The sequence below is a fragment of the Photorhabdus sp. CRCIA-P01 genome, from assembly GCF_003545805.1.
Classification (GTDB): Bacteria; Pseudomonadota; Gammaproteobacteria; order Enterobacterales; family Enterobacteriaceae; genus Photorhabdus; species Photorhabdus antumapuensis.
Genome location: NZ_NMQR01000014.1, coordinates 57,672 through 103,679 on the forward strand (window position 1 = coordinate 57,672; position 46,008 = coordinate 103,679).

Annotated in this window: 36 protein-coding genes, 2 tRNA genes and 1 pseudogene; 18 read left to right on the forward strand and 21 right to left on the reverse strand. The window is 41.5% G+C overall.

Going from position 1 to position 46,008, the window contains the following annotated elements:
- Positions 1-21: 21 nt before the first annotated feature.
- The 3 genes from D3222_RS10890 to D3222_RS10900 form a co-directional block, all read right to left on the reverse strand.
- Positions 22-1,806 (reverse strand): formyltransferase family protein, encoded by a 1,785-nt coding sequence (locus tag D3222_RS10890; RefSeq protein WP_118986173.1) that lies wholly within the window; start codon positions 1,804-1,806, stop codon positions 22-24.
- 109 nt (positions 1,807-1,915) lie between these two features.
- Complete coding sequence (locus tag D3222_RS10895; protein ID WP_118986174.1) at positions 1,916-3,115, reverse strand: MFS transporter; 1,200 nt, start codon at positions 3,113-3,115, stop codon at positions 1,916-1,918.
- Positions 3,116-3,159: 44 nt separating this feature from the next.
- Positions 3,160-5,910 carry an amino acid adenylation domain-containing protein gene (locus tag D3222_RS10900; protein WP_118986175.1) on the reverse strand — a complete coding sequence of 917 codons (2,751 nt, stop codon included), beginning with the start codon at positions 5,908-5,910 and terminating at the stop codon, positions 3,160-3,162.
- 552 nt (positions 5,911-6,462) lie between these two features.
- Here D3222_RS10900 and D3222_RS10910 point away from each other — a divergent pair.
- The 3 genes from D3222_RS10910 (at position 6,463) to D3222_RS10920 (ending at position 9,098) form a co-directional block, all read left to right on the forward strand.
- Positions 6,463-7,350, forward strand: coding sequence for a LysR family transcriptional regulator (locus D3222_RS10910; RefSeq protein WP_118986177.1), 888 nt, complete (start codon positions 6,463-6,465; stop codon positions 7,348-7,350).
- A gap of 171 nt (positions 7,351-7,521) precedes the next feature.
- Entirely contained in the window at positions 7,522-7,977 is a 456-nt protein-coding gene (locus D3222_RS10915) for a hypothetical protein (RefSeq protein WP_118986178.1), read from the forward strand.
- A 614-nt stretch (positions 7,978-8,591) separates the two neighbouring features.
- The gene (locus tag D3222_RS10920) at positions 8,592-9,098 is read left to right on the forward strand and encodes a hypothetical protein (protein ID WP_118986179.1); all 507 of its coding nucleotides are present in this window, start codon (positions 8,592-8,594) and stop codon (positions 9,096-9,098) included.
- Positions 9,099-9,778: 680 nt separating this feature from the next.
- Here D3222_RS10920 and D3222_RS10925 read toward each other — a convergent pair.
- Positions 9,779-10,144, reverse strand: a complete 366-nt coding sequence (locus D3222_RS10925; RefSeq protein ID WP_112875747.1) for a helix-turn-helix domain-containing protein — start codon at positions 10,142-10,144, stop codon at positions 9,779-9,781.
- Positions 10,145-10,407: 263 nt separating this feature from the next.
- On the opposite strand from D3222_RS10925, the gene D3222_RS10930 reads away from it, so the two are divergent.
- Complete coding sequence (locus D3222_RS10930) at positions 10,408-11,022, forward strand: hypothetical protein (RefSeq protein ID WP_118986180.1); 615 nt, start codon at positions 10,408-10,410, stop codon at positions 11,020-11,022.
- 49 nt (positions 11,023-11,071) lie between these two features.
- Here D3222_RS10930 and D3222_RS10935 read toward each other — a convergent pair whose 3' ends face one another.
- From D3222_RS10935 to ppsR, 8 genes are all read right to left on the reverse strand, one after another.
- Positions 11,072-11,866 carry a heme ABC transporter ATP-binding protein gene (locus D3222_RS10935; RefSeq protein ID WP_118986181.1) on the reverse strand — a complete coding sequence of 265 codons (795 nt, stop codon included), beginning with the start codon at positions 11,864-11,866 and terminating at the stop codon, positions 11,072-11,074.
- Positions 11,866-12,867, reverse strand: a complete 1,002-nt coding sequence (locus D3222_RS10940; protein WP_118986182.1) for a FecCD family ABC transporter permease — start codon at positions 12,865-12,867, stop codon at positions 11,866-11,868. Before D3222_RS10940 ends, D3222_RS10935 begins: the two co-directional genes overlap by 1 nt.
- Complete coding sequence (locus tag D3222_RS10945) at positions 12,864-13,685, reverse strand: heme/hemin ABC transporter substrate-binding protein (RefSeq protein WP_118986183.1); 822 nt, start codon at positions 13,683-13,685, stop codon at positions 12,864-12,866. The genes D3222_RS10940 and D3222_RS10945 overlap by 4 nt, the downstream gene beginning before the upstream one ends.
- Positions 13,682-14,755: a hemin-degrading factor gene (locus tag D3222_RS10950; protein ID WP_118986184.1), complete on the reverse strand. Its 1,074-nt coding sequence runs from the start codon at positions 14,753-14,755 to the stop codon at positions 13,682-13,684. The genes D3222_RS10945 and D3222_RS10950 overlap by 4 nt, the downstream gene beginning before the upstream one ends.
- A gap of 30 nt (positions 14,756-14,785) precedes the next feature.
- Positions 14,786-16,804: a TonB-dependent hemoglobin/transferrin/lactoferrin family receptor gene (locus tag D3222_RS10955; RefSeq protein WP_118986185.1), complete on the reverse strand. Its 2,019-nt coding sequence runs from the start codon at positions 16,802-16,804 to the stop codon at positions 14,786-14,788.
- Between the two features lie 89 nt (positions 16,805-16,893).
- A complete protein-coding gene (hemP, locus tag D3222_RS10960) occupies positions 16,894-17,091 on the reverse strand; it encodes a hemin uptake protein HemP (protein ID WP_118986186.1) in 198 nt (65 codons plus the stop codon).
- Between the two features lie 170 nt (positions 17,092-17,261).
- On the reverse strand, positions 17,262-18,308 hold the full coding sequence (locus tag D3222_RS10965; protein ID WP_118986187.1) for a 3-deoxy-7-phosphoheptulonate synthase: 1,047 nt from the start codon (positions 18,306-18,308) through the stop codon (positions 17,262-17,264).
- 141 nt (positions 18,309-18,449) lie between these two features.
- Positions 18,450-19,331 carry a posphoenolpyruvate synthetase regulatory kinase/phosphorylase PpsR gene (gene ppsR, locus D3222_RS10970; protein ID WP_118986188.1) on the reverse strand — a complete coding sequence of 294 codons (882 nt, stop codon included), beginning with the start codon at positions 19,329-19,331 and terminating at the stop codon, positions 18,450-18,452.
- Between the two features lie 212 nt (positions 19,332-19,543).
- Between ppsR and ppsA the strand changes: the two genes are divergently transcribed.
- Positions 19,544-21,922 carry a phosphoenolpyruvate synthase gene (ppsA, locus tag D3222_RS10975; protein ID WP_118986189.1) on the forward strand — a complete coding sequence of 793 codons (2,379 nt, stop codon included), beginning with the start codon at positions 19,544-19,546 and terminating at the stop codon, positions 21,920-21,922.
- A gap of 443 nt (positions 21,923-22,365) precedes the next feature.
- Here ppsA and ydiK read toward each other — a convergent pair whose 3' ends face one another.
- Positions 22,366-23,475, reverse strand: coding sequence for an AI-2E family transporter YdiK (gene ydiK, locus D3222_RS10980; protein WP_118986190.1), 1,110 nt, complete (start codon positions 23,473-23,475; stop codon positions 22,366-22,368).
- Positions 23,476-23,698: 223 nt separating this feature from the next.
- Between ydiK and ydiJ the strand changes: the two genes are divergently transcribed.
- From ydiJ to D3222_RS10995, 3 genes are all read left to right on the forward strand, one after another.
- Positions 23,699-26,758 carry a D-2-hydroxyglutarate dehydrogenase YdiJ gene (gene ydiJ / locus D3222_RS10985; protein ID WP_118986191.1) on the forward strand — a complete coding sequence of 1,020 codons (3,060 nt, stop codon included), beginning with the start codon at positions 23,699-23,701 and terminating at the stop codon, positions 26,756-26,758.
- The gene (menI, locus tag D3222_RS10990) at positions 26,755-27,171 is read left to right on the forward strand and encodes a 1,4-dihydroxy-2-naphthoyl-CoA hydrolase (protein WP_011146847.1); all 417 of its coding nucleotides are present in this window, start codon (positions 26,755-26,757) and stop codon (positions 27,169-27,171) included. The genes ydiJ and menI overlap by 4 nt, the downstream gene beginning before the upstream one ends.
- Before the next feature lie 529 nt (positions 27,172-27,700).
- Complete coding sequence (locus D3222_RS10995) at positions 27,701-27,853, forward strand: Hok/Gef family protein (protein WP_157975318.1); 153 nt, start codon at positions 27,701-27,703, stop codon at positions 27,851-27,853.
- A gap of 341 nt (positions 27,854-28,194) precedes the next feature.
- On the opposite strand, the gene D3222_RS26700 is transcribed toward D3222_RS10995, so the two are convergent.
- A complete protein-coding gene (locus D3222_RS26700; protein ID WP_369973512.1) occupies positions 28,195-28,404 on the reverse strand; it encodes a Hok/Gef family protein in 210 nt (69 codons plus the stop codon).
- A gap of 660 nt (positions 28,405-29,064) precedes the next feature.
- Between D3222_RS26700 and sufA the strand changes: the two genes are divergently transcribed.
- The 7 genes from sufA to D3222_RS11035 all read left to right on the forward strand — a co-directional run bounded on the left by sufA (position 29,065) and on the right by D3222_RS11035 (position 35,908).
- The gene (gene sufA, locus D3222_RS11005) at positions 29,065-29,433 is read left to right on the forward strand and encodes a Fe-S cluster assembly scaffold SufA (protein WP_118986193.1); all 369 of its coding nucleotides are present in this window, start codon (positions 29,065-29,067) and stop codon (positions 29,431-29,433) included.
- A 12-nt stretch (positions 29,434-29,445) separates the two neighbouring features.
- Positions 29,446-30,942, forward strand: coding sequence for a Fe-S cluster assembly protein SufB (gene sufB, locus D3222_RS11010; protein ID WP_118986194.1), 1,497 nt, complete (start codon positions 29,446-29,448; stop codon positions 30,940-30,942).
- A 57-nt stretch (positions 30,943-30,999) separates the two neighbouring features.
- Positions 31,000-31,746, forward strand: coding sequence for a Fe-S cluster assembly ATPase SufC (sufC, locus tag D3222_RS11015; protein WP_118986195.1), 747 nt, complete (start codon positions 31,000-31,002; stop codon positions 31,744-31,746).
- Positions 31,721-33,034 carry a Fe-S cluster assembly protein SufD gene (gene sufD / locus D3222_RS11020; protein WP_118986196.1) on the forward strand — a complete coding sequence of 438 codons (1,314 nt, stop codon included), beginning with the start codon at positions 31,721-31,723 and terminating at the stop codon, positions 33,032-33,034. The genes sufC and sufD overlap by 26 nt, the downstream gene beginning before the upstream one ends.
- Positions 33,031-34,269 (forward strand): cysteine desulfurase SufS, encoded by a 1,239-nt coding sequence (sufS, locus tag D3222_RS11025; RefSeq protein ID WP_118986197.1) that lies wholly within the window; start codon positions 33,031-33,033, stop codon positions 34,267-34,269. The genes sufD and sufS overlap by 4 nt, the downstream gene beginning before the upstream one ends.
- Before the next feature lie 37 nt (positions 34,270-34,306).
- The gene (gene sufE / locus D3222_RS11030) at positions 34,307-34,723 is read left to right on the forward strand and encodes a cysteine desulfuration protein SufE (RefSeq protein ID WP_118986198.1); all 417 of its coding nucleotides are present in this window, start codon (positions 34,307-34,309) and stop codon (positions 34,721-34,723) included.
- A gap of 114 nt (positions 34,724-34,837) precedes the next feature.
- The gene (locus tag D3222_RS11035; RefSeq protein ID WP_118986199.1) at positions 34,838-35,908 is read left to right on the forward strand and encodes a L,D-transpeptidase family protein; all 1,071 of its coding nucleotides are present in this window, start codon (positions 34,838-34,840) and stop codon (positions 35,906-35,908) included.
- A gap of 110 nt (positions 35,909-36,018) precedes the next feature.
- Here D3222_RS11035 and D3222_RS11040 read toward each other — a convergent pair whose 3' ends face one another.
- Entirely contained in the window at positions 36,019-36,255 is a 237-nt protein-coding gene (locus tag D3222_RS11040) for a major outer membrane lipoprotein (RefSeq protein WP_036805405.1), read from the reverse strand.
- A gap of 440 nt (positions 36,256-36,695) precedes the next feature.
- Between D3222_RS11040 and D3222_RS11045 the strand changes: the two genes are divergently transcribed.
- Complete coding sequence (locus D3222_RS11045; RefSeq protein WP_118986200.1) at positions 36,696-37,547, forward strand: enoyl-CoA hydratase-related protein; 852 nt, start codon at positions 36,696-36,698, stop codon at positions 37,545-37,547.
- Between the two features lie 857 nt (positions 37,548-38,404).
- On the opposite strand, the gene pykF is transcribed toward D3222_RS11045, so the two are convergent.
- The 4 genes from pykF to D3222_RS11080 form a co-directional block, all read right to left on the reverse strand.
- Positions 38,405-39,814, reverse strand: a complete 1,410-nt coding sequence (gene pykF, locus D3222_RS11055; RefSeq protein ID WP_118986202.1) for a pyruvate kinase PykF — start codon at positions 39,812-39,814, stop codon at positions 38,405-38,407.
- A 607-nt stretch (positions 39,815-40,421) separates the two neighbouring features.
- Positions 40,422-40,498, reverse strand: a tRNA-Val gene (locus D3222_RS11065).
- Between the two features lie 30 nt (positions 40,499-40,528).
- A tRNA-Val gene (locus D3222_RS11070) sits at positions 40,529-40,605 on the reverse strand.
- A 582-nt stretch (positions 40,606-41,187) separates the two neighbouring features.
- Positions 41,188-42,561 carry an MATE family efflux transporter gene (locus D3222_RS11080; protein ID WP_118986204.1) on the reverse strand — a complete coding sequence of 458 codons (1,374 nt, stop codon included), beginning with the start codon at positions 42,559-42,561 and terminating at the stop codon, positions 41,188-41,190.
- Positions 42,562-42,785: 224 nt separating this feature from the next.
- Between D3222_RS11080 and D3222_RS11085 the strand changes: the two genes are divergently transcribed.
- Together D3222_RS11085 and D3222_RS11090 are read left to right on the forward strand one after the other, a co-directional pair.
- Positions 42,786-43,472 carry a riboflavin synthase subunit alpha gene (locus D3222_RS11085; protein ID WP_118986205.1) on the forward strand — a complete coding sequence of 229 codons (687 nt, stop codon included), beginning with the start codon at positions 42,786-42,788 and terminating at the stop codon, positions 43,470-43,472.
- A gap of 488 nt (positions 43,473-43,960) precedes the next feature.
- Complete coding sequence (locus tag D3222_RS11090; RefSeq protein WP_118986206.1) at positions 43,961-44,938, forward strand: leucyl aminopeptidase; 978 nt, start codon at positions 43,961-43,963, stop codon at positions 44,936-44,938.
- A 120-nt stretch (positions 44,939-45,058) separates the two neighbouring features.
- On the opposite strand, the pseudogene D3222_RS11095 reads toward D3222_RS11090, so the two are convergent.
- Both D3222_RS11095 and D3222_RS11100 read right to left on the reverse strand, forming a co-directional pair.
- A pseudogene (locus D3222_RS11095) lies at positions 45,059-45,541 on the reverse strand (class I SAM-dependent methyltransferase); the annotation flags it as partial.
- Positions 45,542-45,714: 173 nt separating this feature from the next.
- Positions 45,715-46,008: Mor transcription activator family protein (locus D3222_RS11100; protein ID WP_118986207.1), on the reverse strand; the 294-nt coding region annotated here is incomplete at its 5' end.

The following is a 46,008-nucleotide window of genomic DNA, read 5'->3' on the forward strand; positions in this document are numbered from 1 at the left end:
TTCTAATTTTGGTGCAATATCTCACCGTGAAAATTCGTATATTGGCAGTGCATTTGCCACAATATTTAAATTTTTCGAGTCTGCAATGACATTCGAAAATCGTGCTAAATCAGATGACACATGTTCAATATCATCTACTGCAACCAATTTGTTGTTATATATGAAGCGGAAATTTCCTTTATTTTGATCAATCTGTAATGTCATTATTTCGCCGACAATTGCGTGCTCCTGTATGGCATTTTTGTTCGTTAGATCTTCACGGTAACCAGAGATGATGGAAATCCCAATCGGCCACGGGCGATTGTTATGTAACAGATTGATTGCACGCAATACAGGCTGTCTGGAGACCATATCGCGGGGATAAACTCTATGTTGTTCAAGCAATTGCTGTTCAGACAATATTGAATTTAAAATCTCTGTAAGACGTTGCTGTAAATCGATATGGATCTCCATTGGGACAATCATGGTGAAAAAGGCGGACCATTTTGAAGAATGAACAGCATCTCCCGCTTGCGCCCATCCGACTTGAAATTGAGTATCATTTGATGTGTGAGCCAAATAGATAAACCAAGCGCATATAATGTGTTGAACGAGCTCAGTTGAAATAAGGGAGTTCTGATTGAGTACTGTTTTCCATTCAGACACATGCCAATTCGGTACTTTATCTATCGTTGCCCGTAATCTAAAAGGCAGCATTGGTGTTGAAAAACGCGCTAGTCTTTTTTGCCAAAATAGCTCTTGTTCGGTAAGTCGTTCATGTATATCTGTTAGCGTCTTAATATCTGATCTTTCAATTGTGGGGAGTGGATCACCAATTTCAAGTTTGCATTGATTGGCTAAGATGAGTGCATTTATTGGTTTGCCCCGGCTATCAACAAACGAAATACGTATATCTTCACTACTTGTGGCCATTAGCCAATGGTCCTCGTCAATACCCAACAATGTACCTGGTTTATGATCGGAACGTGTATACATCACCTGTAGTGTACCTATCGATACCAGGCGATCTCTCAGCAGAACTTTAGGTAATGTTAGTGGATTAGGATAGTAAGCTCCGAAAGTTAAAGATCTGACCAAAGATGACAATTCCTGAGCTTTTTTATTCCACAATAGACAACCAGCAGCGTCTGGTCGGCGACGTCTCGAGAAAAAAATGCGGTTAGCAGGATCTTGCTGGCGGCGGGGTATGTCACCGTTCTCTAGGTTGTTTAATAGTTCGGTAAATCCTTCGGCAGCCGCCTGATAACATTTAAGATTCAATGAAAGTGCGGTGTCGGTATTTTTAATATCAACATGACGCCGCACAACAATATCGCCACTATCGACCATGGATCCGATTAAATGCCAGGTAATAGCATACTGAGACTCACCGGTAAGGATCGCCCAAGAAGTGGCATGAGTGCCGGCATAGCGTGGCAGAGGTGCGTCGTGGTAGTTGAAAGCACCTCGAGAGAACTGATTGATTAATAGAGCAGGGAGAATAACGGGATTGACTATGGAAAAAAGCCAGCATATTGACTGAGTTTTGGAGAGTGTCAGGAGATCTTCTAGTGCTTCAACACAGTGTATATTTTGAGAAGTTGCCCATTCAGAAAACAGAGATTCCGTGGGAAAAATAGCCACGATTATGTATCCGGCCGCTTGAAGTTGTTGGGTACAACGTATCGCAAGTGTTGTACCACCGATGACGACACAAGACCGATCTTCTCCAGTGGAGAGGTTTACAACTTTGCACTTTTCAATTTTTAATCTGTTATCGGTGCTATTTTTTTTCTCTTGCGTTGAAGAGGTGAATTCGCCGGGCATGTTATCCCCTTTATCATTATTGAGTGAAGGGATTTGTTTGAGAGTAAGTAAAGTTCATAGGCTTAGTTGCCTTGAACTGCATTTAAACACAAACAAACCCCGATATTGCTCACTGACCTTTGATTCCTTTGTCAGGGAAGCCATAGTTGCCTGAATTCCAGACGATCAACAAAGCTAGCACTAACAGAACAAGTAAGGTCCAAGGGAACGAACTGGCGCCAAGTGTTTCAAGTAATATCCCGCCAATAATGCCCCCGGCTGCAATAGCTAAATTCCATAAGGTAACAAGAATCGACTGAGCAACGTCCGCACCTTCTCCGGCAGATTCAGCCAATGCAGTTTGAAGTAGGGCGGCGGCACCGCCGAAGGTTAACCCCCATAAGATCACGGCAAGAAAAACAAAGACAGGAAGAGTACCGATAACACCCAGTATGAGAGAAGCGAAGGTAAATAGGGCAAGACTTATCAGCACCAACGAACGTAACATTTTGTCAATTAACAGCCCTGTCATCCATATTCCAAGCAACGACGCCATACCAAAGGCTAACAACACAAGATCAATCCTGGTAGCAAGTCCCGCCTGTGTCACAAAAGGCAATACATAGGTATAAAGAATACTGTGAGCCAGTACCCAACAAACAAGAACGCTTAATACCGGCCGTACTCCTGGAATAATGATAACTTTTTTGATCGGTATACGTTTTTCGGCGGTACGTCCTGGGTAGTCAGGGACTTTCAACATGACCCATGCGATGACGACTAATGTTAGAATAGACATCAAACCAAAAGTTGTACGCCAGCCAACAATTCCACCAATGAATGTTCCTAATGGCACGCCAAGGGAGAGTGCCAGTGGTGCCCCGACACCGGCTACAGCCAACGCACGTCCTTTTAAATGATCAGGTACCATCCGTCGGGCATAGCCGACCAACATTCCCCAGATTAAGCCGCCGGCCATACCTGAAAGAAGTCTGGCCGCAAGTGCCACTATGTAGTTAGATGTTAACGCGGTGAGCGTATTAAAGATTAACAAACCAGTAAGTGCCATCAAGAGTAATCGGCGACGGTGCCAACCTTGTGTTGCTGTCGTCAGTGGAATCGCTGCGACAAGTGAGCCAATTGCGTAGAGTGTAACGAATTGACCAGCCAATGCTTCAGAAACGGCCAAACTGTGACTTATTTGGGATAGAATGCCTGCCGGGAATGTCTCTGTGAGAAGCGCAAGGAATCCCGTCATTGCTAACGCGAGTAGAGCAACGAGAGGAAAGTGGGTACTGCCCGCATGAGTGGCAGTTTTTTCGTTAATCATGGAACCCCCTTAAATAATTTTCATTGTGTTGTTTGCAGAAGCAATCAACTCAAGAATCGAGCTAATTCGTTAACACCTGACTCCTTAAGTACCTCGAAATGATCAACGTTAAGATTGATGTTTTCTGGGGGATGTTTTAGGTATGGTGTTGCTTCTTCGATAAAAGAAACGGCATCATCACGTGCATTAAACACCGTAATTGGTGCCTTGATTATTCGTTCTTGCAGTTCTGCCGCTGAATATTTTTGTCCGTAGGTTTGAATAACTATCCTGGCAATTCGAACAATTAACGTAGGGTCCAGGTTTGGGTAGTGCTTATGAACAAAAGAGACAAAGCTTTGCTCATCGATAACGTTAGCCAGGCATTCACTCAAAGCTGAGCTGTGAGAAGTGCCCGCGAATACAGAGAATAATAGTGATACCAACTCACTGTTCTGATAAGTAGACCCGTTTTCTGTTCCCGTGGAATTAACGTGATATTTTATCTTCGAGAGCCCTGGCGCGATGAGAACAACCTTTTCGACACGTTCTCCGGCTCGTTCTAATTGGTAAGCTGCTTCGAAAGCCAATACAGAGCCAAAAGAATATCCCCATAGCGTGTATGGGCCGGTAGGTTGTAATTTTTTGATTTCTGTTATGTCTTGAATCACCATTTCGGCTATGGTGGAGTATGGAACCTCTCCTTCATTAATTCCGTAAGCCTGGATGCCATAAAATGATCGATCAGTGCGGATCTGTGTAGCTAGCAAGTGTAAATTCATTGGGTATCCACCCAATCCTGGCCAGCAAAAGACAGGTAATCCAGCGTCTTTTGCCTGTAAGCAGGCCAATCGTGAAGGTAATCTGGTTACTTCACCTTCAACGATTTTTGCCAATTGTTTAACCGTTGCGGCCTCAAATAGAGTATGGAGAGGTAGCGATAACGCAAATTCTTCATTTAAACGTTGTATCAGATGGACGGCTATCAGAGAATTTCCGCCTAAAGCAAAGAAGTCATCTTCGGTAGATATGCTTTCTCGCGTTAGTACTTCTTCCCATATCTTTACGATCCGTGTTTCTGTCGAGGTGCTTGGGAGTACCTGTGGACTGTGTGGTACTGTGCTGACCAGTGCTTGCAATGTGTCGAAATCGATTTTTCCACTGGAAGTGAGAGGCATGGTATCCAGGAACAAAAATCTGTCAGGTAACATATAGTCCGGTAATGTTTTGCTAAGTTCACTCCGCAGAATTGAAGTGATGTCATACTTTGCTTGCTGGCGTATTGTTTCATCTGCTAATTCAATACAGGCGGTTAATTGTGTCGAACGGTGTTGGGGGTCTTTTTCTGCCAAAATTGCAGCGTGTTTCACTTGATCGATAACCTCTATTGCATTTTTTATTTCTTCTAATTCGACCCGCATCCCTCTCACTTTAATTTGATTATCTTTCCGGCCAGCAAAGTGGGCATTCCCATCTTTATCCCAATAGGCCAGGTCTCCGGTTCTATAAAGCCGAATTTTTTGCGTATTGGGTGGTATCGCAATTTCAAGAAAGTGCTTTTCCGTGAGATCCTGACGATTCAGATATCCTCTTGCGACTTGAGTGCCTGCAATATAAATCTCTCCAATTTCATATTCCGAGGCGGGCTGATAGTGATGATCGAGAATAAAAAATTCCGTATTGGATACCGGCTTACCAATAGGGACGGAATTAACTTCGTCAGATATTGGGTAGTGATTAACAAAGAAAACGGAAGCATTAATTGTACATTCCGCCGGGCCATACATATTAATCAGTAGACAGTTTGGTAGTGCATGGATACATTGAGTGGCGAGTTTTCTTGATAGGCTCTCTGCTCCGATGAATATTTGCCGAAGGGAGTGGCATTCCCGGAATTTGTGATTATCGATCAGTGCTTGTAGTAGCGTGGGAACACACTGTAACGTGGTCACGTTGTGGCGAATAATCAGGTCAATGAGTTGGGGAATATTCCTGTGTGTTCCAGATGAACTAATAACAACCCGGCTACCACAACTGACTGATAATATTTCCCATTGAGCTGCATCAAAGCTGATGGGCGTTTTCTGAATAATTGTTTTTTCAATGTTTAAATCGCATTTTTCATTTAACCAGCACATTTGGTTAATGATACTGCGATGCTCAATCATTACACCTTTCGGTTTCCCTGTACTTCCAGAGGTATAAATGACATAAGCCAAGCTATCCGGGCTAAGGTAGTCATGGAGGATGTTGCAGGTAATGGCACGGGATTCTAATGATTGCTCCACGCCTTCAAGCGTTACGATGTGGATATTTTCTGCAACCAACCTGGCCAATTTTTCCTTTAATTTTTCTTGGGTAAATATAATTTTCAGATTGCTATCGTGGATCATGTAACGAAGTCGTTCCTCTGGATAATCATGAGACAATGGCAGGTACGCACCACCAGCAAAAAGAATTCCCCAAGCTCCGATCATCTGTTCAATCGATGGTTCAACAAAGATACCGACGCAATCACCCGCTAAACATCCCAGGTTTTGCAGATAGCAGGCCAGATGCACACTGCCAATTGCCATTTCCAAATAACTGAGTCGTTCTTCACCGTGGATGATTGCTGTAGCCCAAGGAGTTGACCGGACGTGTGAAAAGAGTAATCCCGGTAGGCACTCTTTTCGTTGAAAACTCGCGGGTAACTTAATGTTATTTAACGTTGTCCAATTTTCATTTTCCGGTTGAGCGCTGGAGATATCGTATTTTCGATACTGTTCTGTTTTTAATATTTTTCGCCATTTGATTATTGGGAGAGTTGATTGCATCTTATTTTATACCTTTATTTAAGGAGAGAAGCCAAAAGGGGGGCATATTGGCTTCTTCTTTAACTGGCTGATATTCCTGTGGAATAAAATTAAAATATTCCAACTTAGGAAAATCATTTCCTGGTCTTATAAATCCTTCCTCTAGGAAGGGGCTATTCAATAAATTGCGGTAATTCAATATTATTAACTATCATTTTTGTTCTTTTTCCATTTTGACGTTTATACTCTTCATCTTTCAAGCTGCTGCTTTGTTGGCTGCTTTCACTTACCCCAGTCACATCGTTATCTATGCTCCTGGGGATTCGTTCACTTGCCGCCGCGCTGCGGCTCGAAATCTATTAGGTATATTTATCAAATATCTGGGATAAATTATCTCTATCGATTTGATGATTCTTGTATTTAGCAAACCTGAGTTATCTGTTTTTTTTATTAATAAATATGTAGATATAAGATAATTTCTCCTAATGCCTATACTACTTGCTACCATAGACCAGTGAACAGTAGGATGATGTTCAAAACACTTATGACCAATCTGTCAGCAATGGGGGAAATATGGATAGTTTGGGATCATTGAACGTGTTCGTTCGGGCGGCGGATGCCCGTAGCTTCACAGTTGCAGGTCAACAACTTGGCATCTCTTCGTCGGCGGTTAGTAAGGCTATTGTTCGGTTAGAGGAGCGTCTGGGAATACGCCTCTTCCATCGATCTACGCGAACCGTCACATTAACGCCGGAAGGGACATTATTCTTTGAGCGGTGCAAGCGAATCCTCGATGAGGTTGAGGCTGCGGAAACTGAACTATCTCAGATGCAGAAAATGCCAAGTGGCAAGCTAAAGATTAGCCTACCGTCAGTTGGTATGTTGTTTATGCCGAAATTTGCTGCTTTTAATCGCCTTTATCCAGAGATTAAACTTGATATAAGTTGTTCCGATCGAATAGTGGATGTTATTGAAGAGGGATTTGATGCTGTACTCCGAACCGGTGATCCACGTGATTCCAGATTAATGTCTAGGGTGCTTGGTTCTTACCGTCAGGTTATTGTCGGCTCTCCTGCCTATTTTGCGGCCGCAGGTTTTCCAGAAGAACCAGAAGATCTTGTTAGCCATTCGTGCTTATTATATCGCTTTCCAACAAATGGGAAATTAAATGTATGGCCTTTGAATCGTGATGGTAAGAAAATTGAGCTTAACTTACCGTGCAATATGGTAACGGATAGTTTAGAACCGCAAGTCTGTTTTGCCGAGCATGGTCTTGGGATAGCTTGTGTGCCGAATATTGCTGTTTACCGACAGTTGAAAGAAGGTTCTTTGGTCACTATTTTGGATAAATATAACGAAAGTTCCACAGTTTTTCGTATACTTTGGCCATCAAGCCGTCATTTATCCCCTAAGGTCAGAGTATTTGTAGATTTTATGGCGGAGAACCTCTTACCTTTTTAAATAAGTTCTGCAAAGTGGTCTATATTATAGATACATAAAGCGAAAATTTACTTTATGGAATTGGCGCATATATCGTGCGCTCCAATAACTTTCTAGAAGCAAAAGATAGAAGAGAAAGTTGTATTAAAACGCAGTAAGCCATTCTAAACAACATAAAGGAGAGTATCTAACATGTTAGTACGCAAGTCGTTGTTGGCCCTGTTTGCAACTGCTTCCCTAACTGTCGCAGGTGTCGCTTATGCAGGTCCGCCCGTAACAGTGACATTTAAGCATCTTGGTGTTCCTGGTAGCGCGGATGCTGTTTATACCATCATTACTAATAATGAATCCGGTACATACGTGAATGCAACACCTAAACCTAGTTCAAGCGTAGGGCCAGGAGAAGTTAATAGTTATCAGGTTCAAAGCCCAATTTCACCTGACGTAAACTACGCGATGGTGCGATATAAGATAGGTTTTAAAACCTGCGAATTTATGACCACTTTTGTGAACACATATGTTAATGGCGTTAAAATTCCGAAATGGAATAAAGGAGCAACGTCCGGTAGTGGGGCTGTTTGTAATGCAACCATCACCTATACTAATTATCTTACCTACGCATGGTCAGTTGAATTTACTATGAAGTAGTGAACAGTGATTTTTAATGGCCGATCGGATTTCAATGCTAAACAGAGTTCCCCCGTTATCTATTGTATCGGCCATATAATCGCAGATATTACTTTGCTTTGAAGTGAACATCTCATGACTAATTCTGCTTAGTGAATTGATGTTCAGTTAAATATATGTATAGTAGGATCTCGCTCTACTGCTATGATTATGTAAGTTTTTTGATTATCTGTCCGCTATATTTTTTATCTTGAATTTTCTGTTGATAATATAATTACTAACCACTACTATTAGGAGGATTTTTTCTTTACTGTATGTTTAGTGTAAATAACACAATATATGAGTTATGTTAGCACTGGGTTAAAAATAAAAAAACATACGGTAATTTAATTTGTTATTATAAATTAGTGTTGAATGTTTATTTTTTTTAGTTTTGATTTTCTTTGGTATTTTATTGACGCACTATTGGTTCTACACTATTTTTAAAGTTAGAAAGTGTTTTAATTTTTTTATAAGTGTATGGGCTATGATGGTTGAATATGGATGTTCAGTAAATTAGTTGAGTTTTTCGGTTTAATATGAATTTCCATATTTATAACTTGGTGTGAATTTAATCTTATAAGGAATAATATATTATGATTGATCAAAACAATTCTAATAATATAGTTAACCCTAATGTATCGATCTCTAATGTATCGATCTCTGATGTAACTATATCCTCTATTCAAATTGCTCCAGAAATAGCTAGAAACAATGTTCATGTCGTCATTGTTGATGATAAAGGTGCTTCACGGGATTTTCTTCTGGATAACTCTGCTGGTGGTTATCAAGGGAATGGTAGTTTAATAACTTTGATTCTTGCACATCTTAATTCAAAGAAAGTCACTATTAGAACTACCGGATATGAATATAATAAACATGGATATATCAATGGCGTATTAATTAAGGGAACAGGAGGTAGTTCAGGAGGTAGTTCAGGCGGTAATTCAGGCGGTAATTCAGGAGGTAGTTCAGGAGGTAGTTCAGGAGGTAGTTCAGGCGGTAATTCAGGCGGTAATTCAGGCGGTAATTCAGGAGGTAGTTCAGGCGGTAATTCAGGCGGTAATTCAGGAGGTGGAACGGGAGGCAGAACCGGGGGATGATAAGGACGGTAAAAATTAGGAATGATAGGAATGAGAATTCTTATAGAAAATATTATTCGCTATTATTTACGTTAAAGGTATTAAAATCCTATCCCATTATGTTATTTTATTTGCCATTTTAGACTTGGGTAGTGTTTAAGATTTTTGCAAAATAACGTCTATTGGGGTAAATAGTGAATTGGAATTAATTATAAATAGAAACCCTGACGTTCAGTCTTCAGGGTTTTTACTTTTTAACAATTGAACATACCCTAAATTTTAGGAACAGTGTTTTAATATTTATGATCGGTTTTTTTAGTGTTTTTTACCTGCTTGTTGACAGTGAAAATGATCTTGTTGATTGAATAAAGAATACTGTATATTATAGTTATGATTTGTATGAAAATATTTTTGTTTTTTAATTATATTAATCAGTTTATTTATCGTGGATTATAAAATCGAATGGATTTTATTGTCATTTAATAAAGTTATTATCCGAAATCACTTATGCTGGTATATGTGGTAATTGTTCTTTATTTCTAGTGAATAAAACGGGACTAGCCAATAGTTATCTGGAAAATCCTTATTTGGTTTTTTGATCTATTATAGTGTTAGTGAATTCAAATAGTATAAGAGTTAAATGGTCAATAAAATATTGACCATTAGGGAATACTATCAATAAGGTTATTAGGCGCTCTCGGTTATTGCTTATGACCTAAGAAGTACTTTAATTCAGGTAGATTACCATTTTCTCTAAATCTAGCGGGAGTGGTATTAAAGTGCTTTTTGAAGATCCGGGTAAATGTTGCCTGAGAACTGAAACCATACTGTAAGGCAATATCAAGAATTGGTAGGTTTTCTTCGCGCAAAGATCTTGCTGCTTCGTGTAAACGCCGCTTACGAACATATTCACCTAGAGTATAGCCTTTCACTTCTTTAAACACTCTTTGTAGATGCCACTTTGAATAACCGCTTCTGTCAGCAATGGTCGCTATTTTTATACCTTCGTTACGTTGGAGCTGAGTTTCGAGCCATCTGACAATATCATTTACTACACTTTCTGACATTTTCACCTCCCACTGATGGTGGGCTAGTTGCTAAAATATTAGATTTCGTTAGTTATTTTCATAAAGATAATAACGATAGTTATTAATAGGTGTATTTTAAAATAAATCCGGGATATCTATAGGCAAAAAGTGCTATTTATAATTGATAATTATTATCATTGATGCAAATTTCCTTTGTTTTAATAATAAGTAGCATTAAATGATCTTCATTAATTTATTTAAAACAGTATCATCGTTCGTCATTTAATTTAATGGAGGTTGTAATGCAATCGGACTTGGCTTTTTTAACTAAAAAGTTGGCGTTTTTTGTTCTTTATGCTCTTATTTTAGCCATGGTTATAGGTTTACTCTTTATTGATGTTATCTATTTGCAGAATGCAGTGAAGGAGAACTCATTAACTGAAATTGCTCAGGAGAGTATATTGTTTGTTATTTCTGCTGTATTCCTGCTGGAAGCAAAAAAGAATAGTCAATTACGTCCTGCATTAGTCTTGATATCAGGTTTTTTTGCTTGTTTATTGATAAGAGAGCTAGATGCTATATTTGATGAAATATTTCATGGTGCTTGGGCGTGGATTGCTATTCCGTTAGCGCTAATTTGTATTTTTTACGCTGTTTATAAAGGTAGGGATACGTTGGTTGGGCTTGTTCATTTTACGCGCCATCAAAGTTACAGCATGATGGTTGCAGGTATTTTGTGTGTACTGGTTTTTTCCCGTTTGTTTGGTATGGGAGAATTATGGAAAGGTTTGATGCTCGAACATTTTGATCGAACAGCAAAAAATATGGTTGAAGAAGGGTGTGAACTTCTGGGTTATTGCTTGTGCTTGATTTCAACTTTTTGGTATCTGCCTGATGCAATAAAATTTCGTCAGTGAAAAGTAAGACAGGCAATCGATTGAAATAATTTGCCTGTCAGATTTGCTGTTATTGCCTCAAATAAATCTGAGGTTGTTGAGTCTCGGGATGGCGGGTAATGCCAAGATCTGCTTGATACCATTTTCTCAGAGTATGATCATTCAGTACTTCTTCTGGTGTACCCGCAGCGACTAACTTCCCTTTATGTAATAGAAAGATTTTATCTGCATAGAGAGCAGCAAGATTCAAGTCATGTAGAACACAGCACATAGCCATAGGTTGTTCCCGTGTCAGTCGGTAAAGCAGACGCAAAGTATGTTGCTGGTGGTAGAGATCCAGGGCTGATGTCGGTTCGTCAAGAAACAAACAACACTCTATTGGTGTTGGATGCCAAAGTTGGGCAAGGACACGAGCGAGTTGTACTCTTTGCTGCTCACCACCGGAGAGTTGCCGGTAGTCACGGTGACGTAACTCTTGGCAATCCGTTTGTTCAATCACAGTATCAATTGCTGTCTGTTTATGACGAATACCGTGAGGAGAGCGCCCCATGGCGACCACTTCTTCCACGCTGAAAGGGAAGGAGAGCGAGCTATGTTGACGCATGACGGCACGAGTGCGCGCTAATTGTTCAGCAGGCCATTGCTCAAGAGGTATTCCATGTAAATAACATTGCCCATGTTCAGATTTTATATATCCCGTTAATAGTCGCAATAATGTGGATTTCCCTGCGCCATTTGGTCCAATGATGGCGACAATCTCGCCTTTATTTACCGAGAGCGAAACATTATCAATTATTTTCTGGTTGCCAATTGAATAGCTTAAATTCTGTGCTTGCAGAGAAATATTATTTTTTATGGCATCCATTATGTGCGGCTCCCTGGTTGTTTGAGTATCAACCATAGAAAATATGGACCGCCGATCAAACCAGTGATTAGGCCAACGGGCATTTCTGCTGGTGAGACCAATGTTCTTGCTAGTGTATCTGCGGTAAGCAGAAGAGAAGCTCCGCCTAAAGCAGCACCGGGAAGTAGCCAATGATGATCACCACCAAATCGCATTCTGATCAAATGCGGGATAACCAACCCAACAAATCCAATAACACCACTTAGTGCAACAGCGCTGCCAATAAGTAGGGCACTGAGTAGTAATAACTGGAATTTAGTGCGTTGGACATTTATACCAAGATAGTGGGCCTCTTCATCTCCTAATTGCAACAGATTCAGTTTACGGGCTTGGCTGAAAGTTAGGATAGTGGCGGGAATAATTAAAGAAGCTGTAATTGCCAACGTCGGCCACTCTATCTGGCTGAGTGAACCCATCATCCATAAGGAGAATTGTCGTAGCTGTTGATCGTCACTGATATAGCTCAGGACACCAATAGCAGACATACAAAGGGCATTGATAGCAATCCCGGCTAGTAATAAGCGGGCCAGATTTCCGTAGTTATATTTATTGAGTGAAAAAATCAGTAATGAAATTAACAGGCTGCCAATAAAAGCGGCAATAATATGCCCGTACACAGCAATTGCGGATGGTAGGCTAATTGGCAGAACAATTGCCATTGCAACCATCAATGCGGCTCCACTGCTGATACCTAGTAGGCCAGGATCAGCGAGTGGATTGCGAAATAATCCTTGCATTACAGCCCCGGAAGCAGCTAAAGCACAACCAACCAGTATGGCTAATAGCACCCTAGGTAATCTGATATTCAGCCAGATTTGCCACTGGGGGTCACCAAGGGAGGATTCCCATAATGTCTTGAAAGATAATGATAATGCACCAATATTGGCAGAACCAATAGCCAACCCGGACAATAACAAACAAAGAAACGCCAAACCCAATCCCGGAGACTTCATACGGCTCATTGAGTCTTCTCCGCCGCCTGTCTGAGTTGTTTCATTACTGAGGGGGTATTGAGGCCAAAACCGAGTAGCCCCATATCATCGACAATTAAAACTTGTTGTTTCTGGCCGGCAGGGGTGTGTTTCAATCCGGGTAATTGCCAGATTTTATCCAAACCGCCCATTGATTTAATACCATCCTCCGTCACCAATAACAGATCTGGTGCGCTGGCAATAACACCTTCCTGGGAAAGTGGGCGGTAATTGTTGAAACCTTGCATGGCATTAGTGGCACCAACAGCGCGAATCATTTTGTCCGCTGCGGTTTTTTGGCCGGCAGCCATTGGCATGATACCCCCGTGACTCATTACAAACAGAATACGGGTCGGCAAGGTAGTTGTTGGTATTTCCGTCAGCGCTTTTTGATATTGTTGAATCAGTTGTTCGCCACGTTCAGTCTGATTGACCGCCTTGGCGACGGTCTTAATTTTTTCAGGAACGGCTTCTAACGCTGCTTTTCCGGTTATCTGAATCACTTCTACACCAGAATCCTGGAGCTGCTTAAGTGCCAGTGAAGGTTTTGCCAACTCACTGGTTAGCACCAGTGTCGGATTCATAGAGAGAATACCTTCAGGATTAAGCATTCTCATATAGCCGACATCGGGTAAGGCAAGCAATTCGGTTGGTTTCTGGCTGGTGCTGTCTCTGGCGACAACTCTTTCACCTTCACCAAGTGCAAAAACAATTTCAGATACATCGCCACCGATAGTGACGATCCGTTCAGTGGAAAAAGCACTGAACGATGATACCGCAAGGACAAATGTCAGAAGCCATTGTTTCATGCTACACGCTCTTCCTGTATTGATTGCAGTTTTGGCAGAGCAGCCACTTGCTCACGCCACTGAGTTTGTTCAGGAGTGCCTTCTGTACGCTGACCAAACAGTTGAGCAATCTGATTGCCATTAGCATCAAATAGCTCAAGGCTAGTGACAAAACCATCCTCTGTTGGTTTACGGGTTACCCAGCTTTCAGCAATAGCACTCTCTATTAAATGTAGTGTGAAATTGCGGTTAAAGATATTAATCCATTTCTGATCTGAGTTTTCTTCCTGATATGGCATCAGGCGTTCCAGTTTTCCGGTGAAAATTTGCACGCAACCACGATTGCTGACGAAAATCATGATTTCATTCTGATCGTTATAAGCGGCATTGATGAGATCATTCAATGCAGAATTTTCCACCTTGTAAGCGAGATCATCCTGTACCGCGTTGAAAACTTGTTGACGGCTCAGATTATGGCGTTTAAGTAACATGAAGAATTGATGAACGTCAGTCATTACTCGCCACTCTTCATCAAGCTGTGCTTTCAGTTCATTGGTTAGAGTTGAATAGGTGGTTTCTTCTATAGGTTTGATGACCAGTGCGGGGTTATCTTCTGCCTGATATTTTTCGATCAGCGCTTCCCAGGCTGTCATATCAGTATTACCTGTTGCATAAACTTTATGCAGTGCGTCACCTTGATGATCAAAAAATTGAATGCTGTGGCGCACCCCATTTTTTGCGGGTTCAACCAGATAAAATATACTACTCCAATATCCAAAGAATATCCGCAAGTCGAGTTCACGAGGGTTCAGGACCAGCCCTGCGTGGCTGCTGAAACGTATATTTTCATACTGACCAATTTGTTCATGAACAGCAAAATCATTGCGGGTGATCGCCTTAATTTCACCAACAACGGCCAACTCTTCCAGTAAAGTTGGGGCGTCAACATTAAGGCGTTTGGCATCGATACCAACGCGGCTATGTAATAATTCACCTTCACTGACATTCAGATAGGCAGCCAGATCACGGGCATATTTGGCTTTGTTATCAGATTTGGCTTGTAGAAAACGTTCATAAAGTGAAGAATTCACAATTTAACTCCTTGAAATACATGTATTTAATTACCACTGGTAACTGACTAACAGTTTGGCGTTACGGCCATCCTGCGGTGTTCCCTGTGGTGAGTAGTATTCTTTATCAAAAGCATTGCCTAAAACTGCCGTAGTAGTCACACCTTTGAGCATTTCTTCACCTTGATAGCTGATATAGAAATCATTAACGCCATAGCCTGCCTGTTGTTTAGGATCTCTACCTCTAGCATCTTTACCTTTGAAATCAGTATGCTTGGTGAATTGACCTACCCAGCCGACAGAGAAACCGGTTTGTTCAATAGGGATTTCCAGTATGCTGGTGATAGTATCTGGGCTGAGGTTATCAAGAGATCCACCGCTTTTTTCATCTTTGCCTTCTGTGCGGTTGTAAGTCAGTTCCCAAGAGAACAGATTGGATTCATAGTTGATGGAAGCATCCCATCCCCAGATCTTGGCGCTAGATATATTAATAGATGTTGTGTTCCTTCCTCGGTTGACGACATCTGATTTAATATAATCTTTGGCTTTAGTATCAAAATAACTCGCTTTAAATTTCAGCTCGTCGTTATCTGCTAGTAGATCATTGAAACGCAATCCAAAACCAGACTCCCACGTTTCGTTGCTTTCTGGACGGAGATTTGGATTAGGGGTCCAGAAGTTTCCAGGATAATGCATGGAATCGTTATACATTTCTCCCATCGTTGGTGCGCGGAAAGCTTGAGAATAAGAGGTAAATAGCATCGACCAGTCAGTTGGCGTAATACTAATAGCCCCTTTGGAAGACCATTTATCAGCGCTGACATCATCTTTAGAATTCGTTCCTTTGTAGTTGTCATAGCGAGTACCGGCGATAATAGAGACTGGTAGGTCTCGTAGGGTTATCTCATCTTGCAACCAACCGGAATAAAAACGAATATCAGCGTTAGGGAAGCTATCTGTATTACCGTCTGGAGTCTGTTTCTGTTTGTAAGTTTCACCACCGTAAGTAAATTGATGAGCCAGAGGGCTATCTGTCCACAGGCGGGAGCGGTTTTCCAATTTTACGCCATAGGTTTTTTGCTTACGACCTTCGAACCCCTTTTTCTTAGTACGGGCATCAATAGTGATATCGGAATAATAAAGGTCAGTTTTGGCATTTAACCAATCATATTCCGCTGGATTTAATTGGTAGCTAAGTTGGGCATCACGTTGAGTTGTCGTGCGGTCAGTCCAAGTATTAGGATCTTTATTTTTTCCGGTGAGTGTTTGTGGATTTTTAGGTTGATTAGCTTCATTACGGTAATAACGTAATTGGCTGCTTAGGGACTGGTTGTCATCAATTTTCCAACTGCCTTTTGCCATCAGATTACTGATAAATTCATCATTATCGCCAACCAAACCACCACCGTGACGGATGTTGCCTGAATCACGGGTACTGAAGGCAAATATACCATCCAGGGATGCCGATTTTGCGAAAGTTGCACCACCAAAGCCCATGCTATGGTCACCTGTTGCACCTCGGGCAAAAACGCGGAATCCGTGATCTTGACCAGCTTGCAGAAGGTCTGCGGCATCGACGGTTTGATAAGCGATAACCCCGCCTAAGGCACCACTGCCGTAAAGTAGGGCAGAAGGGCCGCGTACAACTTCGACTTGTTTAATGAGTGCTGGGTCCAGGAACGTACCATTGATATGGCCGGTATCGGTACCTTGGCGAATACCGTCAATCAACGTCAAAACACCTTTTGGGCCATAACCACGCAGACTAACATCTTGCCCATTAGCACGGTTTGTACCAGCTATATTAATGCCGGGTATTTTTTTGATGAGATCGCTAGCATTACCGGCTGTCTGACTTTGTGGCGACTTATTATTTATTACCGTCACCATCATGGGAGCTTCGAAACTATCCCTTTCATTACCTGTTGCATAAACAGTTATCACCTCGCGGGATGATTTATCACTGTTGGCATCGGGCGATTTTGTTGCTGCATAAACAGCGGGAATACTACTGATCATTGCCAAGCTTAAGGCTGATAGTTTGAGTGTTGATCTTGCAGATTGAGACATCAGACGAATCTCCATAATAATATTTTATGAGTTATGGATATAGCTGGCTGCCCCGATACGCGATCTGGGTGGCTGGCTGAGTTATTAGTTTATTTAGTTAGTATCAGCTTACCGGCTTTAGTTTGGCGCAATTGGTAGAATTCTCCTTGGTGACGAATTCTGGTAATTCCTAGCTCACCTAATAGTTGTTTACTGTCAATGTAGCCAATTTCTACAATTTCAGCAGGATAGGTGTTGCATTGTTTTTCAAGTGCAATGCAAGAATGTTGGTGACATATTTTACTCATAAAACCACTTTGCGAATACTAACTATTATCATAGTGAGAATTATTATCGTTATATAAAGAGGTGACTTCAAGCAATATTTTTGGTGGTCAGGATTAACACATTAATGAAATTTAATTAATGTGTTGTCAGTTAGCCTCATGAATGAAAAAGGCTAACTCGGAATAAGGATTCAGAAACGGTAACTTACTGCTTCGGCGAGAATGTCAATAAGCTGTTCTGTATCTTGCCAGTTTAGACAAGGATCTGTGATCGATTGACCGTAATTTAGCGGTTGTCCCTGAATGACTATCTGGGTGCCTTCAACCAGAAAACTTTCAGCCATCACACCGACAATAGCGGTAGAACCCTCTTGAATCTGGTGGCCCACCTCTTTTGCTATCGTCAGTTGGCGTTTATGAATTTTTTGACAATTACCATGACTGAAATCGACAACTAAATGTTCTGGTAAATTAAATTCCCGTAGTTGAGTACAAGCTGTAGCAATATCCTTGGCACTGTAATTAGGCTGTTTGCCTCCACGCATAATAATGTGGCCGTATGGGTTGCCTTCGGTTTGATAGATGGTCATCTGACCGTGCTGATCTGGCGAGAGCAATGTGTGACAGACACCGGCTGCGCGGATTGCATCCATGGCGATACGGATGTTGCCATCCGTCCCATTTTTAAAGCCAACTGGACAGGAGAGGGCGGATGCCATTTCTCGGTGAATCTGGCTTTCTGTTGTTCTGGCTCCGATAGCGCCCCAACTGATTAGATCGGCAATATATTGGCCGGTCACCATATCCAGAAATTCGGTTGCCGTAGGTAAACCCAACTCATTGACGTCAACCAATAATTTCCGGGCTAAAGTAATACCCCGATTTACCTGGCAAGAGCCGTCGAGATAGGGATCTGAAATTAAACCTTTCCAGCCCACCACTGTGCGCGGTTTCTCAAAATAGGTGCGCATAATAATTTCCAGTCTGTGCTGGTATTTTTCACGCAATCTGTTCAGTCGCTGAGCATAATCCAGAGCAGCATCAATATCATGAATAGAGCAAGGACCGATGATGACCATCAGCCGTGGATCGTTCCCGCAGAGAATATCGGCAATACGCTTCCGTGACGCTGTCACATTATTAGCGATTTTTTCGGACACGGGAAATTGAATTGCAAGAGTTTGAGGTGTTACCAAACTATCGACACGGTGAGTCCTTAAACCATCTGTTTTGTACATATATTTTCTCAAAGTTCGTTTCACATTAACAGGCATATCTATAGATAGTTGAAATTACAATAAACGAAAATGACTAAGTTAAACAAATGATATAATTAATCATATGATAAATTTTTTTCCATTATTCCTATTGATATATTTTTAAAACATTCGGCGATTCAGCTTCATCATGTCGATTATTTTGGTTGAGATTTCTTCAACAGAATAATTGGTGGTGTTAAGATAATTAATCTTATTCTTACGGAATAAAGCTTCAACCTCAGAAATTTCTATTCTACATTGCCTCAATGATGCATAACGGCTATTTTCTCGACGTTCTTCCCTAATCGCTGCCAGCCGTTCAGGGCTTATAGTTAAACCGAATAATTTATGTTGAAATTGTTTTAATGCCGCAGATAATTGTAGATTGTCCATATCATCCGCAGTAAAAGGATAATTTGCCGCCTGAATACCAAATTGCATGGCTAAATAGAGGCTAGTGGGTGTTTTCCCACAGCGGGATACGCCCAATAAGATAACTTGTGCCTGGTCAAGATTACGTAAAGAGATACCATCATCATGTGCCAGAGCATAATCAATAGCAGCTATACGCGCATCGTACTGACTGAGGTTCTTTTCAGTCAGGCCGTGAGTGCGATTAAGTTCGGGTTTGGGTTCCAACCCGGTTTCTTGCTGTAATGGAGCTACCAGTGTTTGTACAATATCCTGACAAAATCCTTCGCTACTGGTAATAATATTTTTCACTCCAGAAGAGATAATGGAATAGAAAACTAAAGGTCTTATACGCGTATCCTGATATATCTGATTTATTTGTTGCTTTATTTCTTCCGCGCGGGTTTCACTGGCAACAAAAGGAAGAGTATAAGAAGTTATTTTGATGGGAAATTGTGATAAAACAGCATGGCCCAATACTTCCGCGGTAATTGCCGTGCCATCTGAAATAAAAAAAACAGTGCGTTCAACACTTTCAACACTATTACGACTATTACGTTCCGCTGATGTTTCTAATCTGAATTCTGCCATGATATTTATAGTGACCTTTTATCTTTCCAATCGTTTAGTTAAATGAAACCGAGTATCGATTTTCTGCAAAGTATACCTAAGAAAAAAATAATATGTTGGGTTGATCGATTCACCTTTCTATGTGTGCGAAAACATTGTGTTAGTCTATTTATGACTGCTCTATGCAGTGCCAATTTTCCGATTTGTACCCAAATGCTAAAAGGATTGTTTTAATGCCCAATAATAACCTCACCCCGCGTAATGTGCTTTGGTATAACCAATTAGGTATGCATGATATTGACCGGGTTGGTGGTAAAAACGCCTCCCTGGGAGAAATGATCACTCACCTGTCAGAGTTGGGGGTTTCTGTCCCGAATGGTTTCGCCACGACAGCACAGGCATTTAATGATTTCTTGGAACAAAGTGGTGTCAATCAGCGTATTTATGACTTGCTGGATGAAACGAATGTTGATGATGTCAATCAACTGGCTAAAGCAGGCGCACAAATTCGCCAATGGGTGATTGATACGCCATTTCTGCCACAACTGGAAAAAGATATTCAGGATGCTTATCAACAGTTGTCTGAAGGAGAGCCCGAAGCCTCTTTTGCCGTACGTTCTTCGGCAACGGCTGAAGATATGCCTGATGCCTCTTTTGCCGGGCAGCAGGAAACCTTTCTAAACGTGCAAGGCATTGATGCCGTGATGGTTGCCATCAAGCATGTGTTTGCTTCATTGTTTAATGATCGCGCTATTTCCTATCGTGTCCATCAGGGATATGACCATCGGGGGGTTGCACTATCAGCGGGTATACAACGTATGGTGCGTTCTGATCTCGCCTCTTCCGGTGTGATGTTCACTATTGATACTGAATCAGGGTTTGATCAGGTTGTTTTTATTACCTCTGCTTACGGATTGGGTGAGATGGTTGTTCAGGGCGCTGTGAATCCGGATGAGTTCTATGTTCATAAATCAACCCTGAATAAGGGTAAACCGGCCATTGTGCGACGCAATCTAGGTTCTAAAAAACTGCATATGATCTATGCTGACAATAAAGAACATGGTCAGCAGGTACGTATCGAAGATGTACCAGCATCACAACGCCATCGTTTCTCTTTGGCTGATGAAGAAGTTGAGGCATTGGCGCGTCAGGCGTTATTAATTGAAAAACATTATGGCCGGCCAATGGATATTGAATGGGCTAAAGATGGTCATAACGGCAAGTTATACATTGTTCAGGCGCGTCCTGAGACTGTCCGCTCAAACCAGCAGGTTATGGAGCGTTACCAACTGAATGAACAAGGTCAGGTATTGGTGGAAGGGCGAGCCATAGGCCATCGTATTGGTGCGGGTCGAGTAAAAGTCATTCACAACTTGAATGAAATGGATCGTATCCAACCGGGGGATGTTCTGGTCACTGACATGACTGATCCGGATTGGGAGCCTATTATGAAAAAAGCCGCTGCGATTGTGACTAACCGCGGTGGCCGGACCTGTCACGCCGCGATTATTGCTCGTGAATTGGGCATTCCCGCAGTGGTTGGATGCGGTGATGCAACAGAGCGCCTGAAAGAAAATCAGTCGGTGACAGTTTCCTGTGCGGAAGGTGATACGGGTTTTGTTTATCAGAATCAACTGAATTTTACTGTACAAAGTTCTCAAGTCGATCAATTACCAGAGCTTGATGTAAAAATTATGCTCAACGTCGGCAATCCAGATCGTGCATTTGATTTTGCCCGTTTGCCGAATGATGGCGTAGGTCTTGCTCGTTTAGAGTTTATTATTAATCGGATGATTGGTGTACATCCCCGTGCATTACTGGAGTTTGATCAGCAAACTCCCGAATTGCGGCAAGAGATAAAATCGCTGATGGCAGGTTATGACAATCCGGTTGAGTTCTATGTTGGGCGCTTGACGGAGGGGATTGCCACTCTGGCGGCTGCATTCTGGCCGAAACGGGTTATTGTCCGTTTGTCTGATTTTAAATCCAATGAATATGCCAATCTGGTTGGTGGTGACATTTATGAACCTGATGAAGAGAACCCTATGCTCGGTTTCCGTGGTGCAGGGCGTTATGTTTCCGACAGTTTCCGTCGCTGTTTTGCATTAGAGTGCGAAGCCGTTAAACGTGTACGTAATGATATGGGGTTGACCAACGTTGAAATTATGATCCCGTTCGTTCGTACGGTAGCACAGGCTGAAGCCGTGATTGCTGAACTGGCATCTCAAGGGTTGAAGCGCGGTGAAAACGGATTGAAAGTCATTATGATGTGTGAGATTCCGTCCAACGCAATTCTGGCAGAACAGTTCCTTGAACATTTTGATGGCTTCTCTATTGGTTCTAATGATATGACTCAACTGACTCTTGGTTTGGACCGGGATTCCGGGGTGGTATCCGAACTATTTGATGAGCGTAATGATGCGGTCAAGGCTCTGCTTTCGTTAGCTATTCAGGCGGCTAAGCGTCAAAACAAGTATGTGGGAATTTGTGGTCAGGGGCCTTCGGACCATCAGGATTTTGCTCATTGGTTGATGGAAGAAGGGATTGATAGCCTGTCATTAAATCCAGATACCGTTGTAAAAACTTGGTTAGGATTAGCGAAAGTGAATTAATTGAGAATAATACTCAATTGAAACTAAAGGCCCGTCAAAATAATGGCGGGCTTTCTAACAACTAGAGTCGTTAATTATAGTTTTACGGAAAAGTATAAAAATAGCGAAAAAAAAAGCCTATCATGGGCGTGATAGGCAAGGACTACACACAGCAATATAAGCGTTTCTAACAAGTAGAACCATTAAAAGGAGAAATAAACGTCTCGTTCATAGCCCGCTTATATTAATTTAGTTAAATAGTTTATTCATTAAGAATTGTCCTAATTTCCGTATTATTTACGGCTATAATGAGCCAAATTTAACTAATTTTTAACAATTATTTTACAATAATGATATTTAATGAATGAGCATCTCAGAAGAGTGATAAGCTTTATAAGATTATGCTTTAGCGAAAGAGCTAATTCTCTTTCGCTACATAAGTCAGGATTAATTATCATACAAATTTATTCTGAAAATTCCTGTTCCAAATATTTTTCAGTTTCGGCTAAATCATTTTCAGGCTCTGGAACTTCATTCATCCATGCGATTAATAAACGATAAGCAACGGCTAATACAACGGGGCCGATAAATAAGCCAATCATGCCAAATGAGAGTATTCCACCAATAACACCTATTAATATCAGCGCCATAGGTAAATCTGCGCCCAGACGGATTAAAAATGGGCGAAGAAATCCATCCATTGTCGTTACGATACAGCTCCAGACCAGTAGCACGGTTCCCCAGGTTGTATCACCTGTCCAATAAAGCCAGGCAACAGCGGGAACTAAAATCAATAATGGACCGAGTTGAGCGACACAACAGACAAACATGAGTACTGTCAGCAACGTAGCATAAGGAATGCCTGAAACAGCCAAGCCAAGACCACCGATAATGGCTTGAACCAATGCGGTAACCACCACGCCGAGCGCTACGGCACGGATGGATTGTGCTGCCAACAGAATGGCGGCATCTCCGCGTTTACTTGCCAGGCGAATAGCGAAATGGCGAATGCTTATCGTCACCTGTTCGCCTTTTAGATATAAGAGCACGCTGAATAGCACCATCAAACAGAGATGGAATACGAAACGCCCGGCATTTGCCGCCTGAGTAAAGAACCAGGTTGCTGCTTCTCCAACATAAGGCTGGACTTTAGCTATCAGAACATTTCCACCATCAGTAATGAGTGAGTTCCAACCGCTGTAAAGTTTATCGCCAACCAGAGGAATACTATTCAGCCAGGTCATTGTCGGTATCTGAAAATGAGAGGGGGATTTAGCCCACTGGATTAATGGCGCGCTGTTTTCCAATAAACTACTGACCAGTAATGCAATAGGGATCACAAATAATAGAATTAGCAGTAGCGTCATGATGGAGACAGCAATCCAGCGTTTACCCCATAAACTGTTCTGTAGTTTTTCTAATAATGGCCAGGTGGCGATAACAACCATGCCGGCCCAGACAAAACCAAAGATAAAGGGCTTAATCACCCAAAAGCTGGTAACAATTAACAGTGACAGGAAAATTAAAGTAAATAATAGTTTTGGTAGGTCATAATACGGTTGAGATTTGTCCATAAGTTAATTTCTCTCAGGGATTTAGTGGCGCTAAAGATAATGAATACATAGGATGTTATCTACGGGTTACTCAAAATAGGTGAATATTATGATAAGGTAAACGCTTGCCTTCTCAGACAAATCAGTTAACGGTAGTAAATGGTTACGGCTGATTAAGGCATTGATTCAAAGATAGTATAAATAAAGCAATGTGGACACTCATTTTAAAAGGGTCAAAACGATAATGATCCCACGCATATCACAAGCACCGCACGTCAGTGAGGTCGCACAGAAATTCTTGGATACATTAAAGGCACAAGGATTTACCGGAGATGTTGCCAGCAGTTATGCCGATCGTCTGACAATGGCGACGGATAACAGTATCTATCAACTCTTACCACAGGCTGTCGTTTTCCCTCGATCCAGTGCAGATGTGGTTTTACTGGCTCGAATTGCAGGTGAAAAAGAATATCAGAATTTGACATTTACTCCACGTGGTGGCGGTACAGGCACAAACGGTCAGGCGCTTAATGATGGTATTGTGGTGGATATGTCTCGTTATATGAATCGAATCCTTGAGATTAACCCGGAGCAAGGTTGGGTCAGAGTTGAAGCGGGGGTGATTAAAGACCAACTGAACCAATATTTGCGTCCATATGGTTATTTCTTTTCACCGGAGCTTTCAACCAGTAACCGTGCAACATTGGGCGGTATGATTAATACCGACGCATCCGGTCAGGGCTCACTGGTCTATGGTAAAACTTCTGATCATGTTCTTAGCCTACGGGCAGTTCTATTAGGGGGGGAATTACTTGACACCCGCGCCATGGATATAGTCCAGGCGGAATCGATTGCGCAAGAAGATTCGGTTACCGGTCGCATTTATAACACAGTGCTTAGTCGTTGCCGTGAACAACGTGAACTTATCGTTGAAAAATTTCCCAAACTTAATCGCTTTTTGACCGGTTATGATTTGCGCCATGTTTTCAGTGACGATATGAGAAAGTTTGACTTAGGCCGTATCTTAACCGGTTCAGAAGGAACGCTAGCCTTTATTACCGAAGCGGTTTTGGATATTACCCCGCTGCCAAAAGTTAGGCGGTTGGTGAATGTGAAATATGGTTCATTTGATTCTGCACTGCGTAATGCTCCTTTTATGGTGGAGGCAAAGGCATTATCGGTTGAGACCGTGGATTCCAAGGTGCTGAATTTAGCGCGTGAAGATATCGTCTGGCACTCAGTTAAGGAATTGATCACGGATGTTCCTAACAAAGATATGCAGGGGTTGAATATTGTTGAATTCAGTGGCGATGATCAACCTTTGATAGATCGGCAAGTAGAAACACTTTGTCAGCGCCTTGATGAACTGATGGATGGTAATCAAGCTGGCGTTATTGGTTATCAAATTTGCCGAGAGTTAGCTGATATTGAGCGTATTTATGCAATGCGCAAGAAAGCGGTTGGCTTGTTGGGTAACAGTAAAGGTGCGGCGAAACCCATTCCTTTTGTAGAAGATACGTGTGTGCCGCCACAGTATCTTGCTGATTATATTGCGGAATTTCGGCAGCTATTGGATAGCCATCATCTCAATTATGGCATGTTTGGTCATGTGGATGCGGGGGTGCTGCATGTTCGGCCGGCGCTGGATATGTGCGATCCTCAGCAAGAGATACTGATGAAACAGATTTCTGATGAAATTGTCAGTCTCACCGCACGTTATGGTGGTTTGTTGTGGGGAGAGCATGGTAAAGGGTTTCGCGCTGAATACAGCCCGGCATTTTTCGGTAGCATCTTGTATGAAGAATTACGCCGGATCAAGGCCGCCTTTGACCCGGATAACCGCTTGAATCCAGGTAAAATTTGTCCTCCGATGGGGGTTGATGCCCCGATGATGAAAGTCGATGCGGTTAAGCGAGGAACGTATGACCGGACAATTCCGATAAATGTAAAGAATACATTCCGTGGCGCTATGGAGTGTAATGGGAATGGGCTCTGTTTTAATTTCGATGTAAAAAGCCCGATGTGTCCATCAATGAAAGTGAGTCAGCAGCGTATCCATTCGCCGAAAGGACGCGCGACACTCGTGCGTGAATGGCTGCGTCTTTTGACTGAACAGGGTGTGGACCCGACGCTATTGAAACAGGGATTAGAACAAAAACGACCAAGTTTGCGTGGGTTGATTGAAAAGACTCGCAATAGCTGGCAGGCATGGCGCGGGGAGTATGACTTTTCTCACGAAGTGAAAGAGGCAATGTCTGGTTGTCTGGCATGCAAAGCTTGTTCAACGCAGTGCCCGATTAAAATTGATGTTCCATCATTTCGTGCACGTTTTCTTGAGTTATATCACGGTCGTTATTTTCGCCCTTTACGTGATCATATCGTGGCGAGTGCGGAAAGCAGTACGCCATTAATGGCTAAGGTTCCTCGGCTATTTAATTTCTTCCTGAAACAGCCGTGGATGCAAGAATTGAGTCGCCGGACTATCGGCATGGTGGATTTACCTCTGTTATCCAGCCCGACGCTGCACCAACAACTGGCGGGTCATTATGCACTTTCGACCACACTGGAACAGCTTGAAAAAATGGAACAGGTTCATCGTAACGAACATGTGTTGATCGTTCAGGACCCGTTCACTAGCTATTACGATGCTAAAGTTGTGGTTGATTTTGCCTGTTTGGTAGAAAAATTGGGATATAAACCCGTATTGCTGCCATTTTCTCCAAACGGCAAAGCACAACATATCAAAGGTTTCTTATCCCGTTTTGCTAAAACGGCCAAAAAGACGTCAGATTTTTTGAGCCGGGTTGCTGAGTTGGGTATTCCAATGGTCGGTGTCGATCCAGCGCTGGTACTGTGCTACCGGGACGAATATAAAGAAATTCTGGGAGAGCGGCGTGGCAAGTTTGAGGTTCAGCTTGTTCATGAATGGTTGATTAATACCTTACCAGAGAAAAGTGACCGTGAAGAAAGATCCGGTGATAAATGGTATCTATTTGGACATTGTACCGAAGTGACTATGCTACCGGGCAGTAGTCAACAGTGGGGAAAAATTTTCCATCGGTTGGGTAGCAAGCTGGATAATATCAGTGTAGGCTGCTGTGGCATGGCTGGAACCTATGGTCATGAAAACAAAAACATAGAACACTCTATTGGTATCTATAAATTATCCTGGCAACCTGCCTTGCAGAAATTACCCTTGGAGCGTTGTTTAAGCTCCGGTTATTCCTGCCGCAGTCAGGTTAAGCGGATAGAAGGGCAAGTACTTAAGCATCCGTTGCAAGCTTTATTGGAGATAATCCCATGATTTGGAAACGTGATATTGGACTGGATAGCCTGAATCAAGTAAATAGCCAATGTATGATGGGCCATCTGGGCATAAAAATCACGCATATCGGTGATGACTATATCGAAGGCACAATGCCGGTTGATTATCGCACGCGTCAGCCATTTGGTTTATTGCATGGCGGGGCATCTGTTGTGCTGGCAGAATCACTCGGTTCTTTAGCTGGGTATCTCTGTTCCGAAGGTGAGAAAAAAGTTGTTGGGTTGGAAATCAATGCTAACCATATTCGGTCGGTTCGTAGTGGTGAAGTGAAAGGCGTATGTAAACCTCTTCATATTGGCCGCAATCACCAGGTGTGGCGAATTGATATTTTTGATGAGCGGCAACATTTGTGCTGTACCTCTCGATTAACCACATCAGTTTTGCCTGGATAAAATACAAAAAAAGTAGAAGTAGGTTATTGGTGTGGAATAACCTACTATTTAAGTGAAAAAGTTATTTTTATAATATCATTGCTTATGTGATCTGTTTATATATCTGATGAATTTGAATGTCGAATAGAATGGATATGGTGAATTATATTAAAGGGATTGATATCGAAATAGATAAAAATTTCCTTTTATTTAAATCTATAAACGCCGGTATATATCAATTAATGCTAAAATTTCAGCGATTTTAATTTGTGTCATTTTCGCTGGAATTTATACCGAATATCAGCAGTAAATCACAAGTCAGGGATGGCTTACTGTAAATAAACTGAGAAATATAATGTAATATATATATAGATATATGTATTTTGCTTTGATATATTCTGGGCGGGCGCTTGAGACTATCTGTTTCTGGCGTGCTGGAGCGGATAGAAGAAAGCCCCAAATGATCTTTCAATCAATTTGAGGCCTATTCTTTATGCTTCACAACATAAGACTAGCCTCTTACACGCCGAAAGGCAAGGAGACGCTAACTATGAAACAGCAAAAAGCGGTACTTATCGCTATTATCGTTATCTGTATTGCCGCTTTAGCGGCTATGATGGTCACGAGGAAGGATCTCTGTGAGGTTCGCATCCGAAGCGGCCAAACGGAGGTTGCTGTTTTCATGGATTACGAACCCAAGTAAGAGCAACGGCGGGGAGTAATCCCCGCCATCTCTAATGTTGTTGAACATGGCTCTCAAGCGCCCGATCACCAACTATTAATTGCTATCCCGTCATTTTATCCATATTTTTATAATATCACGGGTTATTTGAATTGATTATATATATTCGATAAATTTAAATGTCGAGTGTAATATGAATGGTGAATGATATTAAAAGAATTAATATTGGAATAGGTAAAAACCTAATTGCAAATTTTTATTCAAATCTGTAAACGCCAGTATATATCAATTAATCCTAAAATTTCAGCGGTTTTAATTTACGTTTAATTCCATTTAAATATGAAGGGTGCCTGAGAACTAAGTCATAACAACATCTCCCTTGTTATCCATGTGAACAGGAGTAACGTCACACAAATAATGATCAAACTAAATATTGCGATTTTTTGCGGCTTCATAGCCTTCTCTCCTTGCTTTTTGCCAGATAAGAGGCTAGCCTTATGTTGCTTATGCATAGGAGTAGCCTCATTTCGATTTATAGTCGGATGGGGCTTTTCTTTTTCTGCCTGAAACATAATTTCTACTTAGAACATAATGCTCAAGACAGAAAGTCTCAAGCACCCGGAGGCAGTATACGTTTATTCGCATGAGATGCAAGATCTTGAAAAGATTTATTATGGTTACGTAATACCTTCGAATTAAATTAGCAGCTAGTAAAGCTATTAATAAAAAAAGGAAAGAGTGTTGAAAGTGGAATATATAGATAAACTTGTTTCTTAATGCATTTAATTAATTGCGTCGATTAAATAGAAATTCTATTTGCATATATTATCATCATAATGACAACCTCTATTTTGCATCTCCGGCTAACTATGTCAATTTTATCTGGCTGGCTGCTATTTTCATACTGGGGAAGGAATTACTCTCCCGTATATCTAAAAGCTCACATCAAATGGTATTTCTGATGAACTTTTTGTGCTTTTTTCTTACGCCAATAAGTAAAAAATAGCACAATTGATCAAACTAATAATTTATAGATAAAACAGTAAATTAAAGATATGCCTTCATGTGAAATGAACATAAATAATCGTATTTGTATAAAATTTGTACTGTTCAAGGTATATCCTCTTAAAACAAATGGTTGAAGTGATAAAGGTTATCATTACCATTGTACGGGAGGAGAACTCTCCGATAACGGCGGTAAAAATGGCTATAGAACAAATGTGAGGTCAACTATGACAAATAGTGTTGAAACCTTTTCTCTGAATGAAACCGCATGGCAGGGAATTACTATCACCGCGAGAGCCGCAGCGCAGATCCTGAAATTGATGCAGCAAAACCCACAAAGTAAGGGATTATATCTGGGGGTTAAGCAGTCAGGATGTGCCGGCTTTGGCTATGTGTTTGAGATGGTTAACGATCCAGCACCTGATGATCTAAGGTATGGAAATGAAGGTGCATGTCTATATGTCCCTCTGAAAGCCATGCCATTTATCGATGGTACTGAGGTGGATTTTGTCCGTGAAGGTTTAAATCAGATATTTAAATTCAATAATCCAAAAGCACAACATGCCTGTGGGTGTGGTGAAAGCTTTGGTATATAAGTGTACCAATATATGTCTCAGAGCAATGTAGAAATCAGTGATGATGTGCAGACTTGGCTCAGCGCTCATCGTTATAAAGAAGGCTTCTTTACTCAGGTAGCGACGGATGAGTTAGCTAAGGGTTTGAGTGAAGATGTTGTGCGGGCCATTTCCGCAAAACGCAATGAGCCCGAATGGATGCTTGAATTTCGGCTGGCGGCTTATCGCCATTGGCTAGGAATGGAAGAACCTCATTGGTTGAAAGCGAATTATCCCAATCTTGATTACCAGGACTACAGTTACTATTCAGCGCCTTCATGCGGCGCTTGTGGTGATAGTTGCAATTCACAATCTGGCGCTGTTCAAGGAACAGGAGCGGAGCAAGCTAATAGCTATTTAACTGCGGAAATTGAAGAAACATTTGATAAGTTGGGTGTTCCTGTACGGGAAGGTGAAGCTGTTGCGGTAGATGCTATTTTTGACTCCGTTTCTGTTTCAACAACCTATCGGGATAAGTTAGCGAAAGAAGGTATTATTTTCTGCTCATTTAGTGAAGCGATACAGGAATATCCCGGATTAGTCCGTAAATACCTCGGCAGCGTGGTTGCAAGCCACGATAACTTTTTTGCCGCGTTGAATGCCGCGGTGGCTTCTGATGGTACCTTTGTTTATGTACCAAAAGGGGTTCGATGCCCAATGGAGCTATCCACCTATTTTCGTATCAACGCTGCGAAAACGGGCCAATTTGAGCGAACTATCCTGATTGCCGATGAAGGCAGTTATGTCAGCTACATAGAAGGGTGTTCCGCACCGGTGCGTGATAACTATCAGCTTCATGCTGCTGTTGTCGAAGTGATTATCCATAAAGATGCCGAAGTGAAATATTCCACTGTCCAGAATTGGTTTTCCGGTGGTGACAGTGCCGGGGGAATTCTCAACTTTGTGACTAAAAGAGCGTTATGTGAAGGCGAAAATGCCAAAATGTCTTGGACTCAATCGGAAACAGGTTCCGCAATTACTTGGAAATATCCCAGCGTGATCCTGAAAGGGGATAACTCGATTGGCGAGTTTTTCTCCGTTGCTCTGACTAACGGTACTCAACAGGCAGATACCGGTACCAAGATGATCCACATTGGCCGTAATACCAAATCAACCATCATTTCAAAAGGTATTTCGGCTGGCCGTAGTCAGAACAGTTATCGTGGGTTGGTTAAAATATTGCCGGGAGCGGAAAATGCCCGTAATTATACCCAATGTGATTCCATGTTGATTGGTACCGAATGTGGCGCGCATACATTCCCTTATGTAGAAGTACAGAACAATACGGCGCAATTGGAGCATGAAGCGACAACCTCCCGCATTGGTGAAGATCAATTGTTCTATTGTTTACAACGTGGCATTAGTGAAGATGATGCGATTTCCATGATTGTTAATGGGTTCTGTAAGGATGTGTTCTCTGAACTTCCCCTTGAATTTGCCGTTGAAGCACAAAAATTGCTGGCGATCAGCCTTGAACACAGTGTCGGATGAGTTTTCCCTGTTTCCCTTTTTTATGACAGAACGTTAAGTCGTTCGAAGGCATGTAATATGTTAAGTATTAAAAACTTACGAGTCAGTGTCGAAGGTAATGAAATCCTAAAAGGATTAAATCTTGAAGTTAAACCGGGTGAAATTCATGCCATTATGGGGCCGAATGGTTCCGGTAAGAGTACATTATCAGCAACGTTAGCTGGCCGTGAAGAGTATGAAATCGATGAGGGTGAAATCACCTTTAAAGGAAAAGATTTACTGGAATTTGAACCGGAAGAGCGAGCCGGGGAGGGGATTTTCCTGGCTTTTCAATATCCGGTGGAAATTCCGGGTGTCAGCAATCAATTTTTCCTGCAAACCGCAGTGAACGCTGTTCGCCAATATCGTCATCAGGAGCCGCTGGATCGCTTTGATTTTGCCGATTTTATCGAAGAAAAAATTGAATTGTTGGATATGCCACCGGATTTGCTGACACGTTCAGTCAATGTCGGTTTTTCCGGTGGTGAGAAAAAACGTAACGATATTCTGCAAATGGCCGCGCTGGAGCCGACACTTTGCATTCTGGATGAAACAGATTCAGGGCTGGATATTGATGCACTGAAAATTGTGGCTAATGGTGTGAATTCCCTACGTGATCCAAACCGCTCATTCATTATTGTGACCCATTACCAACGTATTTTGGATTATGTCAAACCTGATTTTGTGCATGTACTTTATCAGGGACGAATTATTAAATCCGGTGATTTCAGTTTGGCGAAAAAGTTGGAGGAACAAGGTTATGGCTGGCTTATTGACCAACAGTGAAAGAGCTGAAAAGGTGCGGCAAGTTGCAGAACGTAACCAGCAAGCATTAGTCCGTTTTGCTGATTTGTATCACTGCCGTCATGGTGAAGATTCATTTCATGCCAGTTTGCATTGGCAATGGGTCACTCAAACCGGTTTTCCTCAATTCAAACATGAAGATTGGCGTTATACGCCGCTGGATAAATTGTTAAATCAGCAATACAGCAACAAAACTTGGGAATTGACAGTAGCACAATGCGAACAACTGGCGATTCCAATGGATTGTTGGCGTGTCGTTATGGTGGATGGTTGTTTTTCACCCTTACTGAGTTCCTGTGAATTTGGACCATATCAGCTAAATTTACTGGATAACAAAAGTGGGCTTCCGGCGCCGATACAAGGTGAGATTTTTCTGCACCTGACAGAAAGTTTGGCCCAACAGCCCTTGGTTATTACGTTAAAGGCTGGACAAGTGGCAGAAAAGCCCCTTTACCTGTTGAATATAACCAGTGGTCATCGTAGTGAAGCATTGAATACCAGCCACTACCGCTACCACATCGCTGTAGGCACGAATGCGAGTGCCAGCGTGATTGAACACTTCGTCAGTATTGATGGACAACAATCTCATATGACAGGAGGCCGACTGACTGCGGAAGTGGGGGATAATGCCCATTTCACCCATATAAAACTGGGGGTTGAGAATAGTGCAAGCTATCACTTTGCGCATAACGATATTGTGATTGGTCGTGATGCTCAAGTAAAAAGCACCAGTTTTTTATTAGGCTCTGGGCTTGGCCGACACAATACCAGTGTTAAGTTGAATGGCGAAGGGGCGAATTTGTCGTTGAACAGCTTACTGTTGCCACAAGGAAAAGAGGTCGCTGATACTCGTACTTATTTGGAACATAATGAGGGGCATGGTGAAAGCCGCCAGTTGCATAAAACCATTGTGATGGATCAGAGCAAAGCGGTATTTAATGGCATGATTAAAGTAGCGCCTCACGCATTGAAAACTGACGGAAAAATGACCAATAACAATTTGTTGTTAGGTAAACAGGCGGAAGTGGATACCAAACCCCAACTGGAAATTTACGCTGATGATGTGAAATGCAGTCATGGTGCGACCGTTGGTCGGATAGATGAAGAACAACTGTTTTATCTGCAATCACGCGGCATCAGCCGACATGATGCAGAACATATGATGGTATTTGCTTTTGCCGCGGAGCTGACTGAATCTATTGAAGATGAATCCCTGAAGGCCGTTGTTATGAAACATATTAAGCACCGTTTAGCGAGAATGGAAAAATGACTTTTTCTGTAAAAAAGGTGCGGCAAGATTTCCCGGTGTTAACTCAACAGGTTAATGGGCATCCACTGGTTTATCTTGATAGTGCCGCCAGTGCTCAGAAGCCGGTTTCGGTTATTGAACGAGAAAATGAATTCTGTTTGTACCAGTATGCGGCGGTTCACCGGGGAATTCATACCTTGAGCTCTGCGGCTACCCGGATGGTTGAAGATGTTCGCCACCTGATGGCGCAATTTATTCATGCTCAAAGTAATGAAGAAATTGTATTCGTCAAAGGTACGACGGAAGGGATTAACCTGATTGCTAACAGTTATGGCCGCAAATTTATCAATAATGGCGATAATATTGTTATTACTGCAATGGAGCATCACGCCAATATCGTTCCGTGGTATATGCTGGCAGAACAGATAGGATTTGAAATTAGAGTATGGCCATTGAATGAAAATGGCGAGTTGGATCAAGCGGTTTTAGCCTCTTTGATTGATTCACGTACTAAATTACTCTCTTTTACTCATCTCTCTAATGTGCTTGGCACAGTGAATCCTGTACGTCAAATCATAGAACAGGCAAGAAAACTGGCTGATGAACAGGGAAGCCGGTTACATATTCTGGTCGATGGTGCTCAAGCCATTATGCATAAGCAAGTTGATGTGCAGGATCTGGACTGTGATTTCTATGTTTTTTCCAGCCACAAATTATATGGCCCAACAGGCATTGGTGTGCTTTATGGGCGCAAATCCCTACTGGATGCTATGCCACCTTGGGAAGGGGGTGGTGCGATGATAAAACAGGTCAGCCTGCAAAAGGGGATAACCTATGCAGAACCACCGTGGCGATTTGAGGCAGGGACCCCAAATATGGTGGGAATTATTGGGCTTGGTGCTGCTGTTGATTATGTCACTTCGCTTGGGCTGGATGAAATTCAGCAACATGAACAGGCACTGATGGATTATGCAATGGCGCGGCTAAAAGAGGTCAGAACCCTGAAATTGTATGGTCCTGAACAACGTCAGGGAGTTATTGCTTTCAACCTTGGTCAACATCATGCTTATGATGTGGGAAGTTTCCTTGATCAATATGGAATAGCGATCCGTACCGGGCATCATTGCGCTCTTCCTTTAATGGAGCATTACCACGTTTCCAGCATGTGTAGGGCGTCATTGGCGATTTATACCACGCAAGACGATATTGATGCGCTTGTTGTTGGATTGCAGCGAATAGAAAAGTTACTGGGTTGAGCCGGTTATAGATCGAAAGAGTGATAAGGAAGAAGTCATGGTAAGTTTGCCCGACGTAAATAAATTGTTACATAATTTTTCCCGTTGCCAGAACTGGGAAGAAAGATATCTCTATATGATTGAACTGGGGGCGAGGTTGTCTCCTCTTACTGACGAACAACGCCAGCCTGAATATTTAATTGCAGGTTGTCAGAGTCAGGTATGGATACTGCTGAGAATGAATCACCAAAACAAAGTGGAATTTATTGGTGACAGTGATGCCGCTATTGTTAAAGGATTGGTTGCGATTGTCTTTATCCTGTTTCAAGAGAAAACTCCCCAGGAGATTCTGGATTTGGATGTGACTGAATATTTTGGAAAATTGTCTTTGGAGCAACATCTGACCCCCTCACGCACACAGGGGTTACATGCGATGATACGCGCCATCCGAAATAGGACAAGTAAAATGGTTTAAATATCGGTCTTACGTGTTTCTTTCGCTACTGATAATATGTACGGCCAATAAGGCTTCAACCTTTTACACTTAAATTTATTCGATAACATTCAGAAGTCATTCCAGGAAGCAAGCATGAAACGAGTTTTAACGTTTATTAGCGTGTTATTGTTCAGTGGGCTAACTAATACAGTCAGTGCCACGGAATATACTTTGCCAGAGGCCAATAGTCGTTTAATTGGCGAAAATACGACATTGGTTGTACCCGATGATGGACGTTCTTTAGAGGCCATTGCTGCCGAATATGAAATTGGTTTATTGGCAATGCTGGAAGCTAACCCAGGTACCGACCCTTATTTGCCTGCTCAGGGTTCTGAACTGATTATTCCATCACAAATGTTGTTGCCTGATACACCGAGGCAGGGGATTGTGATTAACCTTGCAGAACTCAGACTCTACTATTTTCCTAAAGGAAAAAACAAAGTTATCGTCTATCCGATTGGTATTGGGCAACTCGGTCGTAATACGCCAGTGATGACAACATCTGTTAGTCAGCTAATTAAAGATCCAACTTGGACGCCGACTAAGAATATCCGTAAACATTATGCTGAACAGGGGGTTATTTTACCTGCGGTTGTTCCTGCTGGCCCGGAAAACCCTATGGGTGCATTTGCATTGCGCTTAGCTGCCGGGCGAGGAGAATACTTGATCCACGGCACTAATGCTGATTTTGGTATCGGTCTGCGGGTGAGTTCGGGCTGTATTCGTTTGCGCCCTGATGATATTGAAGCGCTATTCAACGCTGTTCCCCGAGGAACACGAGTACAGATTATCAATGAAGCGGTTAAGTATTCCGTAGAACCAAATGGTGAGCATTATATTGAAGTACATCAGCCGTTGTCTAAAAAAGAGGATGATGATCCACAGACATTACCTATTGTCCGCTCAGCCGATTTGAACAAGTTCATTGATAATAGCAAGACAGATAAGAATATTGTTGAACAAGCGATGGTACGTCGTTCTGGTCTGCCGGTGCTGGTAAGTAAAGGTATAGAGCCTGAAACACAACAGGACTTATCAGAAGAGAATATAGCGCGGATGGAAGACGATGTTAAAGGAGCAGAACAGGAAGTGAATAACGATGTATCTGAATCGTTTAAATTACCGCCGTTATATCAGCCTGGGCCAATCTATCGGGAAAATTAATATTTTATTGCGGACAAGGAAGTCAGCAAATATTTATCTGACAGAATCTGATGATAAAAAAACGGCGCACAGATGGATTGCGCGCCATTTTTGTACATAATTACAAAAAATTATTTTTTGTAGGAACGAACTTGATTATCCAGACGCTGATTCGCACGAGCTGCATCGTCTTTAGCGGCTTGAATGTCAGTACGTACTGCGTTCACGTCATTGCTCAGTTGATCAACTTTTGCATTCAGAGTCTGAATATCAGAAGTCAGTTGGTCAACCTTAGCAGTGCTTGAACAACCAGCCAACAGAGTAGAAGCCAGAACTACTGCACCCAGTACAATTTTAGTACGATTCATTATAATACCCTCTAGATTTAAGTTAATCTCCAAGTAGCCATGTAAGTATTACACAAAGTTTTTTAGAAAGAGAATAAATTTTTATCATGAAAACCAATTATTTCAATTTTTCTCTTTAGTAAGCGGATAATTTTCATCTAAATGTAAAAAAACAAAACCATTGAGTAACATTTTAATCAAAAAAAGCCTATTCCATGAGGGAATGATATTCTTCGAAATAATTTTAGTTAAAAATTCTTATAAATAAAAAATACAATATCTTGGTCATCTTGCATCTATTGAACCATCGGGACATCTCTTTAATGAAGTCATTTTTTATACATAAATTTAGGGTTTCTCTTAAAACAAATTTGTTAACTGAATCTTATTGTAGATGAATAACTTGACAATGTTCAGGTTGAATCCTAGGCTCGAATTCAAACTGGTAAGAGGAGTTTGTTATGTTAACTGATCAATCTAACGAATATTTTAACATCAGCATTGACAACGGAGTCGCTCATTTACAACTCAGTCGTCCCGAAAAGGCAAATAGTTTGGCGCTTGGGTTCTGGAAACGGTTTCCTGAGGCAATAGAGCAACTTAGTCATTCAGGTGAAGTGCGGGCAATGGTGATCTCTGCGCAAGGAAACACATTTTGTGGTGGGCTTGATCTGCAAATCTTTGCTTCTAGCAAAGAGGCTAATACGACTAATCCTGCTGAGCGGGAAGCGATGCGGTTCAACTTATTGCAAATGCAGGAGGCGATAAGCGTATTGGAGCGTGCCCGATTCCCTGTTATTGCCGCCGTACAAGGCGCTTGTCTTGGGGCAGGTTTTGATTTAATTGCTGCATGCGATTTTTGTTTTGCTGCTGAAAATGCGAAGTTTCGGATAGAAGAAACCAATATTGGTATGATGGCTGACTTAGGTATTCTTCAACGTTTGCAACATTTGATTCCTGGAGGTATGGCCCGTTATCTTGCCCTGACTGGGGATACTCTGAGTGCGGTTCAGGCTCATGATTTTGGGCTGGTGGTAAAGGTGTTCCCTTCTACGGAGACATTAATTGAAGGCGCTCTCGCGACTGCCCGGCGTATTGCTGATCGGCCTCCAGTTGCTATTAGCGGGGTTAAACGGGCCATGCTTTACAGCCGTGATCATGGTGTCTACGAATCGTTGCAACAAATAGCACTTTTGCAAGCTTCGATATTTAGTCGTCAAGATATCTTGTGCTCGATTCAAGCGAAAGCGACTGGAACAAAAAGTGAGTTTCAGAACTTAAGCGAAGTCGGTAAAGCTTTCGATGAGCCATGATCAAGGCAAAGATGTTGATGATATGTAAAGAGGGTTCTCTACAAATGATGTAGTGCTGGAAAATGTCATCATTGTTGAGGGTTAAGCCATTTTCTGACCGTGAGAAAACAGAAAATGGCATTATTATTAATATTAACTAGCATATAAGTGGATGGAATAATTTGATTCATAATAATAAATATGTTAATAATATTCCTATTTTTATTTAATTCTGATTAATTATTCCTGTTGTTATTTATTGTTAACAATATGTAAGACATTTATAAAATATTATTCTTGTTCAATCTTATTTTATGATCTTGATTAATGGTCGGATTGTAGAGGTAATAGTTAATGATGAATTTGTTAATAACGTCGTGTTAAAGGGTATAGTATTAAAAGGTATAGCATTAAAAGGAATATTTTTGAGGAATGAGTTAATCTATGGTTATTTTATTTTTGCATGTTATTGCATGAATATGAACATCAATAGAAATCAAGGCGAATGGAAATAACAAAGGTACATTATTACATTTTAAAGTTGTTAATATCTGGGTGAATAACCGTAGGGTTTTATCTGTGTGAATTATTTTTGAAAAATATGTATTATGACTGATTATTAAATATATTCTATCCTGAATGGATAATTTAAAAATCGGAATTAAAAATAGTGATTTTAAATTTTTTTGTAATGACAAATAGGAGAAATAAGATTATTTCATCACTCACTTAAATAGATGGAATGGAAAGAAATATGTGAGTATGATAATTGGGAAAATAATTTAATATTACATTAAATTAGCGGAGAAAATCAGATATTACATGCCCTGAAACACCGTTATATATACGGTGTTTCAGAAATAAAGCGACCTATTAAATTAAAGTACGTGAACAGACGACGTGTTGGTTGTGCCACTTGGAACTAGGGCGCCAGATACCATAACCACGATTTCACCTTTCTTCGCCAGGCCACTCGCTAACGCCGCTTCTTTACCAATGCGGTAGAAATCATCGGTAGAGGCGATTTCTTTAACAATTTGGGTAGAGACGCCCTTAACAAGCAGTAATTGGCGGGCAGTCACTTCATTAGTCGTTAATGCCAGAATGGGGGCGCCAGGGAAATACTTACGAATGGATTTGGCAGACTTACCGCCATAGGTTGCGACCACAATCAGAGGGGCCTCCAGTTTTTCTGCTGTTTCAACCGCACCACGACACACCGCTTCGGTCACGCGCAGGTTACGGCAATTGACAGCTTCGATACGGCTTGGCATTACGCGGTCTGTACGCTCACAAATCGTTGCCATGATAGTCACCGCTTCTATTGGATATTTGCCTTTTGCACTTTCACCGGAAAGCATAACTGCATCAGTACCATCCAGAATGGCATTAGCGACGTCTCCAGCTTCAGCACGGGTAGGACGCGGATTTTTAATCATAGAATCGAGCATTTGAGTTGCAGTGATAACAACTTTGCGAGCGATATTACATTTTTGAATCATCATCTTCTGGGCGAAGATCACTTCTTCAACCGGAATTTCAACGCCCAGATCACCACGAGCAACCATGATCCCGTCAGAAGCTTCCAAAATTTCATCAAAATTATTCAGACCTTCCTGATTTTCAATCTTAGAGATGATTTGAATATTTTCACCGCCGTGTGCTTTCAGATGTTCACGGATTTCCAGAACATCGGAGCGTTTGCGGATAAAAGAAGCGGCGACAAAATCAACACCTTGTTGGCAACCGAAGATCAAATCTTGCTTATCTTTTTCAGCCAGGGCAGGCAGGCTGATGGAAATACCCGGCAGATTGACACCTTTATTTTCCCCCAAGTCACCGTTATTCAAAACTTGGCAAATAACTTCTGACTGAGTGACCTCTTTAACTGTCATGCCGATCAAGCCGTCATCAACTAGCACGGTATTACCGGGAGCCAGATCCGCGGGGAAACCACTGTAAGTGACAGCAACACGGTCTTTATTACCGATAACGGAAGTGTCAGTGGTAAAAGTGAAGGTCTGACCTGAGGTTAGAGAAACATCATTCCCGCCTTCCAGCTTCATAGTTCGAATTTCAGGGCCTTTAGTATCCAGCAAAATAGCGGCTTGTTTACCTGTCTTAGTCATAACTGAACGGATATTTTGAATACGCTGGCCGTGCTCTTCATAGTCTCCGTGTGAAAAGTTGAGGCGCATAACATTCATGCCGGCATTCAACAGTTCGGCTAGTTTTTCTTCGGATTCTGTTTTTGGTCCGATAGTACAAACAATTTTGGTTTTTTTCATGACAATCTATCTACAGGTTTTAATTGAATAAAATAGTGAACCACCCACTTTATGGTTTGCGCGGATACCATGTGGTGTTGAACGTTGCGCAGCATCATTAAGGACAAGTGGTGGGGAAAACATACGGTGCTTTTCGTGTGAGGTTAGGCGCATGTAATTATGCGAGCTTATATACCCGTTATCTTCCAAGTTGCCTCTTTGTTGGTAACTTTTCAGTGTCCGGCAAATCAATAAGCTGAAACCATTCAACCCTAAATTGCGCCGTATTATAGAGACTTATTTCTGTGAAATGAATCGAAAAATGATTATACCCTTCATCTTTCAAGCTGCTGCTTTGTTGGCAGCTTTCACTCACCCCAGTCACATAGTTATCTATGCTCCTGGGGATTCGTTCACTTGCCGCCGCGCTGCAACTCGAAATCTATTAGGCATATATCAATTAATTATAACGGTAAACTGGAAAAATGACGCAGATCTTAACAGAGAAGAGTTATAGCTCATTGCGTGAACTGTTTGTAAACAAACAATAGTGTATTTTGACGTGGGAAATAAATTAAGCACAACCAAGAGAGGAGATGATAAAAACAAGAATAGCCATTTGTAGACTTGGTGCGTCCGAGTGGACTCGAACCACCGACCCCCACCATGTCAAGGTGGTGCTCTAACCAACTGAGCTACGGACGCACTGTAAACTGGTGTAATCAACTAAGCAATTGGTGCGTCCGAGTGGACTCGAACCACCGACCCCCACCATGTCAAGGTGGTGCTCTAACCAACTGAGCTACGGACGCAATCTAACTGCCTATACCAATAGGGCTATTTTATTTGCCCTTCTTTGCCATAAAGAGCGAACCTAGGCAGTGCTCAAAATCCTCACGTACTACGTGTACGCTCCGGTTTTTCCGCGCTGTCCGTGTTCAAATTGCCTGCAACAATTACGCCTATTCGGATAGGCACTAAATTGCATTGGTGACAACGGGGATGGATATTAACGGCGAGTTAGCCTTCTGGCAAGGGGAATAATACAAATTATTGTTCAACTGTTCGTATTTACATCTATACCCGTCATCTTTCAAGTTGCCTCTTTGTTGGCTGCACTCGCTCACCCCGGTCACATAGTTATCTATGCTCCCGGGGATTTGCTCCCTTGCCGTCGCGATGCATCTTGAAATCCATAGGGTATATACCCGTCATCTTTCAAGTTGCCTCTTTGTTGGCTGCACTTGCTCACCCCGGTCACATAGTTCGCTATGCTCCCGGGGATTCTCTCCCTTGCCGCCTTGATGCATCTTGAAATCTATTAGGTATATAACAGTGAATTTGTCGTTTATTCCACCAGTTAAGTATTCGTTCCCGGCTTTATGAAAAAGAAATCAGCGGGTTGAGCGTTGTAAAACTACCTCATTTGGCTGTTTTTGTATCCACAAAATACGGGTAAATACCATCACTGCTGATGCAGTCAGGCCAATAATAAAGCCGATCCAGAACCCTTGTGGCCCCATAGCGGGTACAACATAGTCAGTTAATCCCAGAATGTAACCGCTTGGTAGCCCCAAAATCCAGTAAGCGATAAAAGTGATATAAAAGATAGAACGCGTATCTTTATATCCACGTAAAACACCAGCCCCTACAACCTGTATGGAATCAGATAATTGGTAAAGCGCGGCAAATAGCATCAGATGTGATGCCATGATGATAACTTCAGGATTGTCGTTATACATCAAGGCGATCGGTTCTCGCAGAATAATAGAAAAGGTTGCGGTTAAACAAGCAAATACCAAACCAACTATAATTCCGGTATAGGCTGATATCCGAGCATTCTCAATAGATTCTTTCCCTAAATTATGGCCAACGCGGATAGTGGTTGCTGCCGCTAAAGATATTGGGAACATAAACATTAATGAGCTGAAATTTTGGGCAATTTGGTGTCCTGCAACAGCAGTAACGCCTAAAGGAGAGATCAATAATGCCACTATGGCAAATAGGGTAATTTCAAAAAATACCGCCATCGCAATAGGAAAACCGAGGGATGAAATGCGTTTCAGAATATGCCAATTTGGTGCGGCGAAGCGATGTTTAGGGCGGATATCCCTTTGTGATGATGCACGTTTCACATACCAACGCATTAGTAGGAACATAACCCAGTAAACGCTGGCAGTAGCAACACCACAGCCGACACCACCTAAAGCGGGAGCGCCGAATTTACCGTAAATGAATATGTAGTTAATCGGAATATTAATCAACAATCCTAAAAAACTAATCACCATGCCTGGTTTGGTTTTCGATAAACCTTCACATTGATTACGCAGCACCTGATAAAACAGATAGCCCGGCGCACCCCACATTATTGCGTGGATAAATCCAACGGCTTTTTCTGCCAAAAGTGGATCTATATTGTGTTGCCTGTCAATCAGGAATTTGCTGTTGTATAGAATAGCGATAATGATAATGGAGAGGAAAATCGCCAGCCAGAACCCTTGCTGAGTTTGGTTAGCAATGAGACTCCTGCGACCAGAACCGTTCATTTGCGCAATAATGGGTGTTAAAGCTAATAGTAAGCCGTAACCAAATAAGATAACTGGCAGCCAGATCGAGGTGCCAACAGCAACTGCGGACATATCTGTTGCACTGATGCTACCTGCCATAACGGTGTCCACAACCCCCATTGCAGTTTGTGAAAATTGAGCAATAATGACGGGAATCCCTAGAGCGAGCAAACTACGCGCTTCTTTTAAATACTTCTGCACGCATTACACCTTTTTTATAAAGTAGAAAATATTAAGAAAGACATCTGTATATAAGAAACGATTTTCGAAAAATCAATCGCTTACTAACCGGAGTATTGTATCTATTTAATACTATATTACAACAATAATGCTGAGTTTATATTCGAATGATCAGGTGGTATTTATCAATGACAACTTGATATAAACTAATCAATAATTATACACAGTCATTAAGAGGTTCTTCTATGTTTACGGGCATCGTTCAGGGAAAAGCACCCTTGGTTGCTATTGATGAAAAAAGTCATTTTCGGACTCATGTTGTTAAATTCCCGGCTGAATTATTGCCAGGTATTGAAACAGGGGCGTCAGTTGCCAATAACGGTTGTTGTCTGACGGTAACCAAAATAGAAGGCGATGAGATGAGTTTCGACTTAATGAAAGAGACTCTACGTCTGACTAATCTTGGAGATTTACAGCTAGGGGATTATGTGAATCTGGAGCGGGCGGCCAAATTTGGGGATGAAATTGGCGGGCATTTGATGTCCGGTCATATCATCACGGTTGCTGAGATAGCTAAAATTTTCACTTCAGAAAATAATCATCAAATATGGTTCCGTATCCATGATAAGCAATTAATGAAATATATCTTGCATAAAGGATTTATCGGCATCGATGGAATTAGTCTGACAATTGGTGATGTAGTTAATAATCGTTTTTGCGTTCACCTTATTCCTGAAACACTGGAACGTACGACATTAGGTAAGAAACGTCTTGGTCAAAAAGTGAATATTGAGATTGACTCACAGACTCAGGCGATTGTTGATACAGTGGAGCGTGTTCTTGCTCAGAAAGAGAGGGAACAGCGGGAACGGGTTGCCTCTCGGCAACCAGAGACATTCGTGGAAGAATGTTTAATAAATGATGAGCGATAGTAGGACTCCGCCCGTCGCTTTCAAATAGAATTAATCGTTGTTAAAAGGGAGTGTTGATCCTATTAATGCTCCTTTTTGTGATGCGCATTGCAGTATTGCTCATGGCTTGTTAATTGATATGGTTTATGTTGTTATTATTGTGTTAATGCGCTTTCTTGTAAAACGCAGGCTAACCCCACGATGATATTTTCAGAGGCTACTTTATGGAAAACCCGATTGAGTTAGATGAATGGCTTGAAGAACCTACACACGATGACGCTGTTGAAATGATGAATGCGCAAGCTGTCGTACCTTTTGGTACAGCACTTTGGCCTCATTAAGGTTCTTTATAATAATAGATACCCCATAAACTTCAAGTTGCGGCTCGCAAGATGAAAGCAGTTTATTATCTCCCCGTGCCACGGCGAGATAATAAATGCATATTGAGGTATGACAAGTATATAAGTAAGGGGAGGTCCCCTTACTTAAAAATAAACAGGATTGTTCTCATGGATAAAAGTCTTGAAAATATGTATCGCTGTTTATCACATCATCCTGCAATTTCAGATAAAGTAAGAAATGATGAATGTATAAAAATATTTATCGGATCTGATACTGAGCATCGCAATATTGCGCAAAAGATGCATATGTATAAAACGGGTTTCGATGTAAGATCTGATTTTGCTTTTTTAGAAGAAACATCAGCAGACGATATAAAACAAAAAATATCCGATTGTGATTTGTTTATTTTTCTTTATGCATCATCAACATTAAAGAATATATCTCCACAAGGACCGGAATATCTAACCAAAATAAGAAGTTTTATTACTGAATCATGGAAGAAATCTGTACTGTTTAAAGATTATGGTCCTCATTTTATTGAAGCATTCAGCGAGCCGCCAGTATCAATAGCAGAAAGAAATAAAAAAATTATTGAATTATCAAGTCGATCACAAAAGGTTCAATATACAGATAATAAAGGGGGCTCGATTGTAGGTTATTTAGAAAAAGGCCATAAATGGACTTCCATTGATGGTAATGGAAATCTTGATGTTATTCCTGGGGAGATAGCAAGCCATATAAAGAACCTTAACGGTAGTGTCAGCTTTAGTGGCACTTTTTTGAGTACTGCACCCTTTGCTATAAAGTATGGCGTTGTCAATAATATGATGACTATAAATATAAAAGAGGGTGAAATTATTGGGTTTGATTGTGAAAATGATGAATTTAGTCGGGATTTTAATTTATACCTAAACCATAATCACGGAAATAGAATTGTTGAAGAGTTTGGTATTGGTACTAACATGGGTGTGAAAGCGCTTTATGGCAGAAATGCGGGTTTTGAAGAACGGCATCCCGGCTTACATCTTGGTTTAGGTGGTGGAGTAAAAGGGAGTCATCATTTAGATTTGATATTTTCTGGTGGAAAAATAGCATTTGATCAAACAGTTTTTTTTGATAATGGTTATATGAGTAATTTCCGTTAGTGAGAAACAGAGCGATCTTTTTAAATTTAGAATAGGAATTTACCTTTTAATATTTAGAGTCACAAATGGATATGTTGTATTGACTAAAAGCTACAGTGGAAATCTGTAGCTTTTGGTTAATTATCGGGCTACCCGTAACCCGCCTTCAATACCTTTTAGACTGAATATGATTTGCCATAATTGGATATCGCGAGCACGAAATGCACCTGCACAGGCATTCAGGTAATAGCTAAACATGCGTTTAAATGTCGGACTATAGTTATCTTGTATTTCAGGCCAGCAGGCAATAAATCTTTCATGCCAGGCCATCAATGTGCGGTCGTAATCTGCGCCAAAGTTATGCCAATCTTCCATAACAAAACAGCTTTTGCTGGTGTGAGCTATTTGCTCAATCGAAGGCAGGCAGCCATTAGGAAAAATATATTTGCTGATCCACGGGTCAGCACCAGCTTTAGATTTGTTAGAGCCGGCAGTATGTAGCAGGAATAAGCCATCAGGTTTCAAGTTTCTTTGAACAACGTCGAAGTAAGTCGCATAATTTTTAGGTCCAACGTGTTCAAACATACCGACAGAAACAATTTTGTCGAACTGCTCATGTTGATCATAAGTAAGATATTTGAAAGGGAACTAAAAGATAATTATGGGAAAAAACTGGACTAAGTGGGAAGTTATGGAGATTCAATTGTAAATCCTTTTCAGTATTTGAAAGGCAGACCGAACGAGAATCATGCTTAGTCTGCCATCTGATTTTACTAAGCTCAATTAGTTTGACCTGCCTATTCAGATTCGTTATCGAATAACTTACCTTGCAGGTGATCTAGTTCCTCCTTTCGAATACGCTTCACTACGCTGTAAATCCATTGAATAGAAACACCAAACTTGCGAGCCAGATCATGATGATTTTTACCGTTAAACTCGTTGAAAATCTCACGATCACGGAGGCTAACTTTCCAAACCATGCCCATAGGAAAATAGACATTTTGACCGCCCCAAACCTGCATCATATGGTTCGCAACAGCTTCACCAATTTGTTCAGCCAACGCAGGCTCAACATGGATTATTTCACTGAC

Coding starts and splice junctions, on each gene's coding strand:
- D3222_RS10890 (WP_118986173.1), bottom strand. CDS start 1,806: ATGCCCGGCGAATTCACCTCTTCAACGCAAGAGAAAAAAAATAGCACC.
- D3222_RS10895 (WP_118986174.1), bottom strand. CDS start 3,115: ATGATTAACGAAAAAACTGCCACTCATGCGGGCAGTACCCACTTTCCT.
- D3222_RS10900 (WP_118986175.1), bottom strand. CDS start 5,910: ATGCAATCAACTCTCCCAATAATCAAATGGCGAAAAATATTAAAAACA.
- D3222_RS10910 (WP_118986177.1), top strand. CDS start 6,463: ATGGATAGTTTGGGATCATTGAACGTGTTCGTTCGGGCGGCGGATGCC.
- D3222_RS10915 (WP_118986178.1), top strand. CDS start 7,522: ATGTTAGTACGCAAGTCGTTGTTGGCCCTGTTTGCAACTGCTTCCCTA.
- D3222_RS10920 (WP_118986179.1), top strand. CDS start 8,592: ATGATTGATCAAAACAATTCTAATAATATAGTTAACCCTAATGTATCG.
- D3222_RS10925 (WP_112875747.1), bottom strand. CDS start 10,144: ATGTCAGAAAGTGTAGTAAATGATATTGTCAGATGGCTCGAAACTCAG.
- D3222_RS10930 (WP_118986180.1), top strand. CDS start 10,408: ATGCAATCGGACTTGGCTTTTTTAACTAAAAAGTTGGCGTTTTTTGTT.
- D3222_RS10935 (WP_118986181.1), bottom strand. CDS start 11,866: ATGGATGCCATAAAAAATAATATTTCTCTGCAAGCACAGAATTTAAGC.
- D3222_RS10940 (WP_118986182.1), bottom strand. CDS start 12,867: ATGAGCCGTATGAAGTCTCCGGGATTGGGTTTGGCGTTTCTTTGTTTG.
- D3222_RS10945 (WP_118986183.1), bottom strand. CDS start 13,685: ATGAAACAATGGCTTCTGACATTTGTCCTTGCGGTATCATCGTTCAGT.
- D3222_RS10955 (WP_118986185.1), bottom strand. CDS start 16,804: ATGTCTCAATCTGCAAGATCAACACTCAAACTATCAGCCTTAAGCTTG.
- hemP (WP_118986186.1), bottom strand. CDS start 17,091: ATGAGTAAAATATGTCACCAACATTCTTGCATTGCACTTGAAAAACAA.
- D3222_RS10965 (WP_118986187.1), bottom strand. CDS start 18,308: ATGTACAAAACAGATGGTTTAAGGACTCACCGTGTCGATAGTTTGGTA.
- ppsR (WP_118986188.1), bottom strand. CDS start 19,331: ATGGCAGAATTCAGATTAGAAACATCAGCGGAACGTAATAGTCGTAAT.
- ppsA (WP_118986189.1), top strand. CDS start 19,544: ATGCCCAATAATAACCTCACCCCGCGTAATGTGCTTTGGTATAACCAA.
- ydiK (WP_118986190.1), bottom strand. CDS start 23,475: ATGGACAAATCTCAACCGTATTATGACCTACCAAAACTATTATTTACT.
- ydiJ (WP_118986191.1), top strand. CDS start 23,699: ATGATCCCACGCATATCACAAGCACCGCACGTCAGTGAGGTCGCACAG.
- menI (WP_011146847.1), top strand. CDS start 26,755: ATGATTTGGAAACGTGATATTGGACTGGATAGCCTGAATCAAGTAAAT.
- D3222_RS10995 (WP_157975318.1), top strand. CDS start 27,701: ATGAAACAGCAAAAAGCGGTACTTATCGCTATTATCGTTATCTGTATT.
- D3222_RS26700 (WP_369973512.1), bottom strand. CDS start 28,404: ATGTTTCAGGCAGAAAAAGAAAAGCCCCATCCGACTATAAATCGAAAT.
- sufA (WP_118986193.1), top strand. CDS start 29,065: ATGACAAATAGTGTTGAAACCTTTTCTCTGAATGAAACCGCATGGCAG.
- sufB (WP_118986194.1), top strand. CDS start 29,446: ATGTCTCAGAGCAATGTAGAAATCAGTGATGATGTGCAGACTTGGCTC.
- sufC (WP_118986195.1), top strand. CDS start 31,000: ATGTTAAGTATTAAAAACTTACGAGTCAGTGTCGAAGGTAATGAAATC.
- sufD (WP_118986196.1), top strand. CDS start 31,721: ATGGCTGGCTTATTGACCAACAGTGAAAGAGCTGAAAAGGTGCGGCAA.
- sufS (WP_118986197.1), top strand. CDS start 33,031: ATGACTTTTTCTGTAAAAAAGGTGCGGCAAGATTTCCCGGTGTTAACT.
- sufE (WP_118986198.1), top strand. CDS start 34,307: ATGGTAAGTTTGCCCGACGTAAATAAATTGTTACATAATTTTTCCCGT.
- D3222_RS11035 (WP_118986199.1), top strand. CDS start 34,838: ATGAAACGAGTTTTAACGTTTATTAGCGTGTTATTGTTCAGTGGGCTA.
- D3222_RS11040 (WP_036805405.1), bottom strand. CDS start 36,255: ATGAATCGTACTAAAATTGTACTGGGTGCAGTAGTTCTGGCTTCTACT.
- D3222_RS11045 (WP_118986200.1), top strand. CDS start 36,696: ATGTTAACTGATCAATCTAACGAATATTTTAACATCAGCATTGACAAC.
- pykF (WP_118986202.1), bottom strand. CDS start 39,814: ATGAAAAAAACCAAAATTGTTTGTACTATCGGACCAAAAACAGAATCC.
- D3222_RS11085 (WP_118986205.1), top strand. CDS start 42,786: ATGTTTACGGGCATCGTTCAGGGAAAAGCACCCTTGGTTGCTATTGAT.
- D3222_RS11090 (WP_118986206.1), top strand. CDS start 43,961: ATGGATAAAAGTCTTGAAAATATGTATCGCTGTTTATCACATCATCCT.